The sequence below is a fragment of the Bradyrhizobium tropiciagri genome (assembly GCF_018130505.1).
Taxonomy (GTDB): domain Bacteria; phylum Pseudomonadota; class Alphaproteobacteria; order Rhizobiales; family Xanthobacteraceae; genus Bradyrhizobium; species Bradyrhizobium tropiciagri_B.
Window position 1 is genome coordinate 1 of the sequence record NZ_JAFCKH010000013.1, and the last position, 56,079, is coordinate 56,079.

58 protein-coding genes (1 of these 58 only partly in view) are annotated in these 56,079 nt (G+C 64.7%); 28 read left to right on the forward strand and 30 right to left on the reverse strand.

Annotated elements, in window-relative coordinates; translation table 11 throughout:
- A partial coding sequence (locus JQ633_RS28905) for an FG-GAP repeat domain-containing protein (RefSeq protein ID WP_211988552.1) occupies positions 1-717 on the forward strand: 717 nt, incomplete at its 5' end.
- Between the two features lie 241 nt (positions 718-958).
- On the forward strand, positions 959-1,735 hold the full coding sequence (locus JQ633_RS28910) for an HpcH/HpaI aldolase family protein (RefSeq protein ID WP_211988553.1): 777 nt from the start codon (positions 959-961) through the stop codon (positions 1,733-1,735).
- 7 nt (positions 1,736-1,742) lie between these two features.
- Here the strand turns inward: JQ633_RS28910 and JQ633_RS28915 are convergent, their stop codons facing one another.
- The 7 genes from JQ633_RS28915 to JQ633_RS28945 all read right to left on the reverse strand — a co-directional run bounded on the left by JQ633_RS28915 (position 1,743) and on the right by JQ633_RS28945 (position 8,327).
- Entirely contained in the window at positions 1,743-2,762 is a 1,020-nt protein-coding gene (locus JQ633_RS28915) for a SphA family protein (RefSeq protein ID WP_249159727.1), read from the reverse strand.
- A 73-nt stretch (positions 2,763-2,835) separates the two neighbouring features.
- Entirely contained in the window at positions 2,836-3,147 is a 312-nt protein-coding gene (locus JQ633_RS35260) for a DUF1254 domain-containing protein (RefSeq protein WP_249159728.1), read from the reverse strand.
- Entirely contained in the window at positions 3,144-4,544 is a 1,401-nt protein-coding gene (locus JQ633_RS28925) for a DUF1254 domain-containing protein (RefSeq protein WP_211988554.1), read from the reverse strand. The genes JQ633_RS35260 and JQ633_RS28925 overlap by 4 nt, the downstream gene beginning before the upstream one ends.
- A gap of 11 nt (positions 4,545-4,555) precedes the next feature.
- On the reverse strand, positions 4,556-6,250 hold the full coding sequence (locus JQ633_RS28930; protein WP_211988555.1) for an arylsulfatase: 1,695 nt from the start codon (positions 6,248-6,250) through the stop codon (positions 4,556-4,558).
- Positions 6,251-6,261: 11 nt separating this feature from the next.
- Complete coding sequence (locus JQ633_RS28935) at positions 6,262-7,278, reverse strand: formylglycine-generating enzyme family protein (protein ID WP_211988556.1); 1,017 nt, start codon at positions 7,276-7,278, stop codon at positions 6,262-6,264.
- 18 nt (positions 7,279-7,296) lie between these two features.
- A complete protein-coding gene (locus JQ633_RS35265; RefSeq protein WP_249159729.1) occupies positions 7,297-7,722 on the reverse strand; it encodes a hypothetical protein in 426 nt (141 codons plus the stop codon).
- A gap of 272 nt (positions 7,723-7,994) precedes the next feature.
- On the reverse strand, positions 7,995-8,327 hold the full coding sequence (locus tag JQ633_RS28945; RefSeq protein WP_211989010.1) for a hypothetical protein: 333 nt from the start codon (positions 8,325-8,327) through the stop codon (positions 7,995-7,997).
- Here JQ633_RS28945 and JQ633_RS28950 point away from each other — a divergent pair.
- The 8 genes from JQ633_RS28950 to JQ633_RS28985 all read left to right on the forward strand — a co-directional run bounded on the left by JQ633_RS28950 (position 8,271) and on the right by JQ633_RS28985 (position 13,252).
- A complete protein-coding gene (locus JQ633_RS28950; RefSeq protein WP_211988988.1) occupies positions 8,271-9,227 on the forward strand; it encodes a helix-turn-helix domain-containing protein in 957 nt (318 codons plus the stop codon). The genes JQ633_RS28945 and JQ633_RS28950 overlap by 57 nt on opposite strands.
- Before the next feature lie 329 nt (positions 9,228-9,556).
- Entirely contained in the window at positions 9,557-9,796 is a 240-nt protein-coding gene (locus JQ633_RS28955) for a hypothetical protein (RefSeq protein ID WP_211988557.1), read from the forward strand.
- Complete coding sequence (locus tag JQ633_RS28960; RefSeq protein WP_211988559.1) at positions 9,793-9,963, forward strand: hypothetical protein; 171 nt, start codon at positions 9,793-9,795, stop codon at positions 9,961-9,963. The genes JQ633_RS28955 and JQ633_RS28960 overlap by 4 nt, the downstream gene beginning before the upstream one ends.
- Positions 9,964-10,120: 157 nt before the next feature.
- Entirely contained in the window at positions 10,121-10,510 is a 390-nt protein-coding gene (locus JQ633_RS28965; RefSeq protein WP_211988561.1) for a cupin domain-containing protein, read from the forward strand.
- A gap of 381 nt (positions 10,511-10,891) precedes the next feature.
- Complete coding sequence (rpsD, locus tag JQ633_RS28970; RefSeq protein ID WP_211988568.1) at positions 10,892-11,509, forward strand: 30S ribosomal protein S4; 618 nt, start codon at positions 10,892-10,894, stop codon at positions 11,507-11,509.
- A 116-nt stretch (positions 11,510-11,625) separates the two neighbouring features.
- Positions 11,626-11,853, forward strand: coding sequence for a hypothetical protein (locus JQ633_RS28975; RefSeq protein ID WP_211988570.1), 228 nt, complete (start codon positions 11,626-11,628; stop codon positions 11,851-11,853).
- A complete protein-coding gene (locus JQ633_RS28980; protein WP_349631626.1) occupies positions 11,850-12,128 on the forward strand; it encodes a type II toxin-antitoxin system RelE/ParE family toxin in 279 nt (92 codons plus the stop codon). The genes JQ633_RS28975 and JQ633_RS28980 overlap by 4 nt, the downstream gene beginning before the upstream one ends.
- 56 nt (positions 12,129-12,184) lie before the next feature.
- Positions 12,185-13,252, forward strand: a complete 1,068-nt coding sequence (locus tag JQ633_RS28985; RefSeq protein WP_211988574.1) for a threonine aldolase family protein — start codon at positions 12,185-12,187, stop codon at positions 13,250-13,252.
- Positions 13,253-13,267: 15 nt separating this feature from the next.
- Here the strand turns inward: JQ633_RS28985 and JQ633_RS28990 are convergent, their stop codons facing one another.
- The 5 genes from JQ633_RS28990 to grxD form a co-directional block, all read right to left on the reverse strand.
- Positions 13,268-13,813, reverse strand: a complete 546-nt coding sequence (locus tag JQ633_RS28990; RefSeq protein WP_211988576.1) for a hypothetical protein — start codon at positions 13,811-13,813, stop codon at positions 13,268-13,270.
- A 187-nt stretch (positions 13,814-14,000) separates the two neighbouring features.
- Entirely contained in the window at positions 14,001-15,263 is a 1,263-nt protein-coding gene (locus JQ633_RS28995) for a serine hydrolase domain-containing protein (protein ID WP_211988578.1), read from the reverse strand.
- Position 15,264: 1 nt separating this feature from the next.
- Positions 15,265-16,545, reverse strand: a complete 1,281-nt coding sequence (locus JQ633_RS29000; protein ID WP_211988580.1) for a serine hydrolase domain-containing protein — start codon at positions 16,543-16,545, stop codon at positions 15,265-15,267.
- Between the two features lie 46 nt (positions 16,546-16,591).
- Positions 16,592-17,137 (reverse strand): O-acetyl-ADP-ribose deacetylase, encoded by a 546-nt coding sequence (locus JQ633_RS29005; protein WP_211988583.1) that lies wholly within the window; start codon positions 17,135-17,137, stop codon positions 16,592-16,594.
- Positions 17,138-17,139: 2 nt separating this feature from the next.
- Positions 17,140-17,472 (reverse strand): Grx4 family monothiol glutaredoxin, encoded by a 333-nt coding sequence (gene grxD, locus JQ633_RS29010; protein ID WP_016843475.1) that lies wholly within the window; start codon positions 17,470-17,472, stop codon positions 17,140-17,142.
- Between the two features lie 284 nt (positions 17,473-17,756).
- Here grxD and egtB point away from each other — a divergent pair, with 284 nt between their 5' ends.
- On the forward strand, positions 17,757-19,007 hold the full coding sequence (egtB, locus tag JQ633_RS29015; RefSeq protein ID WP_211988584.1) for an ergothioneine biosynthesis protein EgtB: 1,251 nt from the start codon (positions 17,757-17,759) through the stop codon (positions 19,005-19,007).
- Between the two features lie 53 nt (positions 19,008-19,060).
- Positions 19,061-20,029 (forward strand): L-histidine N(alpha)-methyltransferase, encoded by a 969-nt coding sequence (gene egtD / locus JQ633_RS29020; RefSeq protein ID WP_211988585.1) that lies wholly within the window; start codon positions 19,061-19,063, stop codon positions 20,027-20,029.
- Between the two features lie 124 nt (positions 20,030-20,153).
- On the opposite strand, the gene JQ633_RS29025 is transcribed toward egtD, so the two are convergent.
- Both JQ633_RS29025 and JQ633_RS29030 read right to left on the reverse strand, forming a co-directional pair.
- Positions 20,154-21,335 (reverse strand): low temperature requirement protein A, encoded by a 1,182-nt coding sequence (locus tag JQ633_RS29025; RefSeq protein ID WP_211988586.1) that lies wholly within the window; start codon positions 21,333-21,335, stop codon positions 20,154-20,156.
- Positions 21,336-21,367: 32 nt separating this feature from the next.
- Complete coding sequence (locus tag JQ633_RS29030) at positions 21,368-21,604, reverse strand: BolA family protein (RefSeq protein WP_139484640.1); 237 nt, start codon at positions 21,602-21,604, stop codon at positions 21,368-21,370.
- A 185-nt stretch (positions 21,605-21,789) separates the two neighbouring features.
- Between JQ633_RS29030 and JQ633_RS29035 the strand changes: the two genes are divergently transcribed.
- Positions 21,790-22,149, forward strand: coding sequence for a DUF427 domain-containing protein (locus JQ633_RS29035; RefSeq protein ID WP_211988587.1), 360 nt, complete (start codon positions 21,790-21,792; stop codon positions 22,147-22,149).
- Positions 22,150-22,222: 73 nt separating this feature from the next.
- Here JQ633_RS29035 and JQ633_RS29040 read toward each other — a convergent pair whose 3' ends face one another.
- Positions 22,223-22,396 (reverse strand): DUF1328 domain-containing protein, encoded by a 174-nt coding sequence (locus JQ633_RS29040; RefSeq protein WP_211988588.1) that lies wholly within the window; start codon positions 22,394-22,396, stop codon positions 22,223-22,225.
- A 199-nt stretch (positions 22,397-22,595) separates the two neighbouring features.
- Here JQ633_RS29040 and JQ633_RS29045 point away from each other — a divergent pair, with 199 nt between their 5' ends.
- Complete coding sequence (locus JQ633_RS29045; RefSeq protein WP_211988589.1) at positions 22,596-23,780, forward strand: acyltransferase family protein; 1,185 nt, start codon at positions 22,596-22,598, stop codon at positions 23,778-23,780.
- Position 23,781: 1 nt separating this feature from the next.
- On the opposite strand, the gene JQ633_RS29050 is transcribed toward JQ633_RS29045, so the two are convergent.
- Together JQ633_RS29050 and JQ633_RS29055 are read right to left on the reverse strand one after the other, a co-directional pair.
- Complete coding sequence (locus JQ633_RS29050) at positions 23,782-26,862, reverse strand: efflux RND transporter permease subunit (protein WP_211988590.1); 3,081 nt, start codon at positions 26,860-26,862, stop codon at positions 23,782-23,784.
- A gap of 34 nt (positions 26,863-26,896) precedes the next feature.
- Positions 26,897-27,952, reverse strand: coding sequence for an efflux RND transporter periplasmic adaptor subunit (locus JQ633_RS29055; protein ID WP_249159730.1), 1,056 nt, complete (start codon positions 27,950-27,952; stop codon positions 26,897-26,899).
- Between the two features lie 170 nt (positions 27,953-28,122).
- Here JQ633_RS29055 and soxR point away from each other — a divergent pair, with 170 nt between their 5' ends.
- Both soxR and JQ633_RS29065 read left to right on the forward strand, forming a co-directional pair.
- Complete coding sequence (gene soxR, locus JQ633_RS29060) at positions 28,123-28,599, forward strand: redox-sensitive transcriptional activator SoxR (RefSeq protein WP_211988592.1); 477 nt, start codon at positions 28,123-28,125, stop codon at positions 28,597-28,599.
- A 154-nt stretch (positions 28,600-28,753) separates the two neighbouring features.
- On the forward strand, positions 28,754-29,014 hold the full coding sequence (locus tag JQ633_RS29065) for a GlsB/YeaQ/YmgE family stress response membrane protein (RefSeq protein WP_211988593.1): 261 nt from the start codon (positions 28,754-28,756) through the stop codon (positions 29,012-29,014).
- A 184-nt stretch (positions 29,015-29,198) separates the two neighbouring features.
- Here JQ633_RS29065 and purL read toward each other — a convergent pair whose 3' ends face one another.
- Entirely contained in the window at positions 29,199-31,460 is a 2,262-nt protein-coding gene (gene purL, locus JQ633_RS29070) for a phosphoribosylformylglycinamidine synthase subunit PurL (RefSeq protein WP_211988594.1), read from the reverse strand.
- A gap of 161 nt (positions 31,461-31,621) precedes the next feature.
- Between purL and JQ633_RS29075 the strand changes: the two genes are divergently transcribed.
- The 3 genes from JQ633_RS29075 to JQ633_RS29085 all read left to right on the forward strand — a co-directional run bounded on the left by JQ633_RS29075 (position 31,622) and on the right by JQ633_RS29085 (position 35,822).
- Positions 31,622-32,107, forward strand: a complete 486-nt coding sequence (locus JQ633_RS29075) for a PaaI family thioesterase (protein ID WP_349631627.1) — start codon at positions 31,622-31,624, stop codon at positions 32,105-32,107.
- A 245-nt stretch (positions 32,108-32,352) separates the two neighbouring features.
- Positions 32,353-34,581, forward strand: a complete 2,229-nt coding sequence (locus JQ633_RS29080) for an alkaline phosphatase family protein (protein WP_211988596.1) — start codon at positions 32,353-32,355, stop codon at positions 34,579-34,581.
- A 233-nt stretch (positions 34,582-34,814) separates the two neighbouring features.
- Complete coding sequence (locus JQ633_RS29085) at positions 34,815-35,822, forward strand: methyltransferase (RefSeq protein ID WP_211988597.1); 1,008 nt, start codon at positions 34,815-34,817, stop codon at positions 35,820-35,822.
- Between the two features lie 13 nt (positions 35,823-35,835).
- Here JQ633_RS29085 and pstS read toward each other — a convergent pair whose 3' ends face one another.
- Positions 35,836-36,888: a phosphate ABC transporter substrate-binding protein PstS gene (gene pstS / locus JQ633_RS29090; protein WP_211988598.1), complete on the reverse strand. Its 1,053-nt coding sequence runs from the start codon at positions 36,886-36,888 to the stop codon at positions 35,836-35,838.
- Positions 36,889-37,255: 367 nt separating this feature from the next.
- Here pstS and JQ633_RS29095 point away from each other — a divergent pair, with 367 nt between their 5' ends.
- Positions 37,256-38,203 (forward strand): MBL fold metallo-hydrolase, encoded by a 948-nt coding sequence (locus JQ633_RS29095; RefSeq protein ID WP_211988599.1) that lies wholly within the window; start codon positions 37,256-37,258, stop codon positions 38,201-38,203.
- 311 nt (positions 38,204-38,514) lie between these two features.
- Positions 38,515-39,498 (forward strand): DMT family transporter, encoded by a 984-nt coding sequence (locus JQ633_RS29100; protein WP_211988600.1) that lies wholly within the window; start codon positions 38,515-38,517, stop codon positions 39,496-39,498.
- Between the two features lie 149 nt (positions 39,499-39,647).
- Here JQ633_RS29100 and JQ633_RS29105 read toward each other — a convergent pair whose 3' ends face one another.
- The 6 genes from JQ633_RS29105 to purC all read right to left on the reverse strand — a co-directional run bounded on the left by JQ633_RS29105 (position 39,648) and on the right by purC (position 43,871).
- Positions 39,648-40,385 (reverse strand): tetratricopeptide repeat protein, encoded by a 738-nt coding sequence (locus tag JQ633_RS29105; protein WP_211988606.1) that lies wholly within the window; start codon positions 40,383-40,385, stop codon positions 39,648-39,650.
- Between the two features lie 200 nt (positions 40,386-40,585).
- Positions 40,586-41,545 carry a tripartite tricarboxylate transporter substrate-binding protein gene (locus JQ633_RS29110; protein WP_211988607.1) on the reverse strand — a complete coding sequence of 320 codons (960 nt, stop codon included), beginning with the start codon at positions 41,543-41,545 and terminating at the stop codon, positions 40,586-40,588.
- Between the two features lie 5 nt (positions 41,546-41,550).
- Complete coding sequence (gene purQ, locus JQ633_RS29115) at positions 41,551-42,249, reverse strand: phosphoribosylformylglycinamidine synthase subunit PurQ (RefSeq protein WP_211988608.1); 699 nt, start codon at positions 42,247-42,249, stop codon at positions 41,551-41,553.
- Positions 42,250-42,253: 4 nt separating this feature from the next.
- Positions 42,254-42,832, reverse strand: a complete 579-nt coding sequence (locus JQ633_RS29120; RefSeq protein WP_249159731.1) for a hypothetical protein — start codon at positions 42,830-42,832, stop codon at positions 42,254-42,256.
- A gap of 13 nt (positions 42,833-42,845) precedes the next feature.
- The gene (gene purS / locus JQ633_RS29125) at positions 42,846-43,088 is read right to left on the reverse strand and encodes a phosphoribosylformylglycinamidine synthase subunit PurS (protein ID WP_211988610.1); all 243 of its coding nucleotides are present in this window, start codon (positions 43,086-43,088) and stop codon (positions 42,846-42,848) included.
- Positions 43,089-43,103: 15 nt separating this feature from the next.
- A complete protein-coding gene (purC, locus tag JQ633_RS29130; protein WP_171708996.1) occupies positions 43,104-43,871 on the reverse strand; it encodes a phosphoribosylaminoimidazolesuccinocarboxamide synthase in 768 nt (255 codons plus the stop codon).
- 382 nt (positions 43,872-44,253) lie between these two features.
- On the opposite strand from purC, the gene JQ633_RS29135 reads away from it, so the two are divergent.
- Complete coding sequence (locus JQ633_RS29135) at positions 44,254-44,577, forward strand: DUF1476 domain-containing protein (RefSeq protein ID WP_211988611.1); 324 nt, start codon at positions 44,254-44,256, stop codon at positions 44,575-44,577.
- 32 nt (positions 44,578-44,609) lie between these two features.
- On the opposite strand, the gene JQ633_RS29140 is transcribed toward JQ633_RS29135, so the two are convergent.
- The gene (locus JQ633_RS29140; RefSeq protein ID WP_211988613.1) at positions 44,610-45,554 is read right to left on the reverse strand and encodes a LysR family transcriptional regulator; all 945 of its coding nucleotides are present in this window, start codon (positions 45,552-45,554) and stop codon (positions 44,610-44,612) included.
- A 125-nt stretch (positions 45,555-45,679) separates the two neighbouring features.
- Between JQ633_RS29140 and JQ633_RS29145 the strand changes: the two genes are divergently transcribed.
- Both JQ633_RS29145 and JQ633_RS29150 read left to right on the forward strand, forming a co-directional pair.
- Positions 45,680-46,507 carry an isocitrate lyase/PEP mutase family protein gene (locus JQ633_RS29145; RefSeq protein ID WP_211988615.1) on the forward strand — a complete coding sequence of 276 codons (828 nt, stop codon included), beginning with the start codon at positions 45,680-45,682 and terminating at the stop codon, positions 46,505-46,507.
- A gap of 225 nt (positions 46,508-46,732) precedes the next feature.
- Positions 46,733-47,428 carry a hypothetical protein gene (locus JQ633_RS29150; protein WP_211988616.1) on the forward strand — a complete coding sequence of 232 codons (696 nt, stop codon included), beginning with the start codon at positions 46,733-46,735 and terminating at the stop codon, positions 47,426-47,428.
- A gap of 99 nt (positions 47,429-47,527) precedes the next feature.
- Here the strand turns inward: JQ633_RS29150 and cynS are convergent, their stop codons facing one another.
- Positions 47,528-48,016: a cyanase gene (gene cynS / locus JQ633_RS29155; protein ID WP_211988617.1), complete on the reverse strand. Its 489-nt coding sequence runs from the start codon at positions 48,014-48,016 to the stop codon at positions 47,528-47,530.
- 233 nt (positions 48,017-48,249) lie between these two features.
- Here cynS and JQ633_RS29160 point away from each other — a divergent pair, with 233 nt between their 5' ends.
- Positions 48,250-49,476, forward strand: a complete 1,227-nt coding sequence (locus JQ633_RS29160) for an ABC transporter substrate-binding protein (RefSeq protein WP_211988618.1) — start codon at positions 48,250-48,252, stop codon at positions 49,474-49,476.
- A gap of 196 nt (positions 49,477-49,672) precedes the next feature.
- Here JQ633_RS29160 and JQ633_RS29165 read toward each other — a convergent pair whose 3' ends face one another.
- A complete protein-coding gene (locus tag JQ633_RS29165) occupies positions 49,673-50,869 on the reverse strand; it encodes a TrmJ/YjtD family RNA methyltransferase (RefSeq protein WP_211988621.1) in 1,197 nt (398 codons plus the stop codon).
- A 305-nt stretch (positions 50,870-51,174) separates the two neighbouring features.
- Between JQ633_RS29165 and JQ633_RS29170 the strand changes: the two genes are divergently transcribed.
- From JQ633_RS29170 to JQ633_RS29180, 3 genes are all read left to right on the forward strand, one after another.
- Positions 51,175-52,902, forward strand: a complete 1,728-nt coding sequence (locus tag JQ633_RS29170) for an alpha/beta hydrolase family protein (protein ID WP_249159732.1) — start codon at positions 51,175-51,177, stop codon at positions 52,900-52,902.
- 146 nt (positions 52,903-53,048) lie between these two features.
- Positions 53,049-54,260: an NADP-dependent isocitrate dehydrogenase gene (locus JQ633_RS29175; protein WP_211988623.1), complete on the forward strand. Its 1,212-nt coding sequence runs from the start codon at positions 53,049-53,051 to the stop codon at positions 54,258-54,260.
- Positions 54,261-54,297: 37 nt separating this feature from the next.
- Positions 54,298-54,801, forward strand: a complete 504-nt coding sequence (locus tag JQ633_RS29180; RefSeq protein ID WP_211988625.1) for a DUF3455 domain-containing protein — start codon at positions 54,298-54,300, stop codon at positions 54,799-54,801.
- Positions 54,802-54,836: 35 nt separating this feature from the next.
- Here the strand turns inward: JQ633_RS29180 and JQ633_RS29185 are convergent, their stop codons facing one another.
- Complete coding sequence (locus JQ633_RS29185; protein WP_211988632.1) at positions 54,837-55,139, reverse strand: hypothetical protein; 303 nt, start codon at positions 55,137-55,139, stop codon at positions 54,837-54,839.
- A gap of 616 nt (positions 55,140-55,755) precedes the next feature.
- On the reverse strand, positions 55,756-56,079 hold the 3' portion of the coding sequence (locus JQ633_RS29190; protein ID WP_211988633.1) for a hypothetical protein. It continues 66 nt past the right edge of the window; the window shows 324 of its 390 coding nt (coding positions 67-390); its start codon lies off the right edge, out of view; its stop codon occupies positions 55,756-55,758.

Consider the following 56,079-nt stretch of genomic DNA (forward strand, 5'->3'; position numbering starts at 1 on the left):
AACAACAAGAGCGACATGCTTCTGGTCAACGACAACGGCAAGGTATCCGTCTGGGATAACGGCCAGATCGGCGGCGCCCACATCATTGCTGCTGCGGGCACCATCACTGGCGGCTGGCATTTTGCCGGCACCGGCGACTTCGACGGCAACGGCAAGAGCGACATTCTGTGGGTCAACGACGACGGCAAGGCGTCGATCTGGGACAACGGCCAGCTCGGCGGCGCCCACATCATCGCGCCTGCCGGCACCATGGCCGGCGGCTGGCATATTGCCGGCACCGGCGACTTCGACGGCAACGGCAAGAGCGACATCCTGCTGTTCAACGACAACGGCAAGGCATCGATCTGGGACAACGGCCAGATCGGCGGCGCGCATATCATCGCGCCGGTCGGCACCATCGCCGGCGGCTGGCACTTTGCCGGCACCGGCGATTTCGATGCCAACGGCCAGAGCGACATCCTGCTGGTCAACGACAACGGCAGGGCGTCGATCTGGGACAACGGCGCGATCGGCGGCGCGCACTTCATCGCTCCTGTCGGCACTTTCTCCAATGGCTGGCACATTGCCGACGTTGGTGACTATGACGGCAATGGGCAGAGCGACATTCTCCTGCGCAACGACAATTCGGCGGTGTCGATCTGGGATAACGGCCAGATCGGCGGCGCCCACATCATCGCCAGTGCCGGCGTCGTTCCCAATGACTGGCACATCGTGTGAGGGTGCTGTCCGGTCTGGACCGGCGATAGGTCTTCCATAGGTAGGCCCGTGGCGCGCCCTCCTCCGCCCTTTCCGGGCGCGCCACCAGTTCTCCGGCGTGATCTGGCCTGCGCTGGACCTCCGCCATGCAGCCAAGGAGCCGCCGATGAAGGCGGCATCGACCCCACTGTCTTTGCTCCCGCAACGCGAACGTCTATGAATACGCTCCCGGCTTCGTTTGCCTCATGCAGGGAGAATCGCCGTGACTTCAGCACCACTGACGCCGCTCAACCGCTTGCGACAACAGTGGCGCGAGAAGCGTCCGACCTTCGGCGCGATCGCAACCATCCCGAGCATCCAGACCGTGCAGATCATGGCGCAGTCGCTGGACTGGATCATCGTCGACCTCGAGCACGGTCCGATCGACCTTGCCACCGCGCATGCGATGATCGTGGCGACATCGGGTACGCCCTGCGTGCCGATGGTGCGGATCGCAGCCAATGAGCCGCACCTCGCCAAGGCGCCGATGGACATCGGCGCGCTCGGCATCAATTTTCCGATGATCTGCGACGCCGCGGACGCCGCCAAGGCGGTGCGCAGCGTGCGCTATCCGCCGAAGGGCGAGCGGCTCTGGGGGCCGTTCCACGCGCCGTTCCGCTGGGGCGTCTCGATGAACGACTACATGGCGACCGCCGATGACGACATGATCTGCATTGTCACGATCGAGCATGTCGAGGCGGTGAATCGCATCGACGAGATCATGGCGACGGAGGGCATCGACCTCGCGGTGATCGGCCCCGGCGACCTCGCCACCTCGATCAACAAGCGCGGCTATCCCGACGATCCCGAAGTGGTGGCGCTGATGCAGCGCGCGGAGAAAGGCATCATGCGGAGCGGCGTGCCGATCGGCGGCGTTGCCCGCAGCGCCGAGCAGGCCAACGCGATGATCGACCGCGGCTACCTCGCGCTCGCGCTCGGCTTCGACTGGTCGCTGTTCCAGCGCGGCATCGCCGCGGCGTTCGCCGGGATCAAACGCTGATTCCTCGCTAGTACTTCCGCACCACCGGCCTCGCGGTCGGTGGCGGCTCCGGCGCCTTGGGCTGAATCGCGAACGTCACCCAGGTCGACCATCCCTTCGGCCGGTTTTCGACCTCGAGATCGGCGTATCCCTTGATATTGAGATAGCCCTGGAAGTCGCCGACCGGAAACAGGAAGCCGACCTGCGGGCCGATGCCGACCGCCATGCCGCGGAAGCCGCCGAGCGTCGCGCCGGGCCCGCTATCGTCGGTGAGCTGCTGGAAATAGTAGCCGGCAACGCCGACGAAGACGTCCTTGCCGAGGAACTGCGACGCGGCCCAGTCGATATGCGCGTCGATGCCATTCTGGTACTGCAAATAGGAATTCATGGCGCTGTAGGTCAGGCCGCCGACGATGGAGAACTCGTGCCCCGTCTTCGGGTCGAGATAGGTGTAGCCGCCGCCGGCGTCGATCGCGCCGAACCCAAAGCTCAGATTGGCAAGCCGGGTCGGATCATACGTGCCGCTCGGAATGTTGCCGGCGACGTAGATCATCTCGTTGTGGACGCCCTGATTCCATTTCAGCGTGCCCTGGTAGAAGATGTCTGAGACCGTGGTACGGTTGTCGAACTTGCTGCCGGAGACGGTGTTGCCGGCCGGCCCGGTCAGCGTGGCGTTGATGCCGACGCCGAGATTTCCCGGCGCCGCCAGGAAGCTGATGCCCGCCTGACCGCCGAGCACCGGCGTCGGCGAGGTGTAGGTGACGCCCTCGACGAGCGCGTCCGCACGTGCGGTGAGCCCGGCCACGACGGTGCCGCCCGCGCCGCCGGCGGTGACGAAAGTCTTTCCCGCCCCCGCGCTCTGCTGCAGATGGATGTAGATCGTCGAATACGCCCAACCCGGCGCGACCGGCGTCGCGGCGAGGCTGCCGAACGTTCCGGGCAGCCAGAAGCTGAGACCCGCCGAATCGGCGCGTGCCGTGCATGGAAGCGCGAGCGAAGCAACACATAGGCCTGCGACCATCATTCCGTGACGCTTGATCAATTGCATAGCCGCCTCCCCTTCAACTCGGCCGTGGCGATCGTCGGCGCCACTGCCGTTACCTCCGATCGTTGCCCGCGCTTCACGCGCGCCGCTCATTGCACCGGCTGCGGCTCGGGACATCTCTACTTTTCGTTGTGAGCGTCACCGGATCTGCATCGAGATCGAATACCGCGCTGGAATAGAACGTATCCCGATTCGTCCGGATCACCGTCAGCGCCTCGCGCTTGTGCTCATACTTGCCGAAGCCGCCCTTCTTGGCCGAGGCGCTGAAATAGAGGTCGGTCTCGGCCCGAACGAAATTGTCGGGTGTGACGGTGACCGCCGCATGCGCCTGCGCCGTGGCCAGCTCCGCGAGCCAAAGTGTACCAACCAGGGAGTAATCCAGGTTCATTGCGTGACCGTCTCGATGTCAGGCAGGACCCACTTCTTCTCAAAGAAAGATTTTTCCGGTCCGTAAAGGCGGAACAGCACCTCGAATTCGCCGCCCGCGACTGTCGGCACCCAGTTCGTCTCCTTTCCCGCCGGCGACTTCGGCCCGAAGAATACGTCGGTCGAACCATCAGCGTTCTTCTGCAGCCCGACATTTTGCGAGGAGCGGCTGGCGCGCGATTGATCGCGGATCAGGGCGTGCGTGGCCCGGTCGTAGGCCGTCGCCGACCAATAGAGCCTGACCGGCGCGTTCGGCGGCACCGTCAGCCGATAGGTCTTGCCGCCATCGAAGTTGTTGCCGTCCTTGTCCTTGATGGTCATCAGGTAGAACTGCCCCTCGCCCAGATGCTTGGGGGTGAAGAAGGCAAAAGTGAACAGCAGACCTCTGCTGTCGACAGGGTAGCTATCGGCGGCGGAATAGCCGTCCGGAGCTGCCTTCATATAGTCCGGGAGTGCCGGCAACGCCCATCGACCGGACTCGAAAAAGGGATGAAAGAGCCGCTCATAGCGATGCTCGAACAATCCTCGCGCCTCGGCGGCCGCGCTGTTCAGGAGAGCCTGCGTCACCTGGTCCGGATTGAAGGCCTTGCCTTTCTCAATCCCGATCGACCGTAACTGGTCGATCATCGCCTTGTCACGCAACAGCCAGGGCTCGGTCTGCACGAAGCGGTCGAGTGACTGGAAGAACCGTACGTCATAGGGGATCGTTGCGTCGTACACCACGTCGATCGCATCGACGAATTTGGTGGGCGCGGGATTCGGCGTTTGCGAGAGCGGATACACCTTGATGCGCCGGCCATAGGCCGCGCCCTGCGCAACGTCGGCATCGGTGCCGCCTTTGAGGATCGAGCGCAGCAGCGCGTAACCCTGATAGGTCGACGATGGCAGCACGACATAGCCCTCGGGCGGCCTCTCCTTGTAGTCCGGGGGCAGCACCAGATACTTGGCGCCCGCTCCCTTGTCGACACCGGCCGGACCGACATCCTCGAGCGGCGTCTGCCAGCCATCCATGATGGTGCCGTTGATCGAGCCTTCGTCGGCCGGCGGAATTTCAATCACCACCGGGCCGACGTCCTTGGTATTGAAGAACGGCATCAGATAGATTGAGTCGGGATTGGGTGTGAGCGTCTGGTTCTTCCAGTCGGGCAGCCGAGACCAATAGACGATCTGGTTGTAACTGCCCTTGGTCTCACGAACCATCGCCTGGTACATCAGGTCGAAATTGACCGCCGGCATGCCCCAGATCATCGCCTCGACAGCGCGGCTTTGGACAAGCCGGCTGTGTGCGCCCGAAGAATCCTCCGCGTGCACGACCGGCGCCATCAGCAAAAACATCAGCGCCGCAAAGCATCTCTTCATGACGGTGCCCCCTAGTTCTTGCCGGGCCCCGCCGTCGTGAGCTTGTCCATCACATCACCGACCGTGAAGCTCGCCGCCTTGGCGCGCGGCGGGAATTCCTTGAAGCTCTCGATGTATCTGGCGACGATGGCCTGGGCCGGCACCAGGATGAACGCCCGACGCGCATGCCAATCCGCGTAATAGATGCTGACGGGGCCGCGCTCGAATGGATCGGCCCGCAGATTGTACATCATCGGTGCGCGCAGCTTGGTGAATTGCCCCATCCAGGGGCCAAGCGGCGCCTTCGGGTTGGTCTCGGTGTGCTGCTCCATGAAGCTGACCTTCCATTCCTTGACGCGCAGCGCCATCAAGTCACCATCGTCGCTCCAATAGAGAAATTCCTTGCGCGGCGACTCCGGCGCCTCGCCCTTGAAGAACGGCAGCAGATTCATCCCGTCGAGATGGACCTTGAATGGTTTGCCGTTGAGCGTGGTGCCCTTCGTCACCTTGTCGACGAGGTCCGGATCGCCGGCCGCCGCCGCGAAGGTCGGAATGAAGTCCTCATGCGCGCAGATATCGTTGACGACGGTACCCGGCTTGATGACACCCGGCCAGCGGATCAGGCAGGGCACGCGGAAGGCGCCTTCCCAGTTGGTCGCTTTCTCGCCGGCGAAGGGCGTCGTTCCGCCATCGGGCCAGGTGAAGACCTCCGCGCCGTTGTCGGTGGTGTAGACCACGATCGTGTTGTCGGTCGCGCCGACCTCGTCCAGCAGCTTCAGGAGCTCGCCGACATGGCCGTCGGTCTCGACCATGCCGTCCGGATACAGGCCGAAGCCGGTCTTGCCCTGCGACTCCTTCTTCAGATGCGTGAAGATGTGCATCCGCGTCGTGTTGAAGTAGCAGAACCAGGGCCCGCCGGCGCGCTGCTGGCGGGTAATGAAATCCTTGGCCGCTCCGAGAAACTCGGTGTCGATCGTTTCCATCCGCTTGGTGTCGAGCGGGCCGGTGTTCTCGATGGTCTGCTTGCCGACGCGGCCATAGGCGGGATCGACGGTGGTGTCATCGGTGGTGCTGGCCTTGCATTTGAGCACACCGCGCGGCCCGAAACGTTTGCGGAAGGCGGGATCCTTCGGGTAGTCCGGGTTCTCGGGCTCCTCCTCGGCGTTGAGGTGGTAGAGATTGCCGAAGAACTCGTCGAAGCCGTGCACGGTCGGCAGATGCTCGTTGCGGTCGCCGAGATGGTTCTTGCCGAACTGGCCGGTGGCGTAGCCGTAGGTCTTCATGACGTCGGCGACGCTCGGATCGAGCGGTCCGAGTCCGAGCTCGGCGCCGGGCAAGCCGACCTTGGTGAGGCCGGTGCGGATCGGCGACTGGCCGGTGATGAAGGCCGCGCGACCGGCGGTGCAGCTCTGCTGGCCGTACCAGTCGGTGAAGATAGCGCCTTCCCTGCCGATGCGATCAATGTTCGGCGTGCGATAGCCCATGATCCCCATGTTGTAGGCGCTGACGTTGAACCAGCCGATGTCGTCGCCCATGATGAAGAGGATGTTCGGCTTGCGCCCGCCGGATGCGGCCGGTGCCGCGGACGGCTGGGCCTGCTGCGCCAGGGCGCGTGAGGTGAGCGCTGCGGCGGCAACGAGTGTGGAAGTCCCGAGCAGCACGTTGCGTCGATCGATGGCTTGCCGGCTGGTCTCGCTGGTCTTCGTGTCGTTCGCATCGGCGCTCATCTGAAACTCCCTCACATTGTTTGGACGTTCCTCGAGGACGGCTGGAGATCGGTATTGGCGGACCTGCGCAGCACGCAGCGGAAGCCGACATGGCTGGTCGAGGTGTCGACCGGCTCGGCGTGGCGTGCGGCGGGACGGTAGCGGCGGCAGTAGTTCGGCGCGCACAGATGCGAGCCGCCCTTCAGCACCTTGCGCGGAATCCGGATCGCGGGCTGGACGGGATCGTAGCTCGCCTCCTCGCGGCCGCCGCGCGGGTTCTGCGGAATGCAGCAGGGTTTTGCGGCGTCGGCCTCGTGCCGCGCGGACCACCAGTCGGCGGTCCACTCCCAGACATTGCCGATCATGTCGTGAACGCCATAGCCATTGGGCGGAAACGCCGTCACCGGCGAGGTGCGGTCGAAACCGTCGGCGCAGATGTTCTCGAGCGGGAAATTGCCCTGCCAGGTGTTGGCCATCTGCACGCCGTCAGGGGTCAGCGCACTGCCCCAGGCATATTCCGCGGCGTCGAGGCCGCCACGCGCGGCGAATTCCCACTCCGCCTCGGTCGGCAGCGCCTTGCCCGCCCATTTGGCATAGGCCAGCGCATCGGCGTAGGCGACATGCACGACGGGATGGCTGCCGAGCACGTTGATGTTGGTTTTCGCCCCGTAGGGATGACGCCAGTTGGCGCCCTTCATGAAGCTCCACCACTGGCTCACATCGCGCAGCGAGCGCACGCGCCGTGGCGGCTGAAACACCAGCGAGCCGGCATAGAGCATGTGCGGCAGCGCGCCCGGATATTGCGCGGGATCGGGCGGCATCTCGGCCACGGTGATGTGACCGGTCTCGCGCACGAATTCGCGGAATTGGACGTTGGTGACAGGCGTGCGGTCGATCCAGAAGCCGTCGACCGTCGCCCGATGCGACGGCGCTTCCTCGGGATAATGATGGTCCGAGCCCATGCGGAAGGTGCCGCCGTCGATCCAGACCATATCGTCGGTCGGGAGGTTCGGCGACGGTTCAGCGCACCCGATCTCGGCCCCGGACATCGCAAGGCACCCGCACGCCTACTGGGAGCAGTAATCCCAGAAGCCCTGTGTCCTGGACGGATCGGTGTAGTACCAGCACATGCCCGGCGCCGGCGGAGAACCAGCCCATGCGGCAGCGCTCGCGGCGCCGACAACGCCGATCGCTGCGCCGGCTGCGATCGCACCGCCCACCGGCCAGCGGTACCAACCGGGCCGCGCCCAGCCGCGCCCGGGCACAGGCCGAACCACCGCGGCGCCGCGGTAGCCGGGCCGCACGCCCGGCCCGACCACGGTGCGACTGCGATAGGCCACCGCGCCGCCGCGCGGTCCGACCGCAACTCCACCGCGGCGGACGACGGCGCGCACGTCGATCACGTCGCGGCCTTGCGCATCGCGCAGCAATGATCCGAGGGGAGCGCCGGCGCCGATATTCGCAGCCGATGCGGTGCTTGTGAGCGCGGCCATTGTACCGAGCCCTAGCGCCACTGCGCAGAAGATCATCCTGAAAGGTCTCGGACTGCGTCCTTGAATACTGACCGTCGTGTCCGATCGCATCGCTACGCCCTCCATTGTTCTTGGTGCTTCTTGCTGCCGATCAAGCCGGTCGGTCAGTCGCCGTCAGCCTCACCTCTTCCGCGAGGCCCGGCGATCTCCCCTCGTATGCACACAAACGTGCATAACGGCATCCGGACGCGACCGCTCATCAGCGTCATCGCGCGCAGGCATCAAACGATAGATCAACTCGTTTTGCGTGTAATGTGCAGTTTGTGCCAAACTCTGTGGCGGGCCTCCACGGCTTGACGAAAGATGTCGCCGATCTGGCGATCTGTTACCGTGCCGTGCATTGCCTTGTCTAAAAAACAAGGAAAAATCCGCGCAATGGAAATTCCGAACATCATCCTGCCATTCGAATCGATAGAGTGACGACAGGTTGCCGCAGGGAGTAGGATGCGGCAGATTTTTATTTCGTGGGACAATAGATTAATCGCATTTCCCTCGTAGGCATGCAGATGATGGGCGAACATCTGTCGGTCAGCACGAATATACTCGAAGGCTTTGAGGGGCTTCATCAGGCCGTCAAAGGCTCACATGTCGACGTCATGCAGCTCGAACGCGGGCGGCTGCACGGCACCTTGTCGCATGTCGGCATCGGCGACTTCTCGCTCAGCATCGGCGCCTTCAATGTCGGCGTCCGCACCCAGCGCATTTCGACCGAGGAAAAGCTGATCGTCGGCATGCTGCTCAGCGCGACGGATCGCGTCACGCACTGGGCCTTCGACATGCAGCCGGCGGACGTTCTCGTCATTCCGCCCTCCGTCGAGCACGACGGTGTCTTTCACAGCGCCTCGTCCTATGCCGCGATCCGGATGGATCTGGCCGACCTCCCGTCCGTGTTCGGCGGCGAGCCGCGGCTTGTCGATGCGGAGGCCTGGCTGGAGAAGCGCCATTATCGCGCCGACGACGACGCCGTCGGCATGGCGGGCGCGCAAAGGCTGCCGCAGATCGTCGCGCATCTTGCGCGGCAGCCCGGCGCGCTGTCGGAGACGTCGGCCGAATTCTGGAAGCGCGCGATCGTCGATTGCGTGACCGCGCCGATCGCCGCGACGCTGCCGCGCGACGATTCCGGTTATCTGCCGTCTGCGATGAAGCTGGTCCGCAACATCGAGGATTATCTGGAAGCCGCAGGATCGCGCCCGGTCCATGTCTCGGAAATCTGCTCCACCTTCCGTGTGTCGCGGCGCAGCCTGCATCGCGCCTTTCACGAGGTGTTCGGCATCGGCCCGGTGACGTTCCTCCGCCACAAGCGGCTTTGCACGATCCATTCCATCCTGCGCCAAAGCAGACCCGAACAGACCACCGTCTCGGAGGTGGCGCTCGAGCAGGGCTTCATCGAGCTCGGTCGCTTCTCGCAGTATTACCGCGCGATGTTCGGCGAGTATCCGTCGCAGACCTTGAGCTGTCCGAGCTAGACCCAACCTCAAATCTTTTTTCAGCGTAGCCCGGATGAGCGCAGCGATATCCGGGATGGCGAGCCGCGCATTTTCGCTTCGCTGATGCGGATCGACAGTTCGCCGGATCTGTTCACGCGTCAGCCGCCAGGACCGCGACTGCCGGCTTCAGTCGTGCGCCTGCAAGGCGCGACACAAGCGGCGCAACGCCTCGCACAGCCGCGCATCCAGAGGTTGGGCGGCATAGGAACAGGTGCCGCTTCCGTAGCCCCCGCCCCCCTTGCGGGCCGGCGAATTGGCCGCTTTAATACTGCGATTCCAGCACCTTACTATTTTGAAGAGCATTTGAGATGAAGGCCATCGAACAGATCATCGCGGGATACGTGTCCCTTGGGGACCGTCGCGCGCTCGAGCAGATCAGAGACCATCGCAGGCGGCTGCTGCAGGAGACCCTGATGCGCAGCGGCTCCGGATTCCACCCATCGACCGTAATCGACACGCTCCAGGAGGAGGTCGATCTCATCGAGGCGGCGCTGGCCCGTTACGAGATCGCTTCAGAAGACGAGATCGCTTCAGAAGAAACGCCATGACAGACTTTCTCGAAGAACTCGAGACGCTGCGCCTCATTCGGGCATTCTCCAGGATCAAGGATCCCGACAAGCGGAAGCTGGTGCTGCAATTCGTCGAAGCGGCCATGCCCACCGATGATCCCGCCCGCGGGACGCCCAATCCGGCAACGCCGGCGCCGAAGCGCTGAGCAGTATCCGACGGCGCGCGTGAGCGTGCCGGTCGATGCTATTTCGCCTTATCGGAACTTGCGCCCGGTACATGAACGAGCTTGAACCAGCGTCAATTGCCGCCTTTTCGCTCTCACCCCGCGCTGTTAGAGTTCGGCGATCAGGGAGAGAAAAAACATGTTCAGAAAACTACTGATTGGCCTTGCCGTGGTTGTGGTCGCGGGCACAGGCGCTGTGTTTGCGCAGCAGAGCGGCATCAAGCGGACGCCGCTGCAGAAGGTCGACTTCCCGGCTGGCTACAACACGGTGACGGCGATCGCCGAGATTCCCGCGGGCGGTGCGGCCGGGCGTCATACGCATCCCGGGGCCGAAACCGGCTATGTGATCGAGGGCGAGCTCGAGCTCCTGATCGACGGCAAGCCACCGGTGAAGGTGAAAGCCGGCGAGTCCTACCAGATCCCGGAAGGCGCGGTGCACGACGCCAAGGCCTCCGGCGACAAACCGCTCAAGGTGCTCGGGGTCTATATCGTCAAGGCCGGCGAGCCGCTGGCGAAGCCTGCGCCGTAGATCGAACTGCGCCGCGGCCCTGGCTCGAACAGGTGCTGAACGGCGAATTGCGGTCGATCCGGCCACAAATCGCCGCTCGGCCGGTCCGGGCGCTCGGAAACGCGCCTTGAGACGCTAAAAACGGGCGATTTGCGGCCAAAACGGCCGAAAAAGCCGGTCGTTTCGTTTGACAGGGCGGTGCTTTGTCCTTAAGACCACCCTTGCTCGCGGGCCGGTTTCGGCCCGCGATGCGTTTCGCGACCCGTGGTTTGTCCTCGAGCTTTCGAGGCGGATCTGTCGGTGCAGGCCATTTTGGCCGGTACACAGGAGGGCGCGTCTCCTCAAACCTGAAACTTACAAAGGCCGGGCGCGATCAGCGACGGCTATGCAAAGAGGACCGCGATGACAAAGCGTAGTGAGGCGAAGTACAAGATCGATCGCCGCATGGGCCAGAATATCTGGGGCCGCCCGAAGAGCCCCGTGAACCGCCGCGAATACGGCCCCGGCCAGCACGGCCAGCGCCGCAAGGGCAAGCTCTCCGACTTCGGCGTGCAGCTGCGCGCCAAGCAGAAGCTCAAGGGGTACTACGCCAACATTTCCGAGCGCCAGTTCCACGGCATCTATGTCGAGGCCAGCCGCCTCAAGGGCGACACCGGCGAGAACCTGATCGGCCTGCTCGAGCGCCGTCTCGACACCGTGGTGTATCGCTCCAAGTTCGTCTCGACGATGTTCGCCGCGCGCCAGTTCATCAACCACGGCCACGTCAAGGTGAACGGCCGCAAGGTCAACATCGGCAGCTACATGCTGCGGATCGGCGACACCATCGAGGTCAAGGACGCCTCCAAGCAGCTCGCCACCGTGCTGGAAGCGAGCCAGCTGCCCGAGCGCGACGTGCCTGATTTCATCGAGGTCGACCACGGCAAGATGACCGCGAAGTTCGCGCGCATCCCCGGCCTCTCCGACGTGCCGTTCCCGGTGCAGATGGAGCCGCATCTGATCGTCGAATTCTATTCGCGCTGATCCTGTCAGCGTTGCGAGATACGAAAGGCCCCGGCTTTGCCGGGGCCTTTTTGTTTGACCGCAGGATGCTAATATAGGGCTGCCTTGGCAGATGCCTGCCCACAGAGACCTCGCCGATGACCCGGTTGCTCGATCAGGCTATCAAGACCGTCTCAAACCTGCCCGATGCGGAGCAGGACGAACTGGCGCGAGTCATGCTGCAGCTCGCCGGCGTCGACCAGCCACCGCTCCAACTGACCGCCGAAGAGGAGGCCGATCTGGCCGAGGCCGACGCGGAGATTGCGCGCGGTGAACTGGCGACTGCGGATGAAGTTCGTGCCATGTGGGCAAAGCACGGGCTGTGAACGTTCGCTATACGCGGCGCGCCCTCTCTCAGATCGACCAGGCACTGTCCTATATTGCGGCACGATCGCCTCAGGGCGCGGATCGCGTTCGCGACCGTGTCGTGGCTCTCGTGGAGCTCCTTCAGCAACATCCCCTCGCGGGACGCGCGACAAGCCGTCCGGGCGTTCGTCGGCTCTCGACGACGCCTTACCCCTACCTGATCGATTACCGGGTGACGCCGACCGAGATCGTGATTATGCGGTTTCGCCACACCGCCCGCAGACCTATAGGTTAGCAGAGACCGTCGCCGCGCCCGCGTTGGGTAGCGCTGCAGAGTAATGAGGAAAGCGCATGCACTACACCCCTGCCCCGCCCGATCCGAAGGCGCCCGCCGTCCGCATCAACCTGCTGTCGGACACGCAGACCAAGCCGACGCCGGCGATGCGCGAGGCGATGGCGAGAGCGGAAGTTGGCGACGAGCAGGTCGGCGACGATCCGACCACCAATGAGCTCAACGCCCGCGTCGCCGAGCTGCTGGGCAAGGAAGCGGCGGTGTTCATGCCCTCGGGCACGATGTGCAACGTCGCGGCGACGCTGGCCTATTGCCGGCCCGGCGACGAGATTTTGGCGCATGCGACCGCGCATATCATCGCACGCGAGGGCGGCGCCCATGCCGCGCTCGGCGGCTTCCAGATCACGCCTCTAGCGGGCGACGACGGCCAGTTCGCGCCGGAGGCGTTCCGCGCCGCGCTGCATCCGCGCACCCGCTATCAGCCGCCGCAGGTGCTGGTCAGCGTCGAGCAGACCGCCAATATCGGCGGCGGCACGATCTGGAAGAAGGCCGCGCTCGACGAGGTCGTCAGCATCGCCAAGGCCAATGGACTCGCCACCCACATGGACGGCGCGCGGCTGCTCAACGCCACCGTCGCCTCAGGCATCTCGCCGCGCGACATGGCGGCAGGCTGGGATTCCGCCTGGATCGATTTCTCGAAGGGCCTGGGCGCGCCGATCGGCGGCGTGATCGCCGGCAGCCGCGCCTTCATCGACGACGTCTGGCGCTGGAAGCAGCGGCTCGGCGGCTCGATGCGGCAGTCCGGCGTCGCGGCGGCCGCCTGCATCCATGCGCTCGACCATCACGTCGACCGCCTCGCCGACGACCACGCCAACGCGCGGGCGCTGGCGCGCGGGCTGTCGCAGATCAACGGCATCGCTGTGCAGGCACCGGAGACCAACCTCGTGTTCTTCAAACCCGACGGCGCCGGTGTGCTCGGCGACAAGATGGTCGCCGAGCTGCGCAAGCGCGGCGTGATGCTGGCGATGATGGACGGACGGATCAGGGCCTGCACCCATCTCGACGTGTCGGCCGCGATGATCGAGGAAGCCGTCGGTCACGTCAGGGACATCGTGCGCGGAGCGTAGCCGGAACGGCCACGCTCACCGCTTCTTGGGATCCAACTCGTACTGCATCCGCTGCGCTTCCGCGTACGATTCCAGCGCCTCGTTCTGCATCGCGTTGAGGTTCTTGAAGGTGATCGCAACTTCCTTCTGAGCCGCTCTCGCGCGATCGAATGCACGATTGTTGAGCGTTGCCTCGACATGCTCTGCGAACATGGGAACGCGAAGCTCCTCGCCGGTCCGCGCGATCACGGATTCGGTCTTCGGATCGCCGCCGCAATCCGGCGTCGCACGGACCTGGTTCGGCGCAATCTCCGTGATCGCGACGTCACATTTGATCAGCGGCGCCTTGCTTGAATATCTCATGTTCAGCATGACGCCCTTGTTCGAGGGGCCCGTGCTCCAGATCTCGATCTGACCGTTGTTATCTCTCCTCGGGATGGCGGTCTTGGCGGCCACCAGCATGGCTTGGGCCTGCTGCCTGGAATAGGGATAAACCGACGGATCGAATTTCGACGCCTCATAAGCGACGTAACCGCCGGCCACACCCAACGTGCCCAAAGCAAAAATGACCTTGGCGAGCATGAGTCTCCTCCGAATGCGGACGAGACCATCGTCGGACAGGAGCCCTTTTCAATCTGTTAGCGAATAGATCAGGCCCACAACCGTCGTTAATTTAACGCCAATGCGGTGATGAGCTAAATCGGATTCGTCCGCCGGGACCGGGACTTAGCCAGTCTGTCGATGGAGGCCGTTCACCCCGTCCGGGCCGCTACCGCCCCATCGCCTGATAGATCAGCGTCTTCAGCTCTTGCTGGATCCGGCCGCGCTGCGTCGGCGTCTGCATCATCAGGATTCCAAACAGGTGATCCTCGGGATCGATGAAGAAGAACGTGCCCGCGACGCCGTCCCAGCGATATTCACCGAGCGGCCAGTTCGTGTTCGCCGGCACCGACGTGCGGACGGCAAAGCCGAGGCCGAAGCCCGAATTCGGCCCCGGATAGAAGTTCTGGTCACGGACCACCCCGGTTTCGGGACCGATGTGATCTGACGTCATCAGGGCGATGGTTTCCGGCTTCAGATAACGCCGGCCGTCGTAGGTGCCGCCGTTCAACAGCATCTGTGAAAACCGCGCGTAATCGCCGATGGTGCCGACCAGTCCGCCGCCGCCGGACTCCCATCGCAGCGGCTGCCTGGGATCGCGGACGTCGGCGACCGGACTGATGGTGCGATCCTTCGGCATCGGCTCGGCGATCAACGGCCATTTCGCGCGGTCGGCGACATAGTATGCGGTGTCGTTCATCCCGAGCGGACCGAGCAGCCGCTCCTTCTCGAAGGCAAACAGCGATTTGCCGGTGATGACCTCGATGATGCGGCCGAGCACGTCGGTGGAGTGGCCGTAGTCCCACACCGTGCCGGGCTGCTCGGCGAGCGGCAGCTTCGTGAGCCGCGCGACCAGCTCGGCATTGTCGGGATCGTCGTTGAACAGACCGCTGTCGGCATAGGCCTTGTTGACGAGGCCACCGCCGTAATAGCCGTAAGGCAGCCCGGCGGTGTGACGCATCAGGTCCTCGATCGTCACCGGACGCTTCAGCGGCTCGGTCGTCATCACCAGCTTGCCGTTCTCACCGGGCTTCTCTACCGCGACCTTCATGTCGGCAAAGGCTGGAATGTATTTCGAGACCGGATCGCCGAGGGCGAGCTTGCCCTCCTCGACCAGCATCATTGCCGTGACCGTCGTGATCGGCTTCGACATCGAATAGAGGCGGAAGATGGTGTCCGCGCTCATCGAGAATTCGGTCGCGATGTCGCGCACGCCGAACTTCTCGTAATAGACCGGCTTGCCGTGCTGCTGCAGCAGGAGGATCGCGCCGGGAATCTTCCCGGTCACGATCTCGTTCCTGATGTAGTCGGAGACCTTCGCCAGCCCTTCGGCCGAGAAGCTGTGCGGAGCACGCTTCTCGCCCTCGGCCTTCGCACCCGTTGCGCCGAGCGCGAGCACGAGTGCCGCGACGACCGCGCGGCACCCACGCATGTCACTTCTCCATGGCTTCATAGACCAGCAGCTTCAACGTCCGCTGGATGCGCTGACGCTCGGTCGGCGTCTGCTCCAGCAGGACAAAGAACATGTCCTGCTTGGGGTCAATCACGAAATAGCAGCCGCTGGCGCCGTCCCATTTCAGCTCGCCGAGGTCGCCGGGCGGCGGCGGCTTGGCGTTGCCCGGATCGGTGCGCACCCCGATTCCGAGCCCGAAGCCGAAACCATCGCCGGGGAAGTAGAAGAAGTCGCGCTCGACCCCGGAGTTCGGGCCGACATAGTCGGTCGTCAGCAGCTTGAACGTCTCGGGCTTCATATAGGTCTTGCCGTCGAAAGTGCCACCGTTGAGCAACATCTGCGCGAAGCGCGAATAATCCGCCATGGTCGACACCATGCCGCCGCTCGCGGATTCCCATTTCTTGACCTTGGTCGGATCGTTGACCCGGCCGACCCGGAAGTCGCTGTCGTTCGGCATCGGCTCGGCCATCAGCTTCTGCTTCTCCGGATCGGTGACGAAGAAGCGGGTGTCGTTCATGCCGAGCGGATCGAGCAGCTTCTCGCGTTCGATCGTGAGCAGCGACTTGCCGGAGGCGATTTCCATCACCCGGGCCAGGATGTCGGTGGAATGGCCGTACTGCCAGAGCTCACCGGGCTGGTTGTGCAGCGGCAGCTTGGCGATCCGCTCGGCGAACTCGGCGAGATCGAAATCGCCGCCGTAGATATTGGCTTCCTTGTAGGCCTTGCGGACCAGGCTGTCGCCATAGAAGCCGTAGGTGACGCCCGACGTATGCGTCATCAAATCCTTGATCGTGATCGGCCGCTTCAGCGGCACCAGATCGAGGGTCTTGCTGCCGTCGTCGGCCTTCTTCTCGACCCCGACCTTCATGTTGGCGAAGGACGGAATGTATTTCGAGACGGGATCGTCGAGCTTGAACTTGCCCTCTTCAAGGAGCTGCATCGACACCACGGCGGTGATCGCCTTGGTCATCGAAGCCAGGCGGAAGATGGTCTTGTCGGTCATCGGCGCCTTGCTGACCACGTCCTGCACGCCGAAGAATTCATGATAGACCGGCTTGCCGTGCTGCTGGATCAGCACGATCGCGCCGGGAATCTTGCCGGTCGCAACCTCGTTCTTGAAGAACTCGCCGATCTTGGCGAGCTTGTCCTTGTTGAAATGTGCACCCGCCGGAATCTCGTAGGTGCCTTCGGCCCGCGCCATCGGCGCGGCCAGCAGCACCGCGCCAACCGCCGCGGCGCACAGCCATCGAAATGAACTCATAAATCTCCCTCCCCGGTGATCACGGCGAAGTGTAGCGGCCGCGCCATCAGGCACAAGGGCTGCCAAAGTCGGCCAATGCGGCCTCGTGCAGCTCGGCGCTGGCCGCCGAGAAGCAGCAGAAGGTGACATGCGTCACGCCGGGCGCCGCCGCGAGGGCATCGACGACGGCCTTCACCGCGATGGTGGCCGCGCGATCGGGCGGAAAATGGTAGACGCCAGTCGAAATTGCCGGAAATGCCACCGAGCCCAGCCCATGAGTCTGGCAAAGCTCGATGCCGCGGCGATAGCAGGAGGCGAGCAGCGCATCCTCGTTCTGCGTGCCGCCGTGCCAGATCGGGCCGACGGCATGGATCACGTAGCTGGCCGGGAGACGGTATCCCTTCGTGATCTTGGCATCGCCGGTCTTGCAGCCGTTCAGCGTACGGCACTCGGCGAGCAGCTCCGGCCCGGCGGCGCGATGGATCGCGCCGTCGACGCCGCCACCGCCGAGGAGCGATGAATTGGCCGCGTTGACGATGGCGTCAACGCGGAGTGTCGTGATGTCGGCAACGATGATGTCGAGCCGCGCCGTGCCGATCTGGCGCGCGGACATGGTCAGGCGGCGACGTCGACCGGGATGCCCTTGTCGGCAAACAGCTGCTGCAATTCACCGGCCTGGAACATCTCGCGGATGATGTCGCAACCGCCGACGAACTCGCCCTTCACATAGAGCTGGGGAATCGTCGGCCAGTTCGAATAGACCTTGATGCCGTTGCGCAGCTCGGCCGATTCCAGAACGTTGAGGCCCTTGTAGCCGACGCCGATGTGGTCGAGGATCTGCACGACCTGGCCGGAAAACCCGCACTGCGGGAATTGCGGCGTGCCCTTCATGAACAGCACGACGTCGTTCGACTTCACTTCGTTGTCGATGAATTGCTCGATGCTCATTTTCGCTTCCTTTTCGGGCGGCGCTCTCAAGCCTGCTCGGCCGGCCCGCCCTTCTAACCCGTGACTGGCTATATATGTAGCTCAAACCATTGTGCATCCAAAGCAAAATGGCGGAAATCTGGCATGCGGCGGGCGCCGGGCGCGGTCGCCTGTGGATCATCTGATGGGGCTAATATCATCGCGGTAAGGCTTTTTTTCCGTAACGGAGCCCCCATCTAGGACGAACTGTCCGCCAGGAACCAGTTCGCCGAAGCAACGTTCTCCCCCCTGAACCGGAGACCATCGTGACGAAACCAGCCTCTGCCGCGGCCGCCATGGCCGCCTCCCCGTCACAATCCTCCGAATCCGGTTCGCTCGCCCAGCGGCTGGTGGATGCCTATCGCGCGGTCCGCGACGAGACCGAGCGCCGGGCCGCACCGCTGTCGGCGGAAGACCAGTTGATCCAGTCGATGCCGGATGCCAGCCCCGCCAAATGGCACCGCGCCCATACCACCTGGTTCTTCGAACAGTTTCTGCTCGGCGAGCACTGTGCCGGCTACAAGCCCTTCCACCCGGATTACGCTTACCTCTTCAATTCCTATTACGTCAGCGCCGGTCCCCGGCATGCCCGCCACCAGCGAGGTCATCTGACGCGTCCGACCGCCGACGAAGTCACTGCTTATCGCCGCCATGTCGACGCCGAGGTCGTGAATTTTTTTCAGAGCGCCGGCGAGGACAAACTCCAGGCACTGGTGCCGCTGGTCGAGGTCGGCCTCAATCACGAGCAGCAGCATCAGGAGCTGATGTACACCGACATCCTGCACGCCTTCGCGCAGAACCCGATCCCACCTGCCTACGATCCGGCCTGGCGCTTTCCGGCTTCGCATCGCGGCGGCGAGGAATGGGTGACGCTGAACGAAGGCATCCACACCGTCGGGCACGGCGACGACAGCTTCCATTTCGACAATGAGAAGCCGGCGCATCGTGCTCTCGTCGGCCCGGTCAAGCTCGCCAGAAACCTCGTCAGCAACGCCGAATGGCTCGCCTTCATGAAGGACGGCGGCTATTCGACCGCGACGCTGTGGCTGATGGACGGGTTCGGCACCGTCACGAACGAGGGCTGGGAGGCGCCCGGGCACTGGCGCCAGATCGACGGCGAATGGAAGATCATGACTCTCGGCGGCCTTCAGCCGATCGATCCGTCGGCGCCGGTCTGTCACGTCAGCTATTACGAGGCCGACGCCTTCGCCCGCTGGGCCGGCAAGCATCTGCCGACCGAGATGGAATGGGAGGTCGCTGCGCGCGCCGGCCTGCTCAACGACGCCTACGGCATCGTCTGGCAGTGGACCCGCAGCTCCTATTCGCCCTATCCGGGCTACCGCGCCATCGAAGGCGCGCTCGGCGAATACAACGGCAAGTTCATGGTCAACCAGCTGGTGCTGCGCGGCTCGTCACTGGCGACGCCGGAAGGTCATAGCCGTGTCACCTATCGCAATTTCTTCTATCCATTCCATCGCTGGCAATTCACGGGGTTACGCCTCGCAGACTACGCCTGATTGGGTCCTGTCGACATCAATGGCGCGCCGGTAAGCGCGTTCGGGAGAGTATCATGAATGTGCATGCCGCCGCTTTGGCAAAAGCGTACCCGTTCGACGAGGCGACCTCGACGTTTGCCGGCGACGTGATCGGCGATCTGGCGCGTCATCCGAAACGGCTGTCGCCGAAATATTTCTACGACGCCACCGGCTCGGAGCTGTTCGAGCAGATCACGGTGCTGCCGGAGTATTACCCGACGCGGACCGAGCTCGGCATCCTGCGCGACCGCGCCGCCGAGATCGCCGCGATCATCCCCGAAGGCGCGGCGCTGGTCGAGTTCGGCGCCGGCGCGACCACCAAGGTGCGGCTCCTGCTCGAACATTGCGAGTTCAGCGCCTATGTGCCGGTCGATATCTCGGGCGATTTCCTCAAGGCCCAGGCCGACGGCCTGCGCAAGGATTTCCCGGATCTCGGCATTTATCCGGTCGCCGCCGACTTCACCACGCCGTTCGCGCTGCCCGAGGCGGTCGCCGCCATGCCGAAGGTCGGCTTCTTCCCGGGCTCGACGCTCGGAAATTTCGAGCCGAACGAGGCCGCCGCGTTCCTGCGCAGCGCGCGCAACATCCTCGGCCAGGGCGCGCAGATGATCATCGGCGTCGACCTCGAGAAGGACGAGCGCGTGCTGTACGACGCCTATAACGACGCCGCCGGCGTCACCGCGCGCTTCAACCTCAATGTGCTGGTGCGCATCAACCGCGAGCTCGGCGGCAATTTCGACCTGTCGGGCTTCACTCACCGCTCGATCTACAACCGCGACCGCCATCGCATCGAGATGCACCTGATCAGCCGCAAGGCGCAGACCGTGCGCATCCTCGGCAACACCTTCGCATTCCGCCCGGGCGAGAGCATTCATACCGAGAACAGCTACAAGTACTCGCTCGAGCGCTTCACGGCGCTTGCCCGCAGCGCCGGCTGGTCGGTGAAGGAAAGCTGGACCGACGCAGGCGGGATGTTCTCGGTGCACGCGTTGACCGCGGAGTAGGCGCGCGGATCCAGCCGCGCCGTCATTGCGAGGAGCGATAGCGACGAAGCAATCCATCTCTCCGCGTATGCGGAACGATGGATTGCTTCGCTTCGCTCGCAATGACGAGGATAGAGCTGCGCAGCTATTCTTCCACTGTATCCGACCGCAACGAAAGCGACTCCCACGCCGCGATCACGATCATGATCGCCGTCGTCACCAGCGACAGCACCAGCGGCGACATCTCGCGTGCAAAGAAGGCCGTCACCGCGAGCGCGATGATGCCGACGCCGTGCGAGAGCTGCAGGAAATTGCGGATCACGTATTTGAACAGGATGGTCCCGACCAGGAACAGCAGGGGACCGCCGACCGAGCTGACGATCGTCTTCAGATCGGAATGGCCGCCGGGGTGCTTGAGCACCAGCTCGTCGGCGACCGCGGTGAGGATGATGCCGCCGACGATCGGCATGTGCAGATAGGTGTAGGCGATCCGCGCCACCCGGCCGGATTCCTCCGACTTGGAGATCATCTCCGAGCCGGCCTCGGCGCCCTTGTGGAAATAGATCCACCACATCGCGATGCTGCCGACCAGCGCGGAGAGGAACGCCGCCATGTTCTCCGGCGTCCAGGTCAATTCGGCGAAGGTCGCGCCGTCGACGACGATGGCCTCGCCGAGCGCGATGATGATGAACCCGGCGCAGCGTTCGGCCATGTGGCCGCCCTCGACCGACCAGGCCTCCATCGGGGAGGAGCCGAGCCCCGGCGTCCAGAACCGGGCGGCAGGCGCGACGTATTCGATCGTCAGCGCCGCGATCCACAGCCACAGCCGCGTCTCGTGCTCGGCGAAGCCGCCGAGAATCCACAGCACGGCCGAGCAGCTCAGCCAGCTCAGGATCCGGATCGCGTTGCGGCGGACCGCCGTCCGGCGCGGCGGCGTCGCCAGCAGCCAGAACAGGGTGCGGCCGACCTGCATCGCCGCATAGGTGCCGGCGAACCACAGCCCGCGCCCCTCGAAGGCCGTCGGGATCGAGGTCGACAGCAAGAGCCCGCCCAGCATCAGCAGAAACACCAGCAGGCGGACCGGCGTCAGCTCGGGGTCGAGCCAGTTGGTGACCCAGGTGGTGTTGACCCACACCCACCACACCGCGAGGAACAGCAGCGTGACATGAACCGCGCCTAGCGGGGTGAAGTGGTGCAGCAGCGTGTGCGACAGCTGCGTGACGGCAAAGACGAAGACCAGGTCGAAGAACAGCTCGGCATTGGTGACACGGCTGTGCTGGCCGGGCACGATGACGCGAAACATCGCGCCGCGCGGATTGTCCACCATCGCCCCGAGGCCCCCGCCCCCTGATTGCCGGGTTAGCCTTCCGGCACCCCGGTCTGCAGCGCCAGCGCGTGCAGCACGCCGCCCATCTGTCCCTTCAGCGACTGATAGACGATCTGGTGTTGCTGGACGCGGGACTTGCCGCGGAAGGATTCTGAAATGACGGTGGCGGCGTAGTGGTCGCCGTCGCCCGCCAGGTCGCGGATCGTTACATCGGCATCCGGGATCGCTGCCTTGATCATCGATTCGATATCACGGGCGTCCATCGGCATCCCAGTCAACCTCCTTCAAGCCATCGAATCAGGCCCGCTCACGCGGCCGTGACAAGGATAAACCTAGCCCCTGCGGGTCTTCTAGATCATCCGGGGCGTCACTATATTCCCATTCCGAGCGATTGAAACCTGCATCAATCGGTCACAAGCATTCACGCCGAAATGACCAGAAAAGGCGCAGCCCGATGAAGCTCCCCGGCCCCGACCATCCGATCACGATCACGCCCAATCCGAAGCGCGTCCGCGTCACCGCCGACGGCGTCGTGATCGCCGAGACCACCCATGCGTTGACCCTGAAGGAAGCCAGCTACCCGGCCGTGCAATACGTCCCGCGCCAGGACGCCAACATGGAGCTGCTCGCCCGCACCGAGCGGACCACGCATTGCCCCTACAAGGGCGACGCGAGCTATTTCACCGTAAAGGCCAACGGCAAGACGCTGGACAATGCGATCTGGACCTATGAGGCGCCCTTCCCGGCGATGGCCGAGATCGCCGGGCACCTCGCATTCTATCCGGACAAGGTGAAGATCGAGGAAGTGGCCTAGGAGCTCGTTCGCCGCCATGCCGGTTCGCTTCGCGTCCCGGAATCACGGCTTCGCTTGAAGCAGCATTGCACCGCTAGGCCCTGAATATCGTGAGCCCGAGGACCAGGAGCACCAGGAAGATCACGACGAACACATAGAACAGGAAGCGGGCGATGTCGGCGGAGGCTGCTGAGATACCGGTGAAGCCGAGCAGGCCCGCGATGACAGACACGACGAGGAAGATCAGCGCCCATTTCAGAATCGTCATTGCTTGCTCCGCGTGGCCGCGTGCCCAGCGCGTTGGCCATTTCTTTCCGATAACGCCCTCTACCAACCACAGTTCCAAATCGACCCAGACCCGCTGAATGACCGACCTCGACCTCGCTGCCCCCCAATCGGGACGATTGGGCCTTGCTGAATCCGCCTCCCGATTGCAACATCCGGCTGCACGTCCGGCTGGGGACACAATGAAATCGATCGCTCACGCGGCTCCGGCCGTCGACGTCCAGGCAGCACCGAAGGCGCATGCACGCAACGTCGCGCTGGATCGTGCACGGACATTTCTGACCCTGGTGGTGCTGCTGCACCACGCGGTGATCCCCTACACCTATTTCGGGCACACCGATCCGACGTCGTGGATCGGCTTCGACTGCGTGGTGCTGGGCACCGACAGCTTCTTCATGGCGATGTTCTTCTTCCTGTCGGGCCTGTTCGTGTGGCCCGGGCTGGGCCACAAGCCGTGGCTGATCTTCCTGCGCGACCGGCTGCTGCGGCTCGGCCTGCCGTTCGTGGTCTGCGCCGTCACCGTGATCCCGCTCGCCTATTGGGCGATCGAACTGCGTCACTCTCCCGGTACTGGCTTCGTCGAATTCTGGCGAAGGACGATGACCGTCGGTCCCTGGCCGGCCGGTCCGATCTGGTTCGTCTGGGTGCTGATGATGTTCGACCTGACCGCGAGCCTGCTCTACCGCATCTCGCCCCGCCTGCTCGATCCGATCAACCGCCTCTCGCTGAAGGGATTTCAGCGTCCCTCGAAATTCTGGCTGCTTCTCGTCGTGGCCAGCGCGCTGTTCTACCTGCCACCGCTGATTTATTACGGCCAGAACCGCTGGTTCGAATTCGGACCGTTCTCGGTGCAGTCGAGCCGCGTGCTGCTGTATGCCTGCTATTTCTTCATCGGCGCCGGCATCGGCGCCGCTCAGCTGGAGAACGGCGTGCTCAGCGCGAACGGACGGCTGACCCAGCGACGCTGGTTCTGGACCGGCGTCACGCTGATTCCCTATGCCCTGATGTGGGTCATGATCTACATCAAGCGCCAGGTGATCGGTAACCCCGATCCGCTCCCGTCCTGGTATCTCGCCCTCTACGGCACCTTCTTCGTGCTGTTCAGCGCCTCGATCCTGTTCGCGATCCTGGCCTACTTCCTGCAATCGAGGGCGTCGGGCCCGACCCTGCTCGACCGCATGCAGGCGGACGCCTACGGCATGTTCCTGGTGCACTATCCGATCGTGCTGTGGCTGCAATACTGGCTGTTCGACTTCGACCTGCCGGCGATCGCCAAGGCGGCGATCGCATTCTTCGCCACCGTGGCGCTGAGCTGGGCCGCCACGACAGTGCTGCGCAAGATCCCCGGCGCCAGGTACGTGCTCTAGGCTACGCCGCAATCTCGCTGGTCGGCGCCACGGCTTCCAGCCGTGCCCCGGCCGCCGCCCGGTGGTCGCGGGCGATCAGGATGTAGAAGGTCGGCAGCACGAACAGCGTGAACAGCGTGCCGATCAGCATGCCCATCACAACCACGATGCCGATCGCGAAGCGGCTCGCCGCGCCGGCGCCGTCGGCGTAGAGCAGCGGCGCGAGGCCGGCGACCATCGCGGCGGTCGTCATCAGCACCGGGCGCATCCGCACGGCAGCCGCCTTCTGGATTGCGGCGACGCGGTCGATCCCCTCATTGTGCTGGATCTCGTTGGCGAAGCTGACCATCAGGATGCCGTGCTTGGAGATCAGCCCGATCAGTGTGACCAGCCCGATCTGGGTGTAGATGTTCAGCGTCGTGAAGCCGAAATACAGCGGCAGCAGCGCCCCGCAGACCGCGAGCGGCACCGTGACCATGATGACCAGCGGATCGCGGAAACTCTCGAACTGCGCGGCGAGCACCAGGAAGATCACGATCAGCGCCATGCCGAAGGTGACGATCAGGCGATTGCCCTCCTGGACGTATTGCCGGCTGTCCGACAGCCAGTCGATGGTCATGCCGGGTGACAATTGCTGCCCCTGCATGAAGGCAACCGCCTGCCCCATCGTCACGCCGGGCTTGAGCACCGCCGAGAGCGTCGCGGCGTTCATCTGATTGAACTGCGGCAGCCGGTTCGGCTCGGGTTTGACGTTGACCTTGATCACCGTCGACAGCGGAAACATCTGGCCCGAGCTCGAGCGCACGTTGAAGCTGCCGAGATTCTCCGGCGTCACGCGGTCGGCCTGGCGCACCTGCGGGATCACCGAATAGGAGCGCTCGAAGAAGTTGAAGCGGTTGACGTAATTCTCGCCGACCAGCACCGCGAGCGTATCGGCGATGGTCTGCATGCTGACGCCGGATTCAGCGGCCTTGGCGTGGTCGATGGTGATCCGCGCGGTCGGACTGTCGAACGCGAGGTCGCTGTCGACGAAGGCGAACAGCCCGCTCTTCCAGGCCGCCTGCTTGAGGCCCTCGACCTCCTGATAGATGCTGGCGAAGCTGCCGGCCGAGCGCACCACCATCTGGAACGGCAGGCCGCCGGTCGCCGCCGGCAGCGCCGCCGGCTGGAACGGCGTCACCGACGCGCCGAGCACGCCGTAGGACATGCCATAGAGCTGGTTCTGGATGTCGTTGGCGGAGCGCTTGCGCTTGTCCCAATCGGTCAGGGTGATGCCGCCGAACGCATAGTTCTGGCCGTCGGTGCCGTTGACCACCCAGCTTGCCTGATATTCCGGAAACGAGCGATAGAGCTGCTCGATCTGGTCGGTATAGCGCGTGGTGTAATCGACGCTGGCATATTGCGGCGCGCGCAGCACGGTGAACACGTAGCCCTGGTCCTCCTGTGGCGCCAGCTCGCGCTGGCTGCCGAAGAACAGCACCACGATCGCCGCCAGCACGCTGACGGCGACCAGCAGCACCGCGGCGCGCATCTTCAGCGTCGCCGCCAGCAACCGGCCATAGCCGCGCGACAATTTCGCGAACTGGTGCTCGACGAAGCGGGCGAAGCGGCCGTGCGTGCTCGCCTCGCCGAGCAGCTGCGCGCTCATCATCGGCGACAGGGTCAGCGCGACGACCCCCGACACCACCACCGAGCCGGCGAGCGTGAAGGCGAACTCGCGGAACAGGCTGCCGGTCAGCCCGCCCATCAGGCCGATCGGCGCGTAGACCGCGGCGAGCGTGATGGTCATCGCGATCACAGGGCCGACGATCTCGCGGGCACCGATCAGCGCCGCCTCACCGGGACGCAGGCCTTCCTCGATATGGCGATGGATGTTCTCGACCACGACGATGGCGTCGTCGACCACGAGCCCGATCGCCAGCACCATGGCGAGCAGCGTCAGCAGGTTGATGGAGAAGCCGAGCCCCAGCATCATCGCGGCGGTGCCGACCAGCGACAGCGGCACCGTGACAACGGGGATCAGGACCGAGCGGAACGATCCGAGGAACAGCAGGATCACCACCACGACGATCAGGATCGCCTCGATCAGCGCGTGCTGCACCTCCGAGATCGACGCCTTGACGAAATGCACGATGTTGAAGACGTCGGCGACCTTCAATCCGGGCGGCGCCACCCGGTTGAGGTCATCGATCACCTTCTGGGTTGCGGCGACGATCTCCAGCGGATTGCCGTCGGGCGTCGGCTGGACCGCGATGTAGACGGTGGGCTTGCCGCTGTCGCGCGCGTTGGAATCGTAGTTCTCGCCGCCGATCTCGAGCGTCGCGACGTCGCCGAGCCGCACCAGGCCGCCGCTACCCGCGCTGGTCTTGATCACCATCCTGCGGAAGTCGTCGAGATTGCGCAGGTCGGTCGCCGCGGTGATGTTGGTGACGGTCATCTCGCCGCGCAGCCGCCCCGGCGCGGCCTGCACGTTGTTGGAGCGCAAGGCTGCCGCGACATCAGCCGGGATCAGGCCGCGCGCCGCCAGCTTGAACGGATCGATCCACACCCGCATCGCCAGCGGCGATCCGCCCGAGGTATCGGCCGACGCCACGCCGGGCACGGAGGTCAAGAGCGGCTGCGCCACGCGAGTGGCGAAATCGGTGATCTGCGCCGGCGTCAGCGTGTCGCTGCTGAAGGCGATGTACTGCACCGCGGAGGCGCCGTCGGTGATCTTGGTGATGACGGGATCGAACACGCCCGCCGGCATCCGGTACTTGACCTGCTGCACCTTGGCGAGCACCTCGGTCATGGCGCGGTCGGCATTGGCGTTGAGCACCAGCTTGGCCTTGATCTGGCTGAGGCCGAGCGTCGAGTTCGACGTCATATACTCGATGCCGTTGGCGGTCGCGATCGACTGCGCGATGACGGAGGTGACGAAGCCCTGCATGACGTCCTGGGTCGCGCCCGGGAACGAGACGTCGACCTGGATGGTCGCGCTTTCCATGCTGGGATACTGCCGCACCGGCAGCGACAGCATCGCCGCGCTGCCGACCAAAAGGATCAGGAGGCTGACGACGGTCGCAAGGATCGGCCGCCGGATGAAGATGTCGGTGAAATGCATGATGCTGACCTTGGGCGTTCGCTGGGCGCTGATGTCAGCGCCCCTTCTCCTCGGCCATCGTCATCTGCACGGTGGCGCCGGGCATGACGCGGAGCTGGCCCGCGGTGACGATGTGGTCGCCCGCCGACAGCCCCTGCTCCACCACGACGCGTTCGCCGATGCGCTGTCCGGTCCTGACCGCAACCGCGATCGCCTTGTTGTCGCGCACCACCAGCACGCTCTCGCCGGATGCCGAGGTCTGGATCGCGGTGACCGGCACCACGATCGCGTCGGGCTGCGGCGGCAGCACGACATTGACCATCACGAACAGGCCCGGCCGCAGCAGCCGGTCGGGATTGTCGAGCAGGGCCTGCACGAGGACGTTGCGGGTGTCCTCGGCGACCTGCGGTTCGATGGCGTTGATCTTGGCCTCAAATACCCGATCGGGGAAAGCATCGGTACGGATCGTCACCGCGCCTCCCACCTTCAGATTTGACAGGCGCTGCTGCGGAACGGTGAAATTGACATAGAGCTGATCGAGCGCGGTCAGCGTGGCGAGCGCATCGCCGGCATTGACGTATTGCCCGAGATTGACCTTGCGCAGGCCGATCTGGCCGGCGAACGGCGCCCGGATCGTCATCTGCGCGATCTGCGCATCGAGCTGTTCGACGCTGGCGTCGGCCTGCTTGAGATCCTCCTGCCGCTGCTGCAGCACCTCCTGGGTGACGAAGCCCGACGGCGCGAGCCCCTGCGAGCGCTTCTCCTGCAGCTGCGCGAAGCGGCCCTTGGAGACCGCGACGACCCGCGAGGCGCGCAGCGGCGCGTCGTAGAGCTGCACCAGCGCCGCGCCGGCGGCGACGTCGGTGCCGGCCTCGAAATTGATTGCGGTGACGCGGCCGGCGACTTCAGGCGCCAGGATCACCTGGCGCACCGCCTGCAGCGAGCCGATCGCCTCGATTGCGCGCGGCAGGGCTTCGGTGCGCACCACCATCGCAGCGACCGGCGTCGGCGGCGGCTCGGCGGTGGTCTTGGCCGCGGCGCGGTCACCGCGCGAGGCGAACAGCGCGGCGCCTGCGGCGACGATCAACACGAGAACAATGCCGAACGGCATTGCGCGAGCGCGCAGCGACCCGCGCGAGTCTGATGATGCGGACGGCATTTCGATTCCAGAACAGCGAACCGGCGCCTGCCGCCGGAAGCTTGCCCCTGCAAGCCGGCCACTGATATAGAACCTCAACCATAGTTGAGGTCAAGGCCGGCGGGCTTACAGGAATTCCAACGATGACGCTCGGTGGGGAGCTATCGGTCGGTGAAATGGCGAGACGCAGCGGGCTCGCGGTCTCGACGCTTCACTTCTACGAGAGCAAGGGACTGATCGCGAGCCGCCGCACCGGCGGCAATCAACGGCGCTATCCGCGCGGCGTGCTGCGGCGGATCGCGGTGATCCGGATCGCGCAGCGTGCCGGGATTCCGCTGGCCGAGATCCGCGAGGCCTTTGCGGCGATCCCGCTCGAGCGCGCGCCGACGATGCGGGAGTGGACGCGCGCGATGCGCACCTGGACCGGGACGCTGCAGCAGCGGATCGACGATCTCACCGACCTGCGCGACAAGCTGTTCAACTGCATCGGCTGCGGCTGCCTGTCGGTCACCGATTGCCCGCTGCGCAACGCCGACGACAAGCTCGCGGCCCAGGGCCCCGGCCCGCGCATCCTGATCAACGCCGCCGAGCGCCGGCACCGTCGCAAACAGCAAGGCTGAGACGGAGCCTGAGAGCGCGCCGCCGGCGTCCCGATTCGGGCGCAACGAACCAGGCTGGCACGCCCGGCAAGCCGGGGACAGGTGACGATTGACACATGGCGGCCGGTGATTCTCGGCTATGCTGGCCGGACTGCATGGCCTCAGGGAGTGTCAGATGAACGACCCGCAAATCGGATGGATCGCCGCAATCATCGTCGGAGGATTGGCCGGCTGGTTTGCCGAGATGTTCATGAAGTCCGGAACCGGCATCATCATGAACATCATCCTCGGCATCGTCGGCGCCGCGCTGGCGAACTGGCTGTTGGCCATGATGGGCGTGTCGCTCGGCGCAGGCTGGATCGCCTATCTCGTGGCCGGCTTCATCGGCGCCTGCATCATCATCTTCCTGTGGCGCGCGATCCGCGGTAGGGCCTAGAGCGCGATGACGGTCTGCTCCCTCGCCCCGTTCTTACGGGGAGAGGGTTGGGGTGAGGGGCCGGCTCCGCATCAGCGGCAGCAGTTGCGCGCGCGGAGACTCCCCCTCACCCGGAACGCATCTGGCGATGCGTCATAGCCGAGGCCATGCCTCGGCGTTCTTGAGAACGGCCGCCGAAGGCGGCCTACGCCTCTCCCCGCAAGCGGGGCGAGGTGATCCAATCGGACCAGGCGGCGGTGCCGCCCATGTAGTTCGGCAGCCAGTGCTCGAAGGCGCGGGTGAGGTTCTCGATCGCGACCGGCGTCTCGCCGGCGACCGCGATCGCATCGCCACCCGTCGTGCCGATCCTCGCACAAGGCACGCCCGCGCCCTTCATCTTCGCCAAAACCAGCCCGGCCTCGGCCGCAGGCACGGTGACGATGTAGCGGGCCTGATCCTCGCCGAACCAATAGGCATGAGGCACGATCGACGACGGCGCGGCGAGCAACTGCGCGCCGATGCCGCTTGAAATCGCCATCTCGGCGAGCGCGATCAGGAGGCCGCCGTCGGAGATGTCATGCACGGCGGTCGCGGTGCCGGCGTGGATCATGCCGCGCACCACGTCGCCGTTGCGCTTCTCGGCGGCCAGATCGACCGGCGGCGGAGCGCCCTGCTCGCGGCCGCAGACGTCGCGCAGATAGACCGACTGGCCGAGCCAGCCTTGCGCGTCGCCGATCAGCAGGATCGCCTCGCCGGCTGCCTTGAACGCCAGCGTCGCCGACTTGGTGAAATCGTCGAGCAGGCCGACGCCGCCGATCGAGGGCGTCGGCAGGATGCCGCGGCCGTTGGTCTCGTTGTAGAGCGACACGTTGCCGGAGACGACCGGGAAGTCGAGCGTGCGGCAGGCTTCCGAGATGCCCTTCAGGCAGCCGACGAACTGGCCCATGATCTCCGGGCGCTCGGGGTTGCCGAAATTGAGATTGTCGGTGATCGCGAGCGGCCGGCCGCCGACCGCGGTGATGTTGCGCCAGGCTTCCGCCACCGCCTGCTTGCCACCCTCGAACGGATCGGCCTCACAATAGCGCGGCGTGACGTCGACGGTGAGCGCGAGGCCCTTGGGCCCGTCCTGCACGCGCACGACGGCGGCATCGCCACCGGGCCGCTGTACGGTATTGCCCAGGATGACGTGGTCATACTGCTCCCACACCCAGCGCTTCGAGCACAGTTCGGGCGTGCCGATCAGCTTCACCAGCGCCTCGGCGATACCGAGCGGCGGCTTGACGTCCTGGCCGCGGATCACGGCCTGCGCGCTCGAGGCGACATGCGGGCGGTCATAGACCGGTGCCTCGTCGCCGAGCTCCTTGATCGGCAGATCGGCCATCACGTCGCCGCCGTGCTTGACGACGAAGCGCTTGGTCGGCGTGGTATAGCCGACGATGGCGAAATCGAGCCCCCATTTGCGGAAGATCGCCTCGGCTTCCTGCTCCTTCTCGGGCTTGAGCACCATCAGCATGCGCTCCTGGCTCTCCGAGAGCATCATCTCGTAAGCGCTCATGCCGGTCTCGCGGGTCGGCACCGCGTCGAGGTGAAGGTCGACGCCGAGGTCGCCCTTGGCGCCCATCTCGACCGCCGAGCAGGTCAGGCCGGCCGCGCCCATGTCCTGGATCGCGACCACGCAATCGGCGGCCATGATCTCGAGGCAGGCTTCCAGCAGCAGCTTTTCGGCGAAGGGATCGCCGACCTGCACGGTCGGCCGCTTCTCCTCGGAGGCGTCGTCGAATTCGGCCGAGGCCATCGAGGCGCCGTGAATGCCGTCGCGGCCAGTCTTGGAGCCGAGATAGACGATCGGCATGTTCACGCCTGAGGCCGCCGCGTAGAAGATCTTGTCGGAATCGGCGAGGCCGACCGCCATCGCGTTGACCAGGATGTTGCCGTCATAGCGGGTGTGGAAGCGCACCTGCCCGCCGACCGTCGGCACGCCGAACGAATTGCCGTAGCCGCCGACGCCCGCGACCACGCCGGACACGAGGTGGCGCGTCTTCGGATGCTCCGGCGCGCCGAAGCTCAGCGCGTTGAGGCAGGCGATCGGCCGCGCGCCCATCGTGAAGACGTCACGCAGGATGCCGCCGACCCCGGTGGTCGCGCCCTGGTACGGCTCGATATAGCTGGGGTGGTTGTGGCTCTCCATCTTGAAGACCACCGCCTGGCCGTCGCCGATGTCGATTACGCCGGCATTCTCGCCGGGGCCCTGGATCACCCAGGGCGCCTTGGTCGGCAGTCCGCGCAAATGGATGCGCGAGGACTTGTACGAGCAGTGCTCGTTCCACATCGCCGAGAAGATGCCGAGCTCGGTGAAGGTCGGAACCCGCCCGATCAGCTTCAAAATACGCTCATACTCGTCCGGCTTCAGCCCGTGGGCGGCGACGAGTTCGGGGGTGATTTGGGGCTCATTCTTGGGCGCGGTCATGGGTCCCTTAATAGGTAGATCGAACGGGCGCGAAAAGGCCTTTTAGAGGGCATTTTTCGCCTGTCCAGAGCTTTGCGGCAGCCGGCCGCAGCCATTGTGTTTGCACTGCGGGGATGGATCGGATTTAAGGTCCAAAACCCCGCATGGAAGGCCCGGATTTCGTGAACGACCTGTCCCAAATTGCATCCCTCGACAACTACGGCATCCAGATCGAAACCGCGGGCGAATTCGCCGGCTGGCGCACCTGGCGGCGCGACAATTTCGAGACCCATACCGGCCCGTTCTACCACCGGGTGGATGAGGACGGCCGTATCCGTTGCGCGTTCCGGGTCGCCGAAAAGCACCTCAATGGCTCCAGCAACGTCCATGGCGGCTGCTTCATGACGTTTGCGGACTACTGCCTGTTCGCGCTCGCCCATGGCGAGTTGCAGGGCTCCTCCGGCGTCACGGTCGGCTTCTCCTGTGAATTCCTCGACGCCGCCCGCGAGGGTGAACTGATCGAATGCGACGGCGAGGTGACGCGCGCCGGCGGTTCGCTGATCTTTCTGCGCGGCAAGCTGCGCGCGGGCACGCGGACGCTGTTCACGTTCTCCGGCACCATCAAGCGCGTGAAGCGGAAGACGTCGGCACAGCAGACCGTGTCGTAACGCGCGCGACTGTGGAAACGCGCTGTCATCCCGCCGTTACATCGACGCGAATTGAATCGAAGGCGCAGCGTTAGCTCGTTGGCTTCACGCGCGTTCTTCGCGTGAAGCGATGAAACGACGGCTGTGACACAGCGACGCGCTGTCGTTGCCTCGTCGCACGCGCGTCACATGCGCGTCAGCCAAGCCCCGGAAGGTTGCCAAACATTTCCGATGCGCAATTCGCGCAACGAACATGGGGCACTCCGATGAACTTGAAGACTTTGCTTTCCGTCACGTCGGCGATGACACTCGTCGCATCGCTGGCGTGCATCGCAACTCCGGCGCGCGCCGGCCAGGACGGCGACAATGGCGATCGCGGCGGCGATTCGCGCGGTCACGATCAGGATCATGATCATGACGGCGGCGAGCATCATGGCCGCAAGCCGCGCGTGGTGATGATCTCGCTCGACGGCGCCAAGCCCGATTTCATCCAAAAATTCATCGAGGAAGGCGTGTTGCCGCGCGACGGCGGCCTCGCCCGCCTCTCCCGGCGCGGCGCGGTAGCACTGCAGAACGTGACGGCGTCGCCGTCGCTCACGGCGGTCTCGCATATCGCGATCGCAACCGGTTCGACGGCTGTGCATAACGACATCCCCTCGAACACGTTCGAGCCGATCGTCGGGCCGATCAGCGGCAGCATCAGCGGCTTTGCGGCGCCGATCGGCGGCTACAATGAGAGCCCGCTCGGACCATCGCCGCAGCCGACCGCATTGCCGTTGTGGGTGCAGCTGCGCCAGCAGGGCAAGAAGGTCGTCACCGCGACATGGCCCGGCGGCGACGGCGCCGACATCTCCATCAACAAGACCGTGGTGCAGTCGGCCCAGCCCATCCGCGTTACCGACTACACCGTCCCGTTCGGCGCGTTCGGCGGCATCGGAGCCCAGGGTTTCTCGCTGTCGCGCAGCGACTTCACGCCCGATCCGGCCATCGTGGCGGCGCTGCAGGCTGCCGGCCACTTCTCGTTCAGCCCGGTGCTGGTGACCACGGTTCCGATCGAGAGCTTCTCGTGCTCCTCGGCGCAAACCGCGACCTGCACCAACGGCGCGACGCTCGACGTCAAATATTCGATCCGCGTCGCCGCGATCGACACCTCCAATGACCGCAAGGTGAATTACGACACGCTGGTGTTCTTCGACGCGAACAAAGGCATCACCGCGGGACCGTTCCACGCGCCGTCGACCGGACCGGCCTACGCCAAGTTCGGCGGCGAGAATGCGCCGTTCTTCTTCGAAGGCAGCGGAGCGAAGGTCGGTGCTGCGTACTTCGTCTCGGCGCTGTCGCCCGACCTCTCGGTGGTACGCTTCGCCCGCTACGGCGCCAACTTCATCCCGCGCAACACGCCCGTCATCGGCGATGTCGACGACATCAACAACAACATCGGGTTCTGGCGTCCGCAGGCCGACTTCCGCATTCCGGAGCGGCTGAGCCCGGGCTTCACCAACTTCCCCGACCTCGAGATCGAGACCATGTTCGAGGACATGGTGAAGACCTTCGTGCGCTACCAGGCCGAGATCGGCGAGCGCGCGATCAAGACCCATCCGGACGCTGATCTGGTGATGGTCTATATCGAGCAGCCCGACGGTTCCGAGCACCAGTTCCTGCTCACCGATCCGCGCCAGGGCACCAACCCGACCGACCCGAACTCGATCGGCGCCAACCAGGATCCGGCCAAGGTCAAGCGCTACGCGTCCTACATCCGCTTCGCCTACCAGACCGCCGACAAGGCGGTGAAGCAGATCGCCGATGCGGCGGGCCGCAACAGCAACGTGATCGTGGTGTCGGATCACGGGTTCGCGCCGTTCCACACCTCGGTCAATCTCACCAACATGCTGCGCAACGCGGGTGTCGATACCAGCAAGATCGCGATCCGCACCTCCGGGCCGGCCGCCAACATCTACGTCAACCTGCAGAATCGCGAGCTCGGCGGCACCGTCGATCTGGCGACCTACCGGGCCCTGGTCGCGCAGATCACCGATGCGGTGAAGAACGCGGTCGATCCCAATGCGCAGTTCAACTATTCGCTCAAGGAGCAGCGCATCTTCACCGTCGTCGAGACCCGGCCGCTGCAATGCGACGCCGGCACCGGCCAGTGCCTCAGCAAGACCATCGGCCAGGACTTTGGCGATGTGTTCGCGCTGATGGCTCCCGGCTACAATTTCGACGGCGTGCAGAACCCAGGCGTCGCGCGCAAGGGCGACGCCGCGTTCAACGCGGCAACCACCGCGCTGTCGATGCCGAACTTCTACGGCGCCCACGGTCATGATCCCGAGCTGCCGGTGATGAGCGCGACGTTCATCGCCGCGGGGCCGCAGATCCGCCAGGACACCGTGGTGCGGCGCATGCGCAATATCGACGTGGCGCCGACCATCATGCGGATTCTCGGCGCGGCACCGCACCAGGTCGATGGCGAGGCGCTGCGCGAGATCCTGCGCTAGGACTTTTGCAAGCTCGATCGATGGACGCCGTACGTGCGTCCATCGATCACACCGGTCTAGCGATGGGCGCCGATGGCGTTCATTGGTTCAAGCTGTTACGATCAAATTTATTTGCCGATAATTGAAATGACGCCGCGGCGAGCCCCTGCCAGCATCCCGGCGTATCAGGCCCCGAATCATGGGCGAGATTTCACGCGCGACATCGGCAGTGACAGCCATTTGAGGAGCAGCTCATGAGTTCGGTGACACCAGGCCATATCATGCAGGTGGGGATGGGCTTTTGGGCATCCAAAACGCTCCTCAGCGCCGTCGAGCTCGGCGTGTTCAGTACCTTGGCCGGCGGCCCCGCCGATCTGCCGACGCTGCAGAAGAAGCTTGCGTTGCATCCGCGTGCGGCCCGCGACTTCCTCGATGCGCTGGTGGCGCTCAAGCTTCTGGAGCGCGACGCCGGCATCTACCGCAACACCGCGGAGACGGACCTTTTTCTCGATCGCGCCAAGCCATCCTACATCGGCGGCGTCATGGAGATGGCAAATGCGCGGCTCTATCGCTTCTGGGGCTCGCTCACGGAGGCGCTGCGCACCGGCGAATTGCAGAACGAGGGTAAGGGCGGCGAAGATTTCTTCACAGCCCTGTATTCCGATCCGGTTCGGCTGCGCGGCTTCCTGAGCGCGATGAGCGGCATCAGCGCGGGTGCGGCTCAGGCCATTGCCGGCAAGTTTCCATGGCGCGACTACAAGACCTTCATGGATGTTGGCTCGGCGCAGGGCATGGTGCCGGCAACCCTCGCCTCCGCCCATCCGCACCTCACCGGCATCGGCTTCGACCTTCCGGTGGTGAAGCCGGTGTTCGAGGAGTTCATCGCCCAGCGTGGGGTCGCGGACCGCGTGCGGTTTCACGGCGGAAATTTCTTCGCGGACACGCTGCCGCAAGTCGACGTCATCGTCATGGGCCACATCCTCCACGATTGGGATCTCGCCGAGAAGAAGACGCTGCTGCGCAAGGCATTCGATGCGCTCCCGAAAGGCGGCGCAGTCATTGCTTATGATGCCATCATCGACGATGACCGCCGGGAAAACGCCTTCGGTCTGCTGATGAGTCTGAACATGCTGATCGAAACCTCCGGTGGCTTCGACTACACGGGAGCAGACTGCCGGGCCTGGATGGGCGAGGTGGGATTTTCGCGAACCCGGGTCGAGCCGCTCGCCGGCCCGGATTCGATGGTGATCGGATTCAAGTAGTCGTCCGCCGCGGTCAGCGCTTAGCGGGCACTGACGCCGACGCCGTGAGCGCCTCGAAATTGTGCTGCCAATACGCCTCGATCTGCTCGACCAGGTCGGGCGGCAGCGGAACGTAGTTGAGCAGCGCGGCCTGCGACTTGCCGCTGTCCAGTGACCAGCGCAGGAAGTCGATCGCGATCGCCGATCGCTCGGGGGATTTCGGCTGCTTGTGCATCAGCACGAAGGTCGTGGCCGTGATCGGATAGGCGTCCTCCCCCGGTGCATTGGTGAGGACGAGGAAGAAATCCGTTGCCGACTTCCAGTCCGCGCTGGACGCGGCGGCCTGGAACGACGCGGCGTCCGGGGTGACGAAATTGCCGGCGCTGTTCTGCACCAGCGCGAAGGAAATCCGGTCGAGCCGCTGCAGCGCGTAGGAGTATTCGAGATAGCCGATCGCGCCGGAGACCAGGCCGACCAGCGAGGCGACACCGTCATTGCCTTTTCCGCCGACCCCGAGCGGCCATTCGACCGAGGTGCCCTCTCCGACGCTCGCCTTCCATTGCGGGCTGATCTTGGAGAGATAGTTCGACCAGTTGAACGTCGTCCCGGAGCCATCGATGCGATGGACGACGGTGATCGGCGTGCGCGGCAGCTTCAGATCGGGATTGACGGCCTGGATCGCCGGATCGTTCCACGATCTGATCTTGCCGAGATAGATGTCGGCAAGCAGTTGTCCGGTGAACTGCATCTGGCCGGGCTTGACGCCGGCGATGTTGACGACAGGCACGACGCCGCCGATCACGATCGGAAATTGCGCCATGCCGAGCTTGTCCAGCAGCTTCGGATCGAGCGGCATGTCGGTTGCGCCGAAGTCGACGGCGGCCTTGGTGATCAGGCCGACGCCGATGCTCGAGCCGACCGCCTGATAACTGACCGCGTTGCCGGTCTTGGCCTTGTAGCCGTCGATCCACTTCGCCATCACCGGCGATACGAAGGTTGATCCCGCGCCCTTGGTCTCCGCCGCCATGCCTGGCGTCGCGACGATCAAAGCAGCGAAGATGGTCAGTACCCCGAGATGCTTCGTCATGTGCTTCAGCCTAGCAGGACGAATGACAACGCAATGTGGGCCACGTCACAAATTCGTAACATAAGCCGACGCACCGGACAACGCTTGCTCCGGCGCGAACTCACCGCTCAAAAATTTCTCGCGCATGCACTGTGACGAACCGTGTGACAACTTCAGCGAGCGCGTAGCCCGGTGGGGCCGCTCCCTCGGTCGACCGCCCGCGCCCCCGCATGTCGCTTCGCTCATGCGGGCTACATACTGCCCGAGTGACAGCTGGCCAGGCACACGTTGGCAGCAATCGCTCTATAGCCACGGCAACCGCTCTGGGGCGGCGCCAGACCCGATCCGTTAAATTTGTCACCATCCTCACCACGGATGGAGACGAACGATGACCGCAAAGACCTTAGCCAACCGGCAAGAGACCAATACGAGCCAGGACCGCGCCCCGCACGCCGCGCCCGACGAGCTGGTGCCGTCGCGCTACGCGCTGAAGATCGGCGAGATCGACGTCATGGTGGTCAGCGACGGCGTGCTGCCGCTGCCGACCGCGATGCTGGCGCACAATGTCGACGCGTCGGTGCGGGCGACCTGGCTGAAGGACATGTTCCTGCCGCCGGACGCTTTCGATTGGGCGCTGAACGTGGTCGTGGTGCGCAGCGGCAACCAGACCATCCTCGTCGATGCCGGGCTCGGGCTCGACCCCGACCTGCATTTGCCGCGCGCCGGGCAGTTGATCAAGCGCCTCGAGGCTGCCGGCATCGATCTCGGATCGGTGACCGACGTGGTGCTGACTCACATGCACATGGACCATGTCGGCGGACTGCTCGTCGACGGCGTGAAAGAGCAGCTGCGTCCGGATCTGCGGATCCATGTGGCGGCCGCCGAGGTCAAGTTCTGGGAGCAGCCCGATTTCTCCCACGTCTCCATGCCGCCGGGATTCCCGGACGCGCTTCGCTCCGCCGCCAAGCGCTTCAGGAAAGAATATGAGAGCCACCTGCGTCTGTTCGACGACGAGCAGGAGATCGCGCCCGGTGTGGTCGCCTCGCGCACCGGCGGCCACACGCCCGGACATAGCGTGGTCCGCGTGACGTCCGGCGGCGACCGGCTGACATTCGCCGGGGACCTCGTGTTCCAGGTCGGGTTCGAACACCCCGAATGGTACAACGGCTTCGAGCACGACCCCGAGGAGTCGGCTCGCGTACGGATCAAGCTGTTGCGCGAACTGGCGACGACCGGCGGGCTGCTGGTGGCCACTCACCTGCCGTTCCCATCGGTCGGCCATGTGGCGGCCGACGGCGACAATTTCCGCTGGGTGCCGGTGTTCTGGGATTACTGACCGAGCAAGCCAAAGCGCGATGACGATTCGATCTCATCGCGCTTTGGCGCGTGCTCGTTATCGTTGAGACGCCGGCGTAGCCCGGATGAGCGCAGCGACATCCGGGGCCGCTCGATCAATTGATCACCGCTCCTCCCCGCATGTCGCTTCGCTCATGCGGGCTACGCAAGGCAAGCAGCACCCGCTTCTGCGCCGAGAATTCCGCGAGACGGCACCACTTGCGCAAATGCATCGAGGCAACGCCCTAGCCTTCCGCCGCATCGCCACGTTACATTCACCTGCGCGGCAATGCGCGGGGAGAGCCAGACAAGGTGCCGAAGAGCACAGCGAATTCGGGTGGCGTGACGGCTGCCGTGCACATGTCCACTCCGTCGACCGCGCCGGGTGCGCGCGGCTGGCGCGACTATGCGCTACTGCTGGCGCTGGCCTGCTGCTGGAGCTCGACCTATCCGCTGACGAAGATCGGGCTCGGCTCGATCCCGCCGATCACCTTCATCTCGGCGCGCTCGCTGGTCGCCGCCGCCTTTCTGTTGATCGTGCTGCGCATCCGCGGCCTGCGCATTCCGACCGATCTGAAGGCGTGGAAGCTGTTCGCGGTCCAGCAGACCATCAACTCGACCATCCCCTTCCTCGTCATCACCTGGGCGCAGCTCTACGTGCCGGCGTCCAACACCGTGGTGCTGGCCTCGACGACGCCCATCTTCGCCTTCCTGATCACATGGACGATCACGCGGCACGAGCCGGCCTCGCTGCTCAAGCTGGCCGGCGCGATCCTCGGCCTTGCCGGCACCGTCGCGATCATCGGGCTCGACGCGCTCGGCGGCTTCGGCAAGGAGATCTTCGCCGAGATCGCGATCCTGCTCGCGACGATCTCGTTCGCCTGCGCCACCATCTTCGGGCTCCGCCTGTCGGACTACGATCCGATGGTGGTCGCAGCCGGCTCGCTCTTGTTCGGCGGCACCGTGCTGCTGCCATTCGCCCTGATCATCGACCAGCCCTGGACGCTGCACCCGACGCCGCAGGCACTGGCCGCCACCGTCATCATGGGCATCTTCTCCAGCGCGCTCGGCCTGATGCTGTTCTACATGTGCCTGACGCGGCTCGGCACGCTGACCACCAACGCGCAGGGCTATCTGCGGATTCCGATCGGCGTCGCGCTGTCAGTGCTGCTGCTCGGCGAATCCGTGCCGTCGAACCTCGCACTCGGCCTCCTGCTGGTGATGGCCGGCGTCGCTGCGATGACCGTGCCCGGCGAGACGTTCAAGCGCGTGCTGAGCCGGCTGCGGAAGCGATAGCCAGCACCGACAAAAAACGTTTGCGCGTGAGGTGAGCACGCCCGTCAGGCTCCCTCTCCCCTTGCGGGAGAGGGTGGGGAGAGGGGTGGCCCCGGGACCTATCGGGAAGAAAGCGAAACCTGCTCGTTGCGCGAAGCGATCCCCGCCCCTCACGCCGAGAGCTGCTTCTCGGCGATCGAGAGCCACTCGGCCTGCGCGTTGCGCAGATAGCGCGGGGCGCGGCGCATCTGGATCAGGAGTTCGTTGAACACCATGCGCGCCTCGGCGCTGCGGCCGACCACCTGCAGCAGCAGGCCATAGCGGACGCGGGCTTCCGCGCCGGGAAAATACTGCGTGACCGCCTGGTACTCCGCCAGCGCCTCGTCGACCCGGCCGACCTCGGCCAGCGCACGGGCGTAGAGCAAGTGTCCGTCGGCGGATTCGAAATCCGGCCAGCGCTCGCGCAACGCATCGAGCGTCGCCAGCGCGTCGGCGGGCCGCTTGCGGGCGAACTGGGCCTGCGCCTTGGCCAGCGCGTACGACGGATCGTCACCCTGCGGCTGCCGCATGACATGGTCGTAGTGGTTTTCCGCCTCCTCGAAGCGCCCCACGTTCTGGCACTCAGTCGCCAGCGCCACGCGGTTGGCAATGGTGTCTGACGTGGCGAGGCGGTCCGACAGATCGCGATACTGCTTCTCCGGATCGAGCTTGTTGGCGACCCGCTTGCGCGCCTGCGCGCCGCCCGGCCCGCCCCACCATTCCGGCACCAGCTCGACGACGATGTAGGCGAGCGCGCCGAACAGCGGCACCATCAGGATGATGAAGGCCCATGGCTGGAGCCGCCCGGTGCGTGAGGCGTGGTAGATCAGGGTGATGTCGAGCAGCAATACGACCAATGCAACGGGCATGCGGACCCCTGCGAACCGGACCGACCATCCAAATCGCCACCGTCTTAACGTGCCCGCCACGCCGCGGCAATCCTAGGTGGCGATCCGGGCCGCGCTAGCGTGAAGAGAGTGTGAAACGGAAGCGGCTATCCCTGCATTGGTCTCGGACGGAACGGATCAGGTTCACCGCGGGCGCACCCTGACCGGCGCGCGCAAGGCCGCTATTTCTTGTCGTCCGCCAGCAGCGTGCGGTATTTCGCGACGTCGCGCGTCACCAGCTGCTGCAGCGCCTCGGGCGCCAGCTCGCTGGCGTCGGGCGCGACCGTCGACAGGTCAGCGAACCGCTTCTTCACCGGCTCGCTCGCGACCGCCGTGCGCGCCGCCGCGTTCAGCTTGGCGATGATCTCGCCCGGCGTGCCCTTGGGCGCGAACAGCCCGTTCCAGCCCTGCGCCTCGAACTCCGGCAACCCCGCCTCCGCCGAGGTCGGCAGCTCCGGCAGGCTCGCGAGCCGCACGGTCGAGCCGACCACGACGGCCTTCACCAGCTTGTCGTCGATCGCCTGCGACACCGAGGCCGCGGCATCGCAAACGCCGTCGATCTGGCCGCCGATCGCGTCCGTCAGCGCCGGCGCCGCGCCGCGATAGCCGACCAGCGTCACGTCGACGCCGGCCGCATGCACGAAGCTCTTGCAGATCAGGTAATTCGAGGAGCCGACGCCGGCATGGCCGAGGTTGACCTTGCCCGGGTTCTTCTTCGCGTAGTCGATGAACTCTTTCAAATCCTTGGCCGGAAAGTCCTTGCGCAGCGCGACGATGCCGAAGGTCTTGGCGACCACGGCGATCGGCGCGAACGATTCCGGCGTGAACGCCAGCTTCGGATAGATCGTATAGGTCGCGGCATTGGTGCCGGCATTGCCGATCGCGATCGTGTAGCCGTCCGGCTCGGCGCGCGCGGCCCGCGTCAGCGCGGTCGAGCCACCAGCGCCGGCGACGTTCTCGATGATGATGCTCTGGCCGAGCGCGACGCCCATCTGGTCGGCCACCGCGCGCGCGATCACGTCGGACGTGCCGCCGGCCGCGAACGGCACGATCATGGTGATGGGACGTTTTGGAAAGTCCTGCGCCTGCGCCGCCGTCGCAAGCAGGAGCGCCGCGGCTGCGGCAAGGCACCGCCCCAACATGATTGCTACGCCGCCTTCAGATGCTGAGCCAAGCCAGCGAATAGGCCGCGGCCGTCGGTGCAGCCCATGATCTCTTCGACGTGGTTTTCCGGATGCGGCATCATGCCGAGCACGTTGCCGCGCTCGTTGACGATGCCGGCGATCGAATTGGCGGCACCGTTGAAGTTGGAGGCCTCGTCGACCACGCCCTCCGGCGAGCAGTAGCGGTAGAGCACCCGCCCCTCGCCCTCGAGCCGCTTCAGCGTCTCCTCGTCGGCCTCGTAATTGCCCTCGCCGTGCGCGACCGGCACGCGGATCACCTGGCCGGCATTGTAGCCGCGGGTGAACGGCGTGTCGGAGCGCTCGATCTTCATGTGGACGTCGCGGCAGACGAATTTCAGCTGCGCATTGCGCATCAGGACGCCCGGCAGCAGCCCGGACTCGCAGAGGATCTGGAAACCGTTGCAGACGCCGAGCACGAGCCCGCCCTTGGCCGCGAAGTCGCGCACCGCGTCCATCACCGGCGCCCGCGCCGCGATCGCCCCGCAGCGCAGGTAGTCGCCATAGGAGAAGCCGCCGGGCACCACCACGAGATCGGTGCCCGCAGGCAGCGCTGTGTCTGCGTGCCAGACCATCGCGGCGTCGTTGCCGGAGGCGAGCTTGAGCGCGCGCGCCATGTCGCGCTCGCGGTTGATGCCGGGGAAGACGAGGACGGCTGATTTCATGTGATCACCGGGTTTTGGGCGCGAGAACAAGCATCACCGCGACCGCGAACACTGCGTAATTGTCGTTGCTGACCTTTTCGTCGCTTGCCGAACTGATCACGCTGGCGGCGGCGCGCGTACCGAACAGCATGCCGCTGACTTGATATTCGTTGATGCCCTTGGGCGACACCGTCAGGCGCCGCGCCTTGTACATCCTCGGCACCGCGGTGCCCTTGTCACCGTCGATACCGAGCATCGTCGTGCGCTGTCCCGGCGTCCGCTGATCCAGCGCCTTGATGATCTGGTCCTGGCCCTCGCGGAACTGGGCCAGGGTCATCGGAGTGCCGGCAGGATAGAACCGGTAGCTGACCTTGGAACCTGCACCACAGCTCGGTTGTTCGCAGCGGAACATGTGGACGTCATTGGCGGCGCGATCATAACGCCACCCCTTCACCGAAACCGGCGGCCGCTCCGCCGCGGAAGGCGGTGGTGGCGCCGATTGCGCCGAAGCCCCGCCTACTCCGGCAACCGTCAGCAGCACGAGCGAAAACGCCCGGAGCAGGCTGCGATGGCGGCCAGGAAAGGTGGGAGCGGCTGTCGTCATTTGGCTTGCCCGGTCAGCTCAGCAGCTCGACCCGGTAGTTCTCGATCACTGTGTTCGCCAGCAACTTGTCGGCGGCGGCCTTCAGCGCCGCCTCCGCCTTGGCCTTGTCGGTCGCCGCGAGCTCGATGTCGAACACCTTGCCCTGGCGGACGCTGGCGACACCATCGACGCCGAGCGATTTCAGCGCACCCTCGATCGCCTTGCCCTGCGGATCGAGGATACCGGTCTTCAACGTCACAGTCACACGTGCCTTCACGGTCGCCCCTTGAACTTAGCTCTTCACCAGCACCGGGCCGGTGCCGGCCGGCCGCTCGTTTTCCATCAGAATGCCGAGCCGCTTCGCGACCTCGGTGTAGGCCTCGAGCAGGCCGCCGAGATCCCTGCGGAAGCGGTCCTTGTCGAGCTTCTCGTTCGACTTGATGTCCCAGAGGCGGCAGCTGTCCGGCGAGATCTCGTCGGCGACGATGATCCGCATCATTTCATTTTCAAACAGCCGGCCGCACTCCATCTTGAAGTCGACGAGGCGGATGCCGATGCCGAGGAAGAGCCCGGTCAGGAAGTCGTTGACGCGAATGGCGAGCGCCATGATGTCGTCGATCTCCTGCGGCGTGGCCCAGCCGAAGGCGGTGATGTGCTCTTCCGACACCATCGGGTCGTTGAGCTGGTCGTTCTTGTAATAGAACTCGATGATCGAGCGCGGCAGCTGGGTGCCCTCCTCGATCCCGAGGCGCTGCGACAGCGAGCCGGCGGCGACGTTGCGCACCACCACCTCGAGCGGCACGATCTCGACCTCGCGAATCAGCTGCTCGCGCATGTTGAGGCGGCGGATGAAATGGGTCGGCACCCCGATATCGTTGAGGTGCTGGAACAGGTACTCCGAGATCCGGTTGTTGAGGACACCCTTGCCCTCGATCACCTGGTGTTTCTTGGCATTGAAGGCGGTCGCGTCGTCCTTGAAGTGCTGGATCAGGGTTCCCGGCTCGGGGCCTTCGTAAAGCACCTTGGCCTTGCCTTCATAGATACGGCGTCGACGGCTCATTGGGATGTACCGTGTTTTGTTGAAATCCATGGATTTGGGTGCTCCGGATGACTTGGGTTACGACCCACGACGGAGCTGCCGCGGAGGCCTGGAACCTGGGAATCCCAATTGGAAACAGAACAAGAACCACGCCTGACGGCAACCTATCCGATTGGCCCATCCAGCACAATCGATACCGCCCCCTGGGGGGCACTTATACCGGCCTATCGGCAACGGCCGTTTAGGTCGGATTTTGCCGATTTCGACTGCGGCTTAACGGCTCGTTGTCTTGCTGTTTCCACCCACATATTTAGGCACTGATCGGACGACCGCAACCGACGTCAAGGCGTTACATCAGTGCCTTAGACCAGAGCTTACCATCAGAGGGGATTGGAACTTCGGCATGAACGAATTCAACAAGCGCGAGGAAGGTTTCGAGAAGAAGTTCGCCCTCGACGAGGAGCAGAAGTTCAAGGCCGAAGCCCGCCGCAACAAGCTGCTGGGCCTGTGGACGGCCGAAAAGCTCGGCATCTCCGGCGATGCCGCCAATGCCTATGCCAAGGAAGTGGTGGCCGCCGATTTCGAGGAAGCCGGCGACGGCGATGTCCTCAAAAAGGTATTGAACGACCTCACCGCCAAGGGCCAGGCCGTCACTGAACGCGACATCCGCGCCAAGATGGACGAACTGCTGGCCGTGGCGGCGGCCCAGGTCAAGGCCGGGAACTGAGCTCCCGCCTCCGGCACCCTTCAGCCGAAACCCTACGCGCGCCGGACACCGTTCCGGCGCGACGCTTTTGGCGACGGCGCTTTGCTGAAATCGGCGCGGATGATGTCGAGCAGTAACCGCGACGCCGCGCTCAGGAAGCCGCCGCGCCGGGTCACCGCCACGACGTCATGGCTGGCGGCGAGATCGCCGACGCCGATGGTCGCGATCGCCGAGCGGCCGAGTTCTTCGGCCGCATTGCTTTCCGACAGCAGCGCGATGCCGAATCCGGCTTCGACCAGGCGCTTCTGCGCGGTCAGGCTGTCGACCGGCGTCCAGGACACCTCCCCCAGCCCGTGGGTCTGAAACAGCGCGAAGACATGTGAGGCCGTGATCTCGCGGCGCCCCGGCACGATCGGGAATGCGATCCAGCGTTCGTCGCGCAACTTCGCGAGTTTCGCGACCCGCCGACCCGCCAGCGGATGGTCCGTCGCGCAGACCACCGCCAGCGGCTCGGCGAGCAGCATGTCGCAATCGAGCTCCGGCGAGCGGTCGCGGTCATAGCGCAGGCCGATCGTCGCCTCGCCGCGCCGGACGAGGTCGCTGACCTCGGCGCTGGTCGCGGTGCGCAGCGACAGCTCGACATCCGGATGCTGACGGGCGAAGCGCTTCAGCACTTTGGAGAGCCGCGCGCCGGCGAGCGTGCCGGTCACCGCCAGCGCCACCGGGCCGACATCGTCGCGCTTGAGCGCACGGACCGCGTTCTCGGCATCCTGCGCCGCCGCCACCGCGCGCTCGGCATAGGGCACCATCACCCGCCCCGCATCGCTGAGCCTGGTCTTGCCGCCGATCCGCTCGAACAGCGGCACGCCGAGCTCCTGCTCGAGCAGCGCGATGCGGCGCGAGATCGCCGGCTGCGAGCGATGCAGGGCCTTGGCGGCGTTCGAGATGCCGCCGAGGCGATGCACGACGAGGAACGTGTTGAGCGCGTCGCTGTCCATCTACCGCTTCCCATGCAAAAAACTGATGCTATTAAGAAAAATAACAAATTTGGCTGATGGGCGAAACCGCCCTACGTTCGGAGCCGGTCACCGTCGACGCAACATCGGCACACAAGGGAATTCACATGCGCACCCAGGCGGACAAGGCGGCACGGTTTCGCGAACTGCATCAGCGCAGCGGGGCCTTCATCATCCCGAATCCGTGGGACGCCGGAACGGCGAGAATTCTTGCGGCGATGGGCTTCGAGGCGCTGGCGACCACGAGCCTCGGGCTTGCCAACACGCTCGGACAATCCGCCGTCAGCCTGGATGCCATCATCGAGAACTGCCGGGCGATCGCCGAGGCCACCGATCTGCCTGTCAACGCCGACCTCGAGAACTGCGGCGCCGACGATCCGAAGGCCGCGGCGCAGGCGATCGCGCGCGCGGCCGAGGCCGGCGTGGTCGGTGGCTCGATCGAGGATTCCACCGGCGATCCGCGGCAGCCGATCTATGAATTCTCGCTCGCGCTCGAGCGGGTGCAGGCCGCGGTCGAGGCCGCACGCGCGCTGCCCTTCCCGTTCATGCTGACCGCGCGCGCCGAGAACTTCCTCTGGGGCCGCAAGGATCTCGACGACACGATCAGGCGGCTGCAGGCCTTCGAGGCCGCCGGCGCCGACGTGCTGTATTCGCCGGGCCTCTACGACATCGCGACCATCCGTACCGTGGCGTCGTCGCTGAACAAGCCATTCAACCTCGTGATGGGCTTTGCCGATCCGACCCTGACGCTCGATGAGATCGCAGCCGCCGGCGTCAAGCGCATCAGCGTCGGCGGCGCGATGCAGCGCCACGCGCTGGCGGCGTTCCTACGCTGCGCCCGCGAGATGAAGGATCACGGCGCGTTCAGCTTCGTCCGCGACATGGCGCCGGTGAAGGAGGTGCGCGAAGCGTTCGCGGCAGCGAGTAGCGAGTAGCGATTAGAAAGAATCCATTCGCTGTTTGCTATTCGCCGTCGCTCCTTCTCAATCCGCGCATTGGGCTTTCTCGATCCGCGCAATCCAGGCAGAAACGCATACTCTCCCTGAGAGCGTGTGAAACTCTTCACACAACCTCCGGCGATTTCCAGCCTACACGCCCGGCCGGGTTCGATCGAACGATCGCCGTTCGATCAATTGCACCCGATGAATGGGAGAGAAAAGATGCCTGATACACTTCCTCCGTTTCCGACGATCGACAGTTTGTCGTGGGCCCCGCCGGCGCAGACCTCGCCGACAGAGGCCGCGCGCGTCGATAACGTAAGGCTGAACATTTTCGCAGATGCCGACAATGCCGACTACCAGAACTGGGTTTCGGACGTTCCGAGAGACTCGGGCGATCCCCGCCTCAACAATTGGTGGTCGGGCCAGGCGCCGAAGTCGCCGCGGCGGCTCATCCTGCGCCACTACTGGAGGCTGGTGCCGGGCACCTTCACGCACCTGTCCCCCGGCAGCCATCTGCGACAGAGCTGGCAGTACACCAGCGGCATCTCGACGACCGAGTCGCAGTCGATCACCGCGCAGGTCGGGATCAGCGCGGACGGCATCAGCGCCGGACTGAGCGCGACCTTCGGCAGGTCGGTCACGGTGAGCAGTCAAACATCGACGACCACCGAATACACCGTCGATCCCCCCGAGAGCGGAAAAGTCCACGTCTGGCTGCTCTGGGACCTCATGTACGACCTGTCGGTGGTCGACCAAAGCACCGGGACAGTGATCCCGGCGGGCACCTATCGCGGCGACGTCGACTTTGCCGGCGATGCACACTACTCAGGTGCTTACCTGAGCTACCCTTGGACCCACCTCGTCGTTTCCTCGGGCAATCTCGTCTCGCAGGACAAGGTGTTTTCCGCCGTGTGATTTGGACGCCGATCGTTTCGCGATCGGCGGAGGATGGCCGCGCCGGCAATCGGCGCGGCCGAGCGGATGCGAGATATGGCCGCTGTCTCTCCCGAGACCTCACTCTTCCTTGAATCCGTACTCCGGCACGTTGCCGCTGGCGCCGTAATATTTGTACGGCAGAAATTTGCCGGACATCGTGATCTTGACGCGGTCGCCCTTCGGATTGGCGACGCGCTCCATCGCCATGTCGAAATCGATCGCCGACATGATGCCGTCGCCGAACTCCTCCTCGATCAGCGCCTTCCACGCCGGGCCGTTGACCATCACCATCTCGTAGAAGCGATAGATCAAGGGATCGGTCGGCGGCATCGGCGTGCCGGTGCCGCGCATCGGCACCTCGTTGAGCATCGCGACCTCGGCCTTCGAGAGCCCGAACAACTCGCCCGCATTGGCGGCCTGCGGCTTCGTCAGTTTCATCTGGCCGAGGATGGCGCCTGTGATCAGCACCTCCGAATAGCCGCCGATCTTCTCGCAGATGTGTTTCCAACTCCAGCCCTTCTCGCGCTTGATGTCGAGCAGCTTTTCGGTGAGGTCTTCGCGTTTCATGGGTCGTCTCCCTGGCGTTGCAACTGAAACCGGCAGGCAAGGAACATGCCACAGGCATCTCCATCGTTATTCGAGACACCGCAACAATATTTCCGATGCTAGCGACTGCGCACAAGTTCCGAAACGCTGCTCTCATAGACTGACAGAATCCCGGTCACGCATTGATCCGGGCAACCGCCGCAAGGTCAGCCGCCATGGCTGCCGAAAGGCCAATAAGAAAAAGGGGAAGCGCCATGCGCATGCGCCGTTCGTTCGAGCCAACCCGCCGCAGTCTTCTCAAGGGCGCCGCCGGCACCACCGCCTCACTCCTCATCGGTGCGCCCGCCATCGCCCAGAGCAAGAAGGAAATCATCATCGGCAACATCGACGCCTATTCGGGGCCCGCTGCGGTCTATTCGTCGATCGGCCGGACGCCCGGCGGCTACTTCAAGATGATCAACGAGCAAGGCGGCATCAACGGCCGTATGATCAAGTACGTCACCTATGACGACGCCTACAGCCCGGCCAAGACCGTCGAGCAGGCGCGCAAGCTGGTCGAGAGCGACGAGATCGACGTGCTGTTCTCGCCGCTCGGCGCGCCGACCAATGCCGCGATCATGAAGTACATGAACGCGAAGAAAGTGCCGCACCTCTTCATCGCCTCGGGCGCCACCAAGTTCGGCGACTACAAGAATTTCCCGTACACCATGGGTTTCCAGCCCTGCTACCAGATCGAGGGACGGACATTCGCGCAGCATGTCCTCGCGACCCAGTCCGATCCCAAGATCGGCATCGTCTACCAGAACGACGATTTCGGACGCGACGTTCTCAAGGGCTTCAAGGACGGGCTCGGCGCCAAGACCTCCGCCATCGTGGCGGAGCTGTCGTATGAGACGGCGGATCCGACCATCGACAGCCAGATCGTGCGCTGCAAATCCGCCGGCGCCAACGTGTTCATGAGCATGACCACGCCGAAATTCGCCGCCCAGGGCATCAAGAAGATCGCTGAGCTGAACTGGCCGGTCGCGCACTACATCGGCAACAACGCCTCTTCCGCCGGTTCGACGCTGAAGGCCGCCGGGTACGACATTTCCAAGGGGATCATCTCGAGCGCTTACCTGAAAGATCCCGTCGACGCCGCCTGGGACAGCGATCCCGCGATCCAGAAATGGCGGGCCTTCCTCGACAAATACGACCCGCAGGCGGCCAAGAACGACATCTACGCGGCGACCGGCTATCTCACCAGCCAGACCATGGTGCAGGTGCTCAAGCAGTGCGGCGACGACGTGTCCTCCGCGAACATCATCAAGCAGGCGGCCAACCTCAAGGACGTCGAGTCCGACATGCTGCTGCCGGGCATCAGGATCAACACCTCACCGACCGACTATTATCCGCTCGAACAGCTGCAACTGGTGCACTTCACCGGCGAACGCTACGAGAAGCTCGGACCGGTGATCGACGGCGGCATCTCGAAGGCTTGATGGCGCGGTTCGCGAGAAGAGACTGCATCCCACCCACCGCCGTCATCGCCCGGCTTGACCGGGCGATCCAGTACGCCGCAGCTTCTCGGTTCAAGCACGACTGCCTCTGGAATACTTCATCACCCGGTCAAGCCGGGTGATGACACCGAACAAGCTGCTTGGCAGTTGAAGCAAACAGACGCCAACACCATCACCGTTATCCCTGCTTCAGCTCCGCCTCCAGCCGCGCCAGCTCGCCGTCGAGATCGCGCTCCACGTCCGCCGCCGGCACGTCGACCACCCGGTAGTCGCGCGCCTCGAGCCATTCGCGGCGCTTGGCGCGGTCGGCGGCGATGGGCTCGCTCTCGCCGGGATTGATCAGCTCGATAGCGACCCGATGCACGAAGGAGACGAAGTCGGGGATGTGGCGGCCGACCGGGGTCTGGCGCTTGAACTGACCGGCGAAGCGGCGGTCTTTTGTCAACGCCTGCCACAGGATCCGCTCGGCGTCGGTCGGGTTGCGGCGGAGCAACCGGGCGAGGCCGCGGACCGTCGAGCTGTTGTCGGCGGTGGCGCCGCCCTGGCCCTGCTCGGCGAGCAGCGCGCGGAGCCGCGTCGCCTGGGCGCCGTCGAGCACCCCGCCCTTGGCCGGGCCCTTGCGGCCCTCGGCGATCGCCATCACCACGCCGTGCAGCGTGTGCATGTCCTGCTTGGTCGGGTCCATCCGGGTGAAGATGTTACGGAGGTTCACCAGCATGGTATCGCGCTTCTCCGCCGGGCGCAGGAACTCGACCTTGTCGAGCTCGGCAACCAGGTTGTCGAAGAACGCCTGCATCTGGTGTTGCGAGGCAGGCTCGGAGCGCTCAGGCATCGCGAACGGCAGCGCGCCCGCGGTCGAGAGCTTGAACCACTCGTAGCCCATCAACAGCACCGCCTGCGCCAAATTGAGCGAGGCGAAGCCCGGGTTGACCGGAAAGGTGATGATGCGGTTGGCGAGCGCGACCTCCTCGTTGGTCAGCCCCGACCGCTCCCGCCCGAACAGGATGCCGGCACCGCCGCCGGATGCGACATGGCCGACGATCTCGCCGGCCGCGGCCTCCGGCCCGACCACCGGCTTGGCCTGGTCGTGGGCACGGGCGGTGGTCGCAAACACCAGCGTCAGATCGGCGATCGCCTCTTCGACCGTATCGAACAGCTCGACGGAACCGATGATGTGATCGGCGCCGGCGGCGGCGCGCTCCGCTGCGATGTTCGGCCAGCCGTCGCGCGGATTGACGATACGCATCCGGCTCAGCGCGAAGTTGCCCATCGCACGCGCGGCCATGCCGATGTTCTCGCCAAGCTGCGGCTCGACCAGGATGACGACGGGACCGGCAAGGTCGTGCCCTGCCTTGGTCTTGTCGGTGCCGGACATCTCACTTCACTTTCTGATTCAACATCTGAAGAATTTGAATCAGCTTCCGAGGAGACTGATTCAACATCTCATGCCAGCGATCGGCACCGGCTCCGCACCGGATTTGCCCACAGGCAATTTCTCCAAGGAGATAACAGGGTTAGCGGCGTTTGCGAAACCTCAACCGGAATCTCGGCGGCACCGGCACCAGGCCGTGTATTGCACGCGCTTTGCCCTCGGATAGGCTATCAACCACAACCAAAGCGAAGCTGTAAAGGCGCGGTTGGGACGCCGGTTGAATGGCAAAGTGCCGGGGGAGACGGATCATGCGGGGCAGATGGACATTGGCGATCCTGGGGATCGTCCTGATCGTGGCCGGAGGGCTGCTCGCCTATGTCACCCAGACCGCGGGCGGCATCCTGATCCAGGATGTCCGCTTCAAGGGCGCCAAGGGCAACACCATGAGCGGCCTGCTCTACATCCCGCCGAATGCGACGCCGCAGATCCCGGTGCCCGGCATTCTCGCCGTTCACGGCTACATCAACTCGCGCGAGACCCAGGACGGCTTCGCCATCGAGTTCGCCCGCCGCGGCTATGTGGTGCTGGCGCTCGACCAGACCGGCCACGGCTACAGCGACGCGCCCTCGTTCGCCAACGGGTTTGGCGGGCCCGACGGCCTCGCCTATCTGCGCAGCCTCGAGATCGTCGACAAGGAGAACATCGGGCTGGAGGGCCATTCGATGGGCGGCTGGACCGTGCTGGCGGCGGCCGCGGCGATGCCCAACGACTACAAGTCGATCGTGCTGGAGGGCTCCTCGACCGGCAAGCCGTTCGCGGCCGAAGGCACCACGAACTGGCCGCGCAACACCGCGCTGGTGTTCGCCCAATATGAGGAATTCCCCGATTTGATGTGGGGCGTCGACCGCGCCCGCGACGTCACGAAGAGCCCGAAGCTATGGGCGCTGTTCGGCACCCAAGGGCCGGTCGAGCCGGGCAAGGTGTATGGCGATACGGCCGCCGGCACCGCGCGGGTGCTGTACACGCCCGCGATGACCCATCCGGCCGAGCACATCTCGTCCGAGGCGATCGGCCATGCGCTGGACTGGTTCGCCGCCACGCTGAAGGGCGGCACGCTGCGCCCGGTCGACGACCAGATCTGGTTCCGCAAGGAGCTGGGCACGCTGGTTGCGCTGCTCGGCTTCATCGCGCTCGTCATCGGCACCTTCGACGGGCTGCTCGAAGCGCCCGCGTTCTCCCGCCTGCGGCTGCCCGCGGTCGCCGACGGCACCATGCCGCCGCACGAGGCGGCGGCCGGCCGGCGCTGGACCGCGGCGTTCATCCTGACCGCCTTCATCCCGGCGCTGACTTACTATCCGGCCTTTGCCCTGGGCGGCACCTTCGTGACCCCGTCGAAGGTACTGCCGCAGGGCATCACCAACCAGATCCTGGTCTGGGCCGTCATCAACGGCCTGATCACGCTCGCCCTGATGCGCCTCGCGCCGAAGCGGGCGAGCCGGGGCGGCCTCATCGGACAATCCATCGTGATCGCGGCGGCCTCGGTCGCCGCCGGCTACGCGGCGCTGTGGCTGGCCGACCTCGCCTTCAAGATCGACTTCAGGTTCTGGATCGTCGCCCTGAAGCTGATGAGCGCGAAGCAATTCCTCATCTTCCTGATCTATCTGATTCCGTTCACGGCGTTTTTCGTCGTGGCGCTGCACGTCCTGCACCGCAATTTCTCGACCATGGACGCCCCGCGCGGCGCGCTCTATTTGACCAACATCTTCGCGCTGACCTTCGGCTTCATCGTGCTGCTGGTGCTGCAATACGGCACCCTGTGGCTGACCGGAAAACTGTTCAATCCGGTCCCGGACCCCGGCTTCGTGCCGCTCTCGACAATCGTCGCGATCCAGTTCGTGCCGCTGCTGGCGATCGTCGCCGTGATCTCGACCTTCACCTGGCGGCGGACCGGATCGAGCCTGCCGGGCGCCCTGATCGCGGGCCTGTTCGTGACCTGGTACATCGTGGCCGGGACCGCGACGCAGGCGGCGTTTTAGAGCGGCTTCAAAGGCGGTTCTCGGCTAAAAGATGGGCTGAAAGTGCATAACCGGTCCGCTTCCGCCCGCCCCCGGGCGGTGCTATAGCGCGGGGGAATCCACCCCCGCCGTCAAAAGCGCGCTATTCCCAAGAGGGCCTCTCCGTCATGGCAAAAATCAAGGTGTCCAACCCCGTCGTCGAACTCGATGGCGACGAGATGACCCGGATCATCTGGCAGTACATCAAGGACAAGCTGATCAACCCGTTCCTGGATGTCGAACTGCTCTATTACGATCTGGGCATGGAATACCGCGACCAGACCAATGACCAGGTGACCATCGATGCCGCCGAAGCCATCAAGAAGGTCGGCGTCGGCGTGAAGTGCGCCACCATCACCCCGGACGAAGCCCGGGTGAAGGAATTCAACCTGAAGCAGATGTGGAAGTCGCCGAACGGCACCATCCGCAACATCCTCGGCGGCGTCGTGTTCCGCGAGCCGATCATCTGCAAGAACGTGCCGCGCCTGGTCCCCGGCTGGACCAAGCCGATCATCATCGGCCGCCACGCCTATGGCGACCAGTATCGCGCCACCGACATCCGCTTCCCGGGCAAGGGCACGCTGACGCTGAAGTTCGTCGGTGATGACGGCACCGTGATCGAGAAGGAGGTGTTCAAGGCGCCCGGCGCCGGTGTCGCCATGGAGATGTACAATCTCGACGAATCCATCACGGAATTCGCGCGCGCCTCGCTCAACATGGGCCTCGCCCGCGGCTACCCGGTCTATCTCTCGACCAAGAACACCATCCTCAAGGTCTATGACGGCCGCTTCAAGGACATCTTCCAGGAGGTCTACGACAAGGAGTTCAAGGCGCAGTTCGAGGCCAAGAAGCTGACCTACGAGCACCGCCTGATCGACGACATGGTCGCGGCCGCGCTGAAGTGGTCCGGCGGCTACGTCTGGGCCTGCAAGAACTACGACGGCGACGTGCAGTCCGACACCGTGGCGCAGGGCTACGGCTCGCTCGGCCTGATGACCTCGGTGCTGATGACGCCCGACGGCAAGACCATGGAAGCCGAGGCGGCCCACGGCACGGTGACCCGCCACTTCCGCGAGCACCAGAAGGGCAAGGAGACCTCGACCAACTCGATCGCGTCGATCTTCGCCTGGACCCGCGGTCTCGGCCATCGCGCCAAGCTCGACAACAATCCGGAACTGGCGAAGTTTGCCTCGACGCTGGAGAAGGTCTGCGTTGCGACCGTCGAGGAAGGCTACATGACCAAGGACCTCGCGCTCCTGGTCGGCGCCGACCAGCGCTGGCTCTCGACCACCGGATTCCTCGACAAGGTCTCCGACAACCTCGTCAAGGCGATGGCCTAAGGGCCGTCGGCATTGAACCGCAGCAGCGAGCGTGACCATGACCCCTCTCCGGAGCGTCACGCTCGCAGCGCTGTTGCTGACCGGGTCGGCGGCGCTCGCCGCCGATCCCCTGCCCACTGCCATCGCGGCGCCGGGCGAAACCGCGATGCTCACGGTCCACGGGCTGGGCGCGCAGGTCTATGAGTGCAAGCCGGTCACCGACGGCAGGCTCGCCTGGTCGTTCCGCGAGCCGATCGCCACCCTGATCGAGGGCGGCCGGACCGTCGGCCGCCACTATGCCGGCCCGAACTGGGAGCATGTCGACGGCAGCGCCGTCACCGGCCGCACCGCCGCCGAGGCACCGGGCGCCACCGCATCGGACATTCCCTGGCTGAAGCTGTCGGTGATCTCCCGCCGCGGCGAAGGCGTGCTGTCCGCCATCAGCACTGTGCAGCGCATCAACACCTCGGGCGGCAAGCTCGACGGCGCCTGCGACAAGGCCGGCGCGCTGAAGAGCGTGCCCTACTCGGCGGATTACGTCTTCCTGCGCAAGGGCGGCTGACACCAGGGCGTGTGCCCATAAGACTGACGCTGACGCTAGAACGCCACGCGACAAATTCGAGCCACGGCGGACGGATGGAGGAGTTCTAGCTGCTCGCCGATTCCTGCTGCGCGGCTTTCAGTGAATACTTCAGCCGGATCGCTGAGACTGCACAGATGACCCGCCAGACGATGGACTGCTTCATTGGTTTGCCGGAGATAGCCGGCGGGGTCTTCGTCTTCATAATGCGCTCGTCCGAGCATCGTCATTTCCATGATCGCCGTCGCAAGAATCTTCAGGAGTTGCGGACGTGTCGCCACGCGCATCCGATCAACTGCCTGTTGCACGTCATCGCTCATCGTCTTTGCTCCAGGATGGTCGTCTTGAGGACATTATGACGGACTGCTGAGCGCGAACCGGCTACTGGCCATCGGTCATTCAAGCCAGTTTGATAGCGGAATTAGCTTGCGTTGCCTTGAGTCCTTTTGCACTCTTGGGCACGGAGGTCGATGCATGAAGAAAATGACCGTCGCGTGCGCTCTCGGAGCGGCCCTGGTGCTGTGCAACCTCGGAACGTCTGGTGCTGAAGCCCGGACGCGGAAGGCACAAGTCGTTCATGAACCGAGGAGAGTTATTGTAACGACGCCCCGGCTAGAGCCGACTCCCTGGGATTACAATATTGTTCCACGATACCGTTATCGCGTTGAAGACGACCGCGTCGATCCATACGGCCCGCCCCTGGTGTCGTCGTGGGTCCGCTATGAGGGATGGCGGTGGCCATACTGGTGGTGAGCAGCGCGCCGAATGCACCTTCGGCTTTGGGCCAATAGCAGGAGTGGTCCGCGGTGCTTCTCACTGCGGCTCCCTTAGATGCCATTCACCCTTGCGGCGATCGATACCGGGGACGTCCGGTTCTCCTCGACGAGCCGACGTTCCCGCGATCATGCAGGCCGTCAGCTATGGGCCAGAAGCCGACTAACCAAGTGGCGCGTCAAGGCCGCTCGGCAGGATGACTATGATTGCATTCTGTCCTTCCTCGGGATGGCGCGAGATGTGTCCTTTCCCGTGCGTATCCTCGACGAGAACAGCTTTTCCCGCTGGAAGGCGTCGCACCTCTCCATCGCTCGTTTCAAATTCCACATGGCCATCCAGCCATATGGCGAGGAGCCGATCCGGCGGCCTGTGGAAACCCACGTCGCGCACCCCGGCGGGGATGTGAGAAAAACGGATGCGTGACGCTGAGTAAAAGGCCGAAATTTCAAACGGCACTTCGTTGGGAAACGCCGGCTTCATCGTCAT

Coding starts and splice junctions, on each gene's coding strand:
- JQ633_RS28915 (WP_249159727.1), bottom strand. CDS start 2,762: ATGCAATTGATCAAGCGTCACGGAATGATGGTCGCAGGCCTATGTGTT.
- JQ633_RS35260 (WP_249159728.1), bottom strand. CDS start 3,147: ATGAACCTGGATTACTCCCTGGTTGGTACACTTTGGCTCGCGGAGCTG.
- JQ633_RS28925 (WP_211988554.1), bottom strand. CDS start 4,544: ATGAAGAGATGCTTTGCGGCGCTGATGTTTTTGCTGATGGCGCCGGTC.
- JQ633_RS28930 (WP_211988555.1), bottom strand. CDS start 6,250: ATGAGCGCCGATGCGAACGACACGAAGACCAGCGAGACCAGCCGGCAA.
- JQ633_RS28935 (WP_211988556.1), bottom strand. CDS start 7,278: ATGTCCGGGGCCGAGATCGGGTGCGCTGAACCGTCGCCGAACCTCCCG.
- JQ633_RS35265 (WP_249159729.1), bottom strand. CDS start 7,722: ATGGCCGCGCTCACAAGCACCGCATCGGCTGCGAATATCGGCGCCGGC.
- JQ633_RS28950 (WP_211988988.1), top strand. CDS start 8,271: ATGGGCGAACATCTGTCGGTCAGCACGAATATACTCGAAGGCTTTGAG.
- JQ633_RS28945 (WP_211989010.1), bottom strand. CDS start 8,327: ATGAAGCCCCTCAAAGCCTTCGAGTATATTCGTGCTGACCGACAGATG.
- JQ633_RS28955 (WP_211988557.1), top strand. CDS start 9,557: ATGAAGGCCATCGAACAGATCATCGCGGGATACGTGTCCCTTGGGGAC.
- JQ633_RS28960 (WP_211988559.1), top strand. CDS start 9,793: ATGACAGACTTTCTCGAAGAACTCGAGACGCTGCGCCTCATTCGGGCA.
- JQ633_RS28965 (WP_211988561.1), top strand. CDS start 10,121: ATGTTCAGAAAACTACTGATTGGCCTTGCCGTGGTTGTGGTCGCGGGC.
- rpsD (WP_211988568.1), top strand. CDS start 10,892: ATGACAAAGCGTAGTGAGGCGAAGTACAAGATCGATCGCCGCATGGGC.
- JQ633_RS28975 (WP_211988570.1), top strand. CDS start 11,626: ATGACCCGGTTGCTCGATCAGGCTATCAAGACCGTCTCAAACCTGCCC.
- JQ633_RS28985 (WP_211988574.1), top strand. CDS start 12,185: ATGCACTACACCCCTGCCCCGCCCGATCCGAAGGCGCCCGCCGTCCGC.
- JQ633_RS28990 (WP_211988576.1), bottom strand. CDS start 13,813: ATGCTCGCCAAGGTCATTTTTGCTTTGGGCACGTTGGGTGTGGCCGGC.
- JQ633_RS28995 (WP_211988578.1), bottom strand. CDS start 15,263: ATGCGTGGGTGCCGCGCGGTCGTCGCGGCACTCGTGCTCGCGCTCGGC.
- JQ633_RS29000 (WP_211988580.1), bottom strand. CDS start 16,545: ATGAGTTCATTTCGATGGCTGTGCGCCGCGGCGGTTGGCGCGGTGCTG.
- JQ633_RS29005 (WP_211988583.1), bottom strand. CDS start 17,137: ATGTCCGCGCGCCAGATCGGCACGGCGCGGCTCGACATCATCGTTGCC.
- grxD (WP_016843475.1), bottom strand. CDS start 17,472: ATGAGCATCGAGCAATTCATCGACAACGAAGTGAAGTCGAACGACGTC.
- egtD (WP_211988585.1), top strand. CDS start 19,061: ATGAATGTGCATGCCGCCGCTTTGGCAAAAGCGTACCCGTTCGACGAG.
- JQ633_RS29025 (WP_211988586.1), bottom strand. CDS start 21,335: ATGGTGGACAATCCGCGCGGCGCGATGTTTCGCGTCATCGTGCCCGGC.
- JQ633_RS29030 (WP_139484640.1), bottom strand. CDS start 21,604: ATGCCGATGGACGCCCGTGATATCGAATCGATGATCAAGGCAGCGATC.
- JQ633_RS29035 (WP_211988587.1), top strand. CDS start 21,790: ATGAAGCTCCCCGGCCCCGACCATCCGATCACGATCACGCCCAATCCG.
- JQ633_RS29040 (WP_211988588.1), bottom strand. CDS start 22,396: ATGACGATTCTGAAATGGGCGCTGATCTTCCTCGTCGTGTCTGTCATC.
- JQ633_RS29045 (WP_211988589.1), top strand. CDS start 22,596: ATGAAATCGATCGCTCACGCGGCTCCGGCCGTCGACGTCCAGGCAGCA.
- JQ633_RS29050 (WP_211988590.1), bottom strand. CDS start 26,862: ATGCATTTCACCGACATCTTCATCCGGCGGCCGATCCTTGCGACCGTC.
- JQ633_RS29055 (WP_249159730.1), bottom strand. CDS start 27,952: ATGCCGTTCGGCATTGTTCTCGTGTTGATCGTCGCCGCAGGCGCCGCG.
- soxR (WP_211988592.1), top strand. CDS start 28,123: ATGACGCTCGGTGGGGAGCTATCGGTCGGTGAAATGGCGAGACGCAGC.
- JQ633_RS29065 (WP_211988593.1), top strand. CDS start 28,754: ATGAACGACCCGCAAATCGGATGGATCGCCGCAATCATCGTCGGAGGA.
- purL (WP_211988594.1), bottom strand. CDS start 31,460: ATGACCGCGCCCAAGAATGAGCCCCAAATCACCCCCGAACTCGTCGCC.
- JQ633_RS29080 (WP_211988596.1), top strand. CDS start 32,353: ATGAACTTGAAGACTTTGCTTTCCGTCACGTCGGCGATGACACTCGTC.
- JQ633_RS29085 (WP_211988597.1), top strand. CDS start 34,815: ATGAGTTCGGTGACACCAGGCCATATCATGCAGGTGGGGATGGGCTTT.
- pstS (WP_211988598.1), bottom strand. CDS start 36,888: ATGACGAAGCATCTCGGGGTACTGACCATCTTCGCTGCTTTGATCGTC.
- JQ633_RS29095 (WP_211988599.1), top strand. CDS start 37,256: ATGACCGCAAAGACCTTAGCCAACCGGCAAGAGACCAATACGAGCCAG.
- JQ633_RS29105 (WP_211988606.1), bottom strand. CDS start 40,385: ATGCCCGTTGCATTGGTCGTATTGCTGCTCGACATCACCCTGATCTAC.
- JQ633_RS29110 (WP_211988607.1), bottom strand. CDS start 41,545: ATGTTGGGGCGGTGCCTTGCCGCAGCCGCGGCGCTCCTGCTTGCGACG.
- purQ (WP_211988608.1), bottom strand. CDS start 42,249: ATGAAATCAGCCGTCCTCGTCTTCCCCGGCATCAACCGCGAGCGCGAC.
- JQ633_RS29120 (WP_249159731.1), bottom strand. CDS start 42,832: ATGACGACAGCCGCTCCCACCTTTCCTGGCCGCCATCGCAGCCTGCTC.
- purC (WP_171708996.1), bottom strand. CDS start 43,871: ATGAGCCGTCGACGCCGTATCTATGAAGGCAAGGCCAAGGTGCTTTAC.
- JQ633_RS29135 (WP_211988611.1), top strand. CDS start 44,254: ATGAACGAATTCAACAAGCGCGAGGAAGGTTTCGAGAAGAAGTTCGCC.
- JQ633_RS29140 (WP_211988613.1), bottom strand. CDS start 45,554: ATGGACAGCGACGCGCTCAACACGTTCCTCGTCGTGCATCGCCTCGGC.
- JQ633_RS29145 (WP_211988615.1), top strand. CDS start 45,680: ATGCGCACCCAGGCGGACAAGGCGGCACGGTTTCGCGAACTGCATCAG.
- JQ633_RS29150 (WP_211988616.1), top strand. CDS start 46,733: ATGCCTGATACACTTCCTCCGTTTCCGACGATCGACAGTTTGTCGTGG.
- cynS (WP_211988617.1), bottom strand. CDS start 48,016: ATGAAACGCGAAGACCTCACCGAAAAGCTGCTCGACATCAAGCGCGAG.
- JQ633_RS29160 (WP_211988618.1), top strand. CDS start 48,250: ATGCGCATGCGCCGTTCGTTCGAGCCAACCCGCCGCAGTCTTCTCAAG.
- JQ633_RS29165 (WP_211988621.1), bottom strand. CDS start 50,869: ATGTCCGGCACCGACAAGACCAAGGCAGGGCACGACCTTGCCGGTCCC.
- JQ633_RS29170 (WP_249159732.1), top strand. CDS start 51,175: ATGCGGGGCAGATGGACATTGGCGATCCTGGGGATCGTCCTGATCGTG.
- JQ633_RS29175 (WP_211988623.1), top strand. CDS start 53,049: ATGGCAAAAATCAAGGTGTCCAACCCCGTCGTCGAACTCGATGGCGAC.
- JQ633_RS29180 (WP_211988625.1), top strand. CDS start 54,298: ATGACCCCTCTCCGGAGCGTCACGCTCGCAGCGCTGTTGCTGACCGGG.
- JQ633_RS29185 (WP_211988632.1), bottom strand. CDS start 55,139: ATGAGCGATGACGTGCAACAGGCAGTTGATCGGATGCGCGTGGCGACA.